Annotated in this window: 56 protein-coding genes and 4 pseudogenes; 30 read left to right on the top strand and 30 right to left on the bottom strand. The window is 68.5% G+C overall.

Features of this window, described 5'->3' with window-relative positions:
• Nucleotides 1-409: 409 nt before the first annotated feature.
• A complete protein-coding gene (locus ACWDKQ_RS10370) occupies nt 410-916 on the top strand; it encodes a DUF1269 domain-containing protein (protein ID WP_450138452.1) in 507 nt (168 codons plus the stop codon).
• A 107-nt stretch (nt 917-1,023) separates the two neighbouring features.
• On the top strand, nt 1,024-1,947 hold the full coding sequence (locus ACWDKQ_RS10365; RefSeq protein ID WP_450138451.1) for a PrsW family intramembrane metalloprotease: 924 nt from the start codon (nt 1,024-1,026) through the stop codon (nt 1,945-1,947).
• A gap of 12 nt (nt 1,948-1,959) precedes the next feature.
• Here ACWDKQ_RS10365 and ACWDKQ_RS10360 read toward each other — a convergent pair whose 3' ends face one another.
• Nucleotides 1,960-3,756 (bottom strand): alkyl/aryl-sulfatase, encoded by a 1,797-nt coding sequence (locus ACWDKQ_RS10360; protein ID WP_450138450.1) that lies wholly within the window; start codon nt 3,754-3,756, stop codon nt 1,960-1,962.
• Nucleotides 3,757-3,961: 205 nt separating this feature from the next.
• On the opposite strand from ACWDKQ_RS10360, the gene ligD reads away from it, so the two are divergent.
• On the top strand, nt 3,962-4,960 hold the full coding sequence (gene ligD / locus ACWDKQ_RS10355; protein WP_450138449.1) for a non-homologous end-joining DNA ligase: 999 nt from the start codon (nt 3,962-3,964) through the stop codon (nt 4,958-4,960).
• Nucleotides 4,961-5,294: 334 nt separating this feature from the next.
• Here the strand turns inward: ligD and ACWDKQ_RS10350 are convergent, their stop codons facing one another.
• Nucleotides 5,295-5,522 carry an AraC family transcriptional regulator gene (locus ACWDKQ_RS10350; RefSeq protein ID WP_450138448.1) on the bottom strand — a complete coding sequence of 76 codons (228 nt, stop codon included), beginning with the start codon at nt 5,520-5,522 and terminating at the stop codon, nt 5,295-5,297.
• On the opposite strand from ACWDKQ_RS10350, the gene ACWDKQ_RS10345 reads away from it, so the two are divergent.
• A complete protein-coding gene (locus ACWDKQ_RS10345) occupies nt 5,512-5,700 on the top strand; it encodes a hypothetical protein (RefSeq protein ID WP_450138447.1) in 189 nt (62 codons plus the stop codon). The two genes, ACWDKQ_RS10350 and ACWDKQ_RS10345, sit on opposite strands and share 11 nt — an antisense overlap.
• A 49-nt stretch (nt 5,701-5,749) precedes the next feature.
• On the opposite strand, the gene bla is transcribed toward ACWDKQ_RS10345, so the two are convergent.
• From bla to dnaK, 3 genes are all read right to left on the bottom strand, one after another.
• Entirely contained in the window at nt 5,750-6,667 is a 918-nt protein-coding gene (gene bla, locus ACWDKQ_RS10340) for a class A beta-lactamase (RefSeq protein WP_450138446.1), read from the bottom strand.
• Nucleotides 6,668-7,353: 686 nt separating this feature from the next.
• Nucleotides 7,354-7,581 (bottom strand): hypothetical protein, encoded by a 228-nt coding sequence (locus ACWDKQ_RS10335; protein WP_450138445.1) that lies wholly within the window; start codon nt 7,579-7,581, stop codon nt 7,354-7,356.
• Between the two features lie 18 nt (nt 7,582-7,599).
• Nucleotides 7,600-9,444, bottom strand: coding sequence for a molecular chaperone DnaK (dnaK, locus tag ACWDKQ_RS10330; protein ID WP_450138444.1), 1,845 nt, complete (start codon nt 9,442-9,444; stop codon nt 7,600-7,602).
• A gap of 819 nt (nt 9,445-10,263) precedes the next feature.
• Here dnaK and ACWDKQ_RS10325 point away from each other — a divergent pair.
• Nucleotides 10,264-10,686 carry a hypothetical protein gene (locus ACWDKQ_RS10325; RefSeq protein WP_450138443.1) on the top strand — a complete coding sequence of 141 codons (423 nt, stop codon included), beginning with the start codon at nt 10,264-10,266 and terminating at the stop codon, nt 10,684-10,686.
• A 63-nt stretch (nt 10,687-10,749) separates the two neighbouring features.
• On the opposite strand, the gene ACWDKQ_RS10320 is transcribed toward ACWDKQ_RS10325, so the two are convergent.
• A complete protein-coding gene (locus ACWDKQ_RS10320; RefSeq protein ID WP_450138470.1) occupies nt 10,750-11,004 on the bottom strand; it encodes a hypothetical protein in 255 nt (84 codons plus the stop codon).
• Nucleotides 11,005-11,019: 15 nt separating this feature from the next.
• On the opposite strand from ACWDKQ_RS10320, the pseudogene ACWDKQ_RS10315 reads away from it, so the two are divergent.
• The 8 genes and pseudogenes from ACWDKQ_RS10315 to ACWDKQ_RS10280 form a co-directional block, all read left to right on the top strand.
• A pseudogene (locus ACWDKQ_RS10315) lies at nt 11,020-11,781 on the top strand (acyl-CoA dehydrogenase family protein); the annotation flags it as partial.
• A 92-nt stretch (nt 11,782-11,873) separates the two neighbouring features.
• Nucleotides 11,874-12,167, top strand: a pseudogene (locus tag ACWDKQ_RS10310) (acyl-CoA dehydrogenase family protein); the annotation flags it as partial.
• A gap of 116 nt (nt 12,168-12,283) precedes the next feature.
• Nucleotides 12,284-12,964, top strand: a complete 681-nt coding sequence (locus tag ACWDKQ_RS10305) for an acyl-CoA dehydrogenase family protein (RefSeq protein WP_450138442.1) — start codon at nt 12,284-12,286, stop codon at nt 12,962-12,964.
• Nucleotides 12,965-12,967: 3 nt separating this feature from the next.
• A pseudogene (locus ACWDKQ_RS10300) lies at nt 12,968-13,249 on the top strand (AMP-binding protein); the annotation flags it as partial.
• A gap of 253 nt (nt 13,250-13,502) precedes the next feature.
• Nucleotides 13,503-13,931 (top strand): MarR family winged helix-turn-helix transcriptional regulator, encoded by a 429-nt coding sequence (locus ACWDKQ_RS10295; protein WP_450138441.1) that lies wholly within the window; start codon nt 13,503-13,505, stop codon nt 13,929-13,931.
• Between the two features lie 170 nt (nt 13,932-14,101).
• Entirely contained in the window at nt 14,102-14,347 is a 246-nt protein-coding gene (locus ACWDKQ_RS10290) for a sigma factor (RefSeq protein ID WP_450138440.1), read from the top strand.
• Complete coding sequence (locus ACWDKQ_RS10285; RefSeq protein ID WP_450138439.1) at nt 14,340-14,693, top strand: hypothetical protein; 354 nt, start codon at nt 14,340-14,342, stop codon at nt 14,691-14,693. The genes ACWDKQ_RS10290 and ACWDKQ_RS10285 overlap by 8 nt, the downstream gene beginning before the upstream one ends.
• The gene (locus ACWDKQ_RS10280; protein ID WP_450138438.1) at nt 14,690-16,105 is read left to right on the top strand and encodes a DUF2079 domain-containing protein; all 1,416 of its coding nucleotides are present in this window, start codon (nt 14,690-14,692) and stop codon (nt 16,103-16,105) included. Before ACWDKQ_RS10285 ends, ACWDKQ_RS10280 begins: the two co-directional genes overlap by 4 nt.
• Before the next feature lie 57 nt (nt 16,106-16,162).
• Here ACWDKQ_RS10280 and ACWDKQ_RS10275 read toward each other — a convergent pair whose 3' ends face one another.
• Entirely contained in the window at nt 16,163-17,806 is a 1,644-nt protein-coding gene (locus ACWDKQ_RS10275; RefSeq protein ID WP_450138437.1) for an acyl-CoA synthetase, read from the bottom strand.
• 159 nt (nt 17,807-17,965) lie between these two features.
• Here ACWDKQ_RS10275 and ACWDKQ_RS10270 point away from each other — a divergent pair, with 159 nt between their 5' ends.
• Both ACWDKQ_RS10270 and ACWDKQ_RS10265 read left to right on the top strand, forming a co-directional pair.
• Nucleotides 17,966-18,769, top strand: coding sequence for a crotonase/enoyl-CoA hydratase family protein (locus tag ACWDKQ_RS10270; RefSeq protein WP_450138436.1), 804 nt, complete (start codon nt 17,966-17,968; stop codon nt 18,767-18,769).
• 114 nt (nt 18,770-18,883) lie between these two features.
• Nucleotides 18,884-19,141: a hypothetical protein gene (locus tag ACWDKQ_RS10265; protein WP_450138435.1), complete on the top strand. Its 258-nt coding sequence runs from the start codon at nt 18,884-18,886 to the stop codon at nt 19,139-19,141.
• 317 nt (nt 19,142-19,458) lie between these two features.
• Here the strand turns inward: ACWDKQ_RS10265 and ACWDKQ_RS10260 are convergent, their stop codons facing one another.
• The gene (locus ACWDKQ_RS10260; protein ID WP_450138434.1) at nt 19,459-20,685 is read right to left on the bottom strand and encodes a cytochrome P450; all 1,227 of its coding nucleotides are present in this window, start codon (nt 20,683-20,685) and stop codon (nt 19,459-19,461) included.
• Between the two features lie 466 nt (nt 20,686-21,151).
• Here ACWDKQ_RS10260 and ACWDKQ_RS10255 point away from each other — a divergent pair, with 466 nt between their 5' ends.
• The gene (locus ACWDKQ_RS10255; RefSeq protein WP_450138433.1) at nt 21,152-21,556 is read left to right on the top strand and encodes a hypothetical protein; all 405 of its coding nucleotides are present in this window, start codon (nt 21,152-21,154) and stop codon (nt 21,554-21,556) included.
• A 620-nt stretch (nt 21,557-22,176) separates the two neighbouring features.
• Here the strand turns inward: ACWDKQ_RS10255 and ACWDKQ_RS10250 are convergent.
• The gene (locus ACWDKQ_RS10250; protein ID WP_450138432.1) at nt 22,177-22,506 is read right to left on the bottom strand and encodes a hypothetical protein; all 330 of its coding nucleotides are present in this window, start codon (nt 22,504-22,506) and stop codon (nt 22,177-22,179) included.
• Between the two features lie 457 nt (nt 22,507-22,963).
• Here ACWDKQ_RS10250 and ACWDKQ_RS10245 point away from each other — a divergent pair, with 457 nt between their 5' ends.
• Nucleotides 22,964-23,644: a class I SAM-dependent methyltransferase gene (locus ACWDKQ_RS10245; RefSeq protein ID WP_450138431.1), complete on the top strand. Its 681-nt coding sequence runs from the start codon at nt 22,964-22,966 to the stop codon at nt 23,642-23,644.
• Between the two features lie 140 nt (nt 23,645-23,784).
• Here the strand turns inward: ACWDKQ_RS10245 and ACWDKQ_RS10240 are convergent, their stop codons facing one another.
• Genes ACWDKQ_RS10240 through ACWDKQ_RS10230 form a run of 3 tightly spaced genes read right to left on the bottom strand, consistent with a single transcriptional unit; the run spans nt 23,785 to nt 26,823 of the window.
• A complete protein-coding gene (locus tag ACWDKQ_RS10240) occupies nt 23,785-24,858 on the bottom strand; it encodes a prenyltransferase (RefSeq protein WP_450138430.1) in 1,074 nt (357 codons plus the stop codon).
• Complete coding sequence (locus ACWDKQ_RS10235) at nt 24,845-25,567, bottom strand: methyltransferase domain-containing protein (RefSeq protein ID WP_450138468.1); 723 nt, start codon at nt 25,565-25,567, stop codon at nt 24,845-24,847. Before ACWDKQ_RS10235 ends, ACWDKQ_RS10240 begins: the two co-directional genes overlap by 14 nt.
• Before the next feature lie 2 nt (nt 25,568-25,569).
• Nucleotides 25,570-26,823 carry a glycosyltransferase family 4 protein gene (locus ACWDKQ_RS10230; RefSeq protein ID WP_450138429.1) on the bottom strand — a complete coding sequence of 418 codons (1,254 nt, stop codon included), beginning with the start codon at nt 26,821-26,823 and terminating at the stop codon, nt 25,570-25,572.
• 163 nt (nt 26,824-26,986) lie between these two features.
• On the opposite strand from ACWDKQ_RS10230, the gene kstR reads away from it, so the two are divergent.
• Nucleotides 26,987-27,595, top strand: a complete 609-nt coding sequence (kstR, locus tag ACWDKQ_RS10225) for a cholesterol catabolism transcriptional regulator KstR (protein ID WP_450138428.1) — start codon at nt 26,987-26,989, stop codon at nt 27,593-27,595.
• A gap of 68 nt (nt 27,596-27,663) precedes the next feature.
• Here kstR and ACWDKQ_RS10220 read toward each other — a convergent pair whose 3' ends face one another.
• The 3 genes from ACWDKQ_RS10220 to ACWDKQ_RS10210 form a co-directional block, all read right to left on the bottom strand.
• Entirely contained in the window at nt 27,664-28,185 is a 522-nt protein-coding gene (locus ACWDKQ_RS10220; protein WP_450138467.1) for an MBL fold metallo-hydrolase, read from the bottom strand.
• A gap of 219 nt (nt 28,186-28,404) precedes the next feature.
• Nucleotides 28,405-28,830, bottom strand: a complete 426-nt coding sequence (locus tag ACWDKQ_RS10215; protein ID WP_450138427.1) for a thiolase family protein — start codon at nt 28,828-28,830, stop codon at nt 28,405-28,407.
• A gap of 273 nt (nt 28,831-29,103) precedes the next feature.
• The gene (locus tag ACWDKQ_RS10210) at nt 29,104-29,940 is read right to left on the bottom strand and encodes an SAM-dependent methyltransferase (RefSeq protein WP_450138426.1); all 837 of its coding nucleotides are present in this window, start codon (nt 29,938-29,940) and stop codon (nt 29,104-29,106) included.
• Nucleotides 29,941-30,139: 199 nt separating this feature from the next.
• On the opposite strand from ACWDKQ_RS10210, the gene ACWDKQ_RS10205 reads away from it, so the two are divergent.
• From ACWDKQ_RS10205 to ACWDKQ_RS10195, 3 genes are all read left to right on the top strand, one after another.
• Nucleotides 30,140-31,036, top strand: a complete 897-nt coding sequence (locus tag ACWDKQ_RS10205; RefSeq protein WP_450138425.1) for a helix-turn-helix domain-containing protein — start codon at nt 30,140-30,142, stop codon at nt 31,034-31,036.
• Between the two features lie 108 nt (nt 31,037-31,144).
• The gene (locus ACWDKQ_RS10200; RefSeq protein WP_450138424.1) at nt 31,145-31,378 is read left to right on the top strand and encodes a DUF397 domain-containing protein; all 234 of its coding nucleotides are present in this window, start codon (nt 31,145-31,147) and stop codon (nt 31,376-31,378) included.
• Entirely contained in the window at nt 31,362-31,673 is a 312-nt protein-coding gene (locus tag ACWDKQ_RS10195; RefSeq protein ID WP_450138423.1) for a hypothetical protein, read from the top strand. The genes ACWDKQ_RS10200 and ACWDKQ_RS10195 overlap by 17 nt, the downstream gene beginning before the upstream one ends.
• Nucleotides 31,674-31,681: 8 nt before the next feature.
• Here ACWDKQ_RS10195 and ACWDKQ_RS10190 read toward each other — a convergent pair whose 3' ends face one another.
• The 8 genes and pseudogenes from ACWDKQ_RS10190 to ACWDKQ_RS10155 all read right to left on the bottom strand — a co-directional run bounded on the left by ACWDKQ_RS10190 (nt 31,682) and on the right by ACWDKQ_RS10155 (nt 40,796).
• Nucleotides 31,682-36,697 (bottom strand): tetratricopeptide repeat protein, encoded by a 5,016-nt coding sequence (locus ACWDKQ_RS10190; protein ID WP_450138422.1) that lies wholly within the window; start codon nt 36,695-36,697, stop codon nt 31,682-31,684.
• Nucleotides 36,698-36,962: 265 nt separating this feature from the next.
• On the bottom strand, nt 36,963-38,078 hold the full coding sequence (locus ACWDKQ_RS10185) for a lysozyme (RefSeq protein WP_450138421.1): 1,116 nt from the start codon (nt 38,076-38,078) through the stop codon (nt 36,963-36,965).
• A 383-nt stretch (nt 38,079-38,461) separates the two neighbouring features.
• Nucleotides 38,462-38,614: a hypothetical protein gene (locus tag ACWDKQ_RS10180; RefSeq protein ID WP_450138469.1), complete on the bottom strand. Its 153-nt coding sequence runs from the start codon at nt 38,612-38,614 to the stop codon at nt 38,462-38,464.
• 83 nt (nt 38,615-38,697) lie between these two features.
• A pseudogene (locus ACWDKQ_RS10175) lies at nt 38,698-38,802 on the bottom strand (hypothetical protein); the annotation flags it as partial.
• Nucleotides 38,803-38,893: 91 nt separating this feature from the next.
• A complete protein-coding gene (locus tag ACWDKQ_RS10170) occupies nt 38,894-39,292 on the bottom strand; it encodes a hypothetical protein (RefSeq protein WP_450138420.1) in 399 nt (132 codons plus the stop codon).
• On the bottom strand, nt 39,271-39,513 hold the full coding sequence (locus ACWDKQ_RS10165) for a hypothetical protein (RefSeq protein ID WP_450138419.1): 243 nt from the start codon (nt 39,511-39,513) through the stop codon (nt 39,271-39,273). Before ACWDKQ_RS10165 ends, ACWDKQ_RS10170 begins: the two co-directional genes overlap by 22 nt.
• 174 nt (nt 39,514-39,687) lie before the next feature.
• Nucleotides 39,688-39,996, bottom strand: coding sequence for a hypothetical protein (locus ACWDKQ_RS10160; protein WP_450138418.1), 309 nt, complete (start codon nt 39,994-39,996; stop codon nt 39,688-39,690).
• Between the two features lie 491 nt (nt 39,997-40,487).
• Nucleotides 40,488-40,796, bottom strand: a complete 309-nt coding sequence (locus ACWDKQ_RS10155) for a hypothetical protein (protein WP_450138417.1) — start codon at nt 40,794-40,796, stop codon at nt 40,488-40,490.
• A 464-nt stretch (nt 40,797-41,260) separates the two neighbouring features.
• Here ACWDKQ_RS10155 and ACWDKQ_RS10150 point away from each other — a divergent pair, with 464 nt between their 5' ends.
• From ACWDKQ_RS10150 to ACWDKQ_RS10135, 4 genes are all read left to right on the top strand, one after another.
• A complete protein-coding gene (locus tag ACWDKQ_RS10150; protein ID WP_450138416.1) occupies nt 41,261-42,580 on the top strand; it encodes a hypothetical protein in 1,320 nt (439 codons plus the stop codon).
• Nucleotides 42,581-42,859: 279 nt separating this feature from the next.
• Nucleotides 42,860-43,243 carry a hypothetical protein gene (locus ACWDKQ_RS10145; RefSeq protein ID WP_450138415.1) on the top strand — a complete coding sequence of 128 codons (384 nt, stop codon included), beginning with the start codon at nt 42,860-42,862 and terminating at the stop codon, nt 43,241-43,243.
• 148 nt (nt 43,244-43,391) lie between these two features.
• Nucleotides 43,392-44,735 carry a hypothetical protein gene (locus ACWDKQ_RS10140; RefSeq protein WP_450138414.1) on the top strand — a complete coding sequence of 448 codons (1,344 nt, stop codon included), beginning with the start codon at nt 43,392-43,394 and terminating at the stop codon, nt 44,733-44,735.
• A gap of 149 nt (nt 44,736-44,884) precedes the next feature.
• Nucleotides 44,885-47,308, top strand: a complete 2,424-nt coding sequence (locus ACWDKQ_RS10135; RefSeq protein ID WP_450138466.1) for a Tex family protein — start codon at nt 44,885-44,887, stop codon at nt 47,306-47,308.
• Between the two features lie 77 nt (nt 47,309-47,385).
• On the opposite strand, the gene ACWDKQ_RS10130 is transcribed toward ACWDKQ_RS10135, so the two are convergent.
• Together ACWDKQ_RS10130 and ACWDKQ_RS10125 are read right to left on the bottom strand one after the other, a co-directional pair.
• Nucleotides 47,386-47,655: a DUF397 domain-containing protein gene (locus tag ACWDKQ_RS10130; protein ID WP_450138413.1), complete on the bottom strand. Its 270-nt coding sequence runs from the start codon at nt 47,653-47,655 to the stop codon at nt 47,386-47,388.
• Nucleotides 47,652-48,497, bottom strand: a complete 846-nt coding sequence (locus ACWDKQ_RS10125) for a helix-turn-helix domain-containing protein (protein ID WP_450138412.1) — start codon at nt 48,495-48,497, stop codon at nt 47,652-47,654. Before ACWDKQ_RS10125 ends, ACWDKQ_RS10130 begins: the two co-directional genes overlap by 4 nt.
• 137 nt (nt 48,498-48,634) lie before the next feature.
• On the opposite strand from ACWDKQ_RS10125, the gene ACWDKQ_RS10120 reads away from it, so the two are divergent.
• Together ACWDKQ_RS10120 and ACWDKQ_RS10115 are read left to right on the top strand one after the other, a co-directional pair.
• Nucleotides 48,635-48,844, top strand: a complete 210-nt coding sequence (locus tag ACWDKQ_RS10120; RefSeq protein WP_168587537.1) for a zinc finger protein — start codon at nt 48,635-48,637, stop codon at nt 48,842-48,844.
• A gap of 193 nt (nt 48,845-49,037) precedes the next feature.
• Nucleotides 49,038-49,349, top strand: a complete 312-nt coding sequence (locus ACWDKQ_RS10115; RefSeq protein WP_450138411.1) for a hypothetical protein — start codon at nt 49,038-49,040, stop codon at nt 49,347-49,349.
• 386 nt (nt 49,350-49,735) lie between these two features.
• On the opposite strand, the gene ACWDKQ_RS10110 is transcribed toward ACWDKQ_RS10115, so the two are convergent.
• Together ACWDKQ_RS10110 and ACWDKQ_RS10105 are read right to left on the bottom strand one after the other, a co-directional pair.
• Nucleotides 49,736-49,915 carry a hypothetical protein gene (locus ACWDKQ_RS10110; RefSeq protein ID WP_450138410.1) on the bottom strand — a complete coding sequence of 60 codons (180 nt, stop codon included), beginning with the start codon at nt 49,913-49,915 and terminating at the stop codon, nt 49,736-49,738.
• Between the two features lie 66 nt (nt 49,916-49,981).
• Nucleotides 49,982-50,725, bottom strand: coding sequence for a MerR family transcriptional regulator (locus ACWDKQ_RS10105; protein WP_450138409.1), 744 nt, complete (start codon nt 50,723-50,725; stop codon nt 49,982-49,984).
• A 117-nt stretch (nt 50,726-50,842) separates the two neighbouring features.
• Between ACWDKQ_RS10105 and ACWDKQ_RS10100 the strand changes: the two genes are divergently transcribed.
• Nucleotides 50,843-51,160, top strand: coding sequence for a hypothetical protein (locus tag ACWDKQ_RS10100; protein WP_450138408.1), 318 nt, complete (start codon nt 50,843-50,845; stop codon nt 51,158-51,160).
• Between the two features lie 51 nt (nt 51,161-51,211).
• On the opposite strand, the gene ACWDKQ_RS10095 is transcribed toward ACWDKQ_RS10100, so the two are convergent.
• Both ACWDKQ_RS10095 and ACWDKQ_RS10090 read right to left on the bottom strand, forming a co-directional pair.
• Nucleotides 51,212-51,598 (bottom strand): YchJ family protein, encoded by a 387-nt coding sequence (locus ACWDKQ_RS10095; RefSeq protein WP_450138407.1) that lies wholly within the window; start codon nt 51,596-51,598, stop codon nt 51,212-51,214.
• Nucleotides 51,599-51,982: 384 nt separating this feature from the next.
• Nucleotides 51,983-52,279, bottom strand: coding sequence for a hypothetical protein (locus ACWDKQ_RS10090; protein WP_450138406.1), 297 nt, complete (start codon nt 52,277-52,279; stop codon nt 51,983-51,985).
• Nucleotides 52,280-52,927: 648 nt separating this feature from the next.
• On the opposite strand from ACWDKQ_RS10090, the gene ACWDKQ_RS10085 reads away from it, so the two are divergent.
• Entirely contained in the window at nt 52,928-54,502 is a 1,575-nt protein-coding gene (locus ACWDKQ_RS10085; protein WP_450138465.1) for a sensor histidine kinase, read from the top strand.
• Nucleotides 54,499-55,197 (top strand): response regulator, encoded by a 699-nt coding sequence (locus ACWDKQ_RS10080; protein ID WP_450138405.1) that lies wholly within the window; start codon nt 54,499-54,501, stop codon nt 55,195-55,197. Before ACWDKQ_RS10085 ends, ACWDKQ_RS10080 begins: the two co-directional genes overlap by 4 nt.
• Nucleotides 55,198-55,779: 582 nt before the next feature.
• Here the strand turns inward: ACWDKQ_RS10080 and ACWDKQ_RS10075 are convergent.
• Nucleotides 55,780-56,024, bottom strand: a 245-nt coding sequence (locus ACWDKQ_RS10075; protein WP_450138404.1) for a Fe-Mn family superoxide dismutase, incomplete at its 5' end; no start/stop codon positions are given.

Here is a 56,024-nt window from a genome sequence, read left to right as displayed (position 1 = left end):
GCGCGGAAACACCAACGAGTGAAAGCTCATCGCGGTCAGGACGTCGCGCCGGCGCGACAATTTCGTCGCCTCCCGCGACGGCCTGCTAGTAATAACGCTCGCGTGAGCGTTGAACCCTGTTGACTTCATTGGTAGTCGTCGCGACGCCGGGTACCGGCATGTTGGTCGCCGGGCCTTTCCCACGACACCTTCGCGGGGGCGTTCGTCACAGTCGGCGCCGAACTCGCCTTCACCGAAGCAGAGCCGCCGACCGTGGGCCTCCGGCTTGCCGTCGCCAGCCCGGAAGGCCCACACCGCCTTCACTCTTTCGGGTTTGGGTTGGGGGGCACGGGGGCGAGTAGGCGGTTCTACTGGGCGAGCTGGGTACGCCCAAGCTCCGCGTGGAATCGCTCAGGTCCGAGGAGAACCGATGGCCACTTTGACCGCCTGGAAATTCGACAGTCCGGAAGGCGCCGAGGCAGCGGTGCAGAAGCTACAGGCCCTGCAGAAGGAGCAGTTGATCACCATCCACGACGCGGCCACCGTGACGTGGCCGGAGTCGGCGAAGAAGCCGAAGACTCGGCAGCTGCACGACCTGACCGGGGGCGGCGCGCTCGGCGGCATGTTCTGGGGCCTGCTGTTCGGGTTGATCTTCTTCGTGCCGATCCTCGGCGCCGCCATCGGGGCCGCGACCGGGGCGTTGGCGGGCTCGTTGACGGATGCGGGCATCGATGACGACTTCATCGACGAGACGCGGAGCAAGGTGGTGCCCGGTACCTCGGCGCTGTTCCTGCTCAGCGACAACGCGGTGCTGGACAGGGTCAAAGAGCGCTTCCCGGGCGGTCACGCCGAACTCATCCACACGAACCTGTCCAACGAGCAGGAAGCGGCGCTGCGCCACGCCTTCGAGGAAACCGAGGCGAATCCCGCCGGCTGAGGCGCGCGAGCGACAGCCACCCCGGAGCCCGCTGCCGATCGGACTCCGGGGATTTTCACCTCGATCTCCGTCCACATGAGACTTCCGCGCCCTCCGGGGGTTCTGTAATGACCGGCCAGCACGTCCGCTCCAAGCAACGAAACCGCCCGTGGTTGCGCATCTTCGGCATCGGTTTGCTGCTGTGGGTGCTGACCGTCGTCGTGACCGGCCTGACCGGGAACACGAACCTGGTGCCTACCGTCGTGCTCCTGGGCAGCTTCCTGGTTCCCGTCACCTTCGTCGTCTGGCTAACCCAACGCCCGTCGCCCGACTTCTCCGCGGGCCGCGTCATCGAGGCGTTCATCGTCGCCGGCGTGCTCGGCGTGCTGGCCGCGTCGCTGCTGGAGACCTACCTGCTGGCGCCGTCGGTGTGGATGTACCTCGGCGTCGGGCTCATCGAGGAACTCGTCAAGGCACTGGCGCTGATATACATCGCGCGTGGCATGGCCCAGCGGACCCTCCGGGACGGGCTGGTGCTCGGCGCCACCGTCGGATTCGGCTTCGCAGCATTCGAAAGCGCCGGTTACGCTTTCAACGCGCTGATCACCATCCACGGTCTTTCCCTGTGGCAGGTGGTGGAGACCGAGATCCTGCGGGGCGTCCTCGCCCCGGTCGGGCACGGGCTCTGGACGGCCATCCTCGGCGGGGCCCTGTTCGCGGCCACCCGCAACGGCCGATGGCGCATCACCGGCCGCGTGGTGCTGGCCTACCTCGGTGTCGTCGTCCTGCACTCGCTGTGGGATTCCATGCACGGCATCGCCCTGCTGCTGGTGATGGCACTGACCGAAACGCCCCGCCAGCACCTGCTGCTCCAGCTCGGCCACGTGCCCGAGCCGACCGTTTTGCAGACGCACCTCTTCACCCTTATCAACTGGGTCGGGCTGATCGTCGTGTCCGTGCTCGGGCTGGCTTGGCTGGGCTCAATGCGCCACCGGTCCCAGGGCATTGAGCCGTATCCGCCCGCGACGGCCCAACCCGAGTCGGGGCAGTAGTCCTCGACCGGGTCAGGGCGTCACGATCGGGAAATTCGGGTCGGGTTCGTCCACTAGGTCGACCAAGCGGCCGAGGGTGGCGCGGTCGCCCCGGTAGTCGATGCCTTCCGGCTGCTGACCGTCGATCAGCCCGAGCAGCTGGGCCTTCGTCAGGGTGAGGGCGAGTTCGGCTGGTTCGTCGTCCCGGACGGGTTCCTGGCTCAGCGCGCCGTTGGACAGCGTCGTGCGCACGTGCTCGTCGACGTCCGTGACGTGCCAGTCGATGACCAGCCGGGTGTCGGCGGCGCGCGGCCCGTCGACCCGGATCGCCACCGAATCGAGGATCTGCTCGACCGTCAACGCCGCGGTCATGCCGCCGGAGATGCTGACCTGCGTCGGGACGATTCCACTTCGGAGCTCGTGCGCCCCGGTGAGGTAGTAGTTGCGCCACGTCGCGTTCTCCGAGCCGAACCCGAGCCGCTGGTAGGTGTCCGCAAGCAGCTCCTTGGCGGCGGCGTGGTCCGGCTCGGCGAACACGGCGTGATTGAGGAGCTGCGCGGCGAACCGGAGGTCCCCAGCCGATGCGTACTCGCGGGCCTTCTCCACGACCCGGTCCACGCCGCCGATGCACTCGACGTAGCGCTTCGCCGCCTCCGTCGGCGGGTGCTCCCAGAGCGAGGCCGGATTGCCGTCGAACCAACCCATGTAGCGCTGGTACACCGCCTTGACGTTGTGGCTGACCGAGCCGTAGTAGCCGCGCGCGTGCCAGGCGTTGTCCAACGCCGGGGGGAGTTCGATCCGCTCGGCGATCTCCAAGCCCGTGTAGCCCAGGTTGGTCAGGCGCAACGTCTGGTCGTGCAGGTAGGCGTAGAGGTCGCGCTGCTCGGTCAGGAACTGCCGGACCCGTTCTCCGCCCCAGGTGGGCCAGTGGTGGGAGGCGAACGCCACGTCGGTGTGCTCGCCGTAGCGGGCGATGGTCTCCGTGAGGTAGCGCGACCACATCCGGGCGTCGCGGACCTCGGCGCCGCGCAAGGTGAGGACGTTGTGCATGTTGTGGGTCGCGTTCTCCGCGAGGCACAGCGCGCGGTGCTCCGGGAAGTAGAAGTTCATCTCCGCCGGCGCCTCGGTGCCCGGCGTGAGCTGGAACTGAATGCGCACCCCATCAAGTGTTTCCTCCTGCCCGGTGTGAGTGATGTGCGCTGTAGGCGGGATCAGCGAAACTCGGCCCGTCGACACGTTCTGCCCGAGCCCGGTGCCGACCTGCCCGTCCGGCTTCTTCGGCAGCAAAATCCCGTACTGGTAGGTGCCTCGCCGTGCCATCGCGATGCCGGCGTAGACGTTCTCCGACACGGCGTGCGCCATGAACCCCGCCGGTGCCAGGACCGGCACCTCGCCGGACACCACGCCTTCGACACCGCCGAAGTGGTCGACGTGGGAGTGTGTGTAGATCACCGCGGTGACCGGGCGCTCCCCGCGGTGCTTCCGGTACAGGGCCAGCGCCGCCGCGGCAGTCTCGACCGACACCAGCGGGTCGATCACGATCACCCCGCGCTCGCCTTCGACCAGGGTCATGTTCGACAGGTCGAGCCCGCGGACCTGGTAGATCCCCGCAACGACCTCGTAGAGTCCCTGCTTGGCGCAAAGCTGGGACTGCCGCCACAGGCTGGGATCGACCGTCGCCGGGCAGCCGTCGGACAGGAAGTCGTACGCGTCGTTGTTCCACACGCCGCGCCCACGGTCGTCCTGCACCGCGCCGGGCTTTAGCGCGGCGATGAAACCGCGGTCGGCGTCGTCGAAATCAGCATGATCGGACAAGGACGGCTCACTCACAGGACACTCCTGGAACATCTCGCGCGGATCCCGAGTGCCGACTCGCGCTCCGGGCCATCGGGTTCCAGTACAACCGCTGGGCGGTATGACCGCATCGCGAACAGCGCGAGCAGCCGTGGACCAGGCAGGGGCGTCCGAACATGCCTGCGATGGGGTCGCCGGCGACCTACGCTTGCTGCGTGACCGGACGGGTGGAGGGTCGGCGATGAGCGAAGGCGTCACGTTGGACGTCGGGGGCACCGAGGTTTCGGTATCGCACCCCGACAAGGTCTTCTTCAGCGAGCGCGGCGAGACGAAGCTCGACCTGGTCCGCTACTACCAGGCCGTCGCCGGTCCGCTGCTGGGCACCTTGCAGGGTCGGCCGCTGCTGCTGGAGCGGTATCCGGACGGCGCCAGCGGCAAGTCCTTCTTCCAGAAGCGGGTGCCGAAGTCCGCCCCGCCGTGGCTGCAGACCACCGTCGTCGCCACCCCGAACGGCACCACCAGCGACGCACTCGTCGCCGCCGACCTGGCGCACATCCTCTGGGCCGTGAACCTCGGGTGCCTGGGATTCCACGTCTGGCCGTACCACGCCGATACCCCGGAGATCGCCGACGAGCTGCGCATCGACCTCGACCCCTCCCCCGGCGTCCGGTACCCGCAGGTGCTGGAGGCCGCCGCGGCCACCCGGGAACTGCTCGCCGAGCAGGGCATCGAGGCGCACGTGAAGACGTCCGGATCTCGGGGCCTGCACATCTACGTTTCGCTGCAACCGCGTTGGAACAGCTACGAGGTTCGGGCCGCGGCGGTGGCGTTGGCCCGCGAGCTGGAGCGCCGCCACCCCGCCCTCATCACCGCGCAGTGGTGGAAGGAGGAGCGGGGCTCCCGGGTGTTCGTCGACTTCAACCAGAACGCCCCGCACAAGACTGTTTTCGGCGCATGGTGCGTCCGGCCCCGGGTGGGGGCGCAGGTGTCGACCCCGATGGACTGGGACGAACTCGCCTCGGCCGAGCCCAGCCAACTCACCATCGCGACGGTGCCGGGCCGGGTCGCGGAGCGCGGCGACCCGTGGGCCGACCGGCGGCCGCAGTCGATCGAGTCGCTGCTGGAGCAGTCGCAGCGGGACATGGCCAGTGGACTGCAGGACGCGCCGTGGCCGCCGGTGTACCCGAAGCAGCCCAACGAGCCGCCCCGCGTTGCCCCGAGCCGCGCCAAGAAGTCCTGACCGGCGTCACCTCACCAACTTCGCGCGCACCAGGAAAGCCCTGTTGATCAGCACCGCGTCACGGGTTGAGTCGCGCAATCCCCTGGACGGCGCCGGAACCACCGCCGGGAAATCAACCGGTTTAACGATGCCCGGGGCCGTGCCGTGGGCTCACTCGACGGCGGTGGTGAGCTGGTGGCGGCGGTAGTGGCCCGGGGCCGTGCCGTGGGCCCGCTTGAAGGCCTTGGCGAACGCCTATTCCGAGGCGTAGCCGACCTCTTTCGCGATCAGCGACAACGCCGCGTCGGTTGCGCGCAAGCGACGGGCCCCGGTGATCATCCGCCACCGGGACAAGTTAGGTCAGCGGCGGCTCGCCAACCAGTGCCGTGAAGCGGCGGGAGAAGGTCGCCCGCGACATCCCGACCCTCGCGCCGAGCTCCTCGACCGTCCACTGGTGAGCCGGTTCGTCGTGCATCGCGGTCAGCGCGGCGGTGATCGCCCGGTCCTGGAACACCGACGCCCATCCCGTGATCCGGTCGTCGTCTGCCGGCTCGTCGAACCAGGTGCGCAGCGTGCTCTTCACCGTGTTCCCCGTGGTCGTAGGGCTTTACATGGCCGGTCGCCGGGCGCGGCTGGCCCACTGGGTCGAGCGCGCCGAACGAGCCGAGAGGGAGCGGGCCCTAATCGCCGACCGGACCCGCGCCGAGGAGGGCGCCCGCATCGCTGGCGAGATGCATACCGCGACGCTTCCCGCCGCCTGAGTCCGGAAGAATCCACAGTGGCCGGGCAGCCAGCCGCGGTGCTTCGCGGTCAGCCCAGCGCTTCGGCGACGATGCGTGCGGTGTCGGCGTGCAAACCGTTGTTCACCTCGTCGTCCTTCCTCGGCCGGGTGGTCAGGACCGCGATGACGATCGGGTGACCCTTGTCCGTCCAGGTCACCGCCACGTCGTTGCCCGAGGCGTAGTCGCCGGTGCCGGTCTTGTCGCCAGTGCGCCAGGTCGGCGGCAGGCCCGCGCGGATCCGCTTGCCGCCGGTGGTGTTTGCGAACAGCCACCCGGTCAGCCGGTCGCGCTCGAGCCCGCCGAGGGCGTCGCCCACCACCAGCGCCCGGTAGGCCGCGGCGATTCCGGCCGGAGTGGTGGTGTCGCGCTCATCGCCGGGGATCGCCGTGTTGAGGTCCGGTTCCCAGCGGTCCAGGCGGGTGCTGCCGTCACCGATCGAGCGCGCGAACGGGGCGATCGTCGCCGGGCCGCCGAGCTCCGCGAGCAGCAGGTTGGCCGCCGTGTTGTCGCTGCGGGTGATCGCCGCGGCGCACAGCTCGTGAACCATCATGCCGGTGCCCGCACTCGGCTTCGTGATCGGCGAGCCGGCCACCAGGTCGGCCTCGGTGTATCGGATCATCTTGTCGAAGTAGCCGCTGCCCAGCCCGTGTTCGCGCAGGAGGGCGGCAACCGCGTAGGTCTTGAACGTCGAGCACATCGCGAACCGCTCGTCGAAGCGGTGCCCCAGAACCTGTCCGGTGTGGACGTTGACCGCGAACAGCCCCAGCCGGGCGTCGTAGCGGAGCTCCAGGTCGGCGAACACCGGGGCATACTTGCCGTTCGGGGCGGGCCCCGCGCCGCCGGGTGCTGCCGCCACGCCGCTGGAACCGCACGCGGCCACCACCGGGCCGGTCAGGAACGCGCCAAGAAGCGCTCGCCGACCAACGCGGGTTTCGTTGTGCTGCAAGGAAGTATTCCTTTCGGGTTGGTCTGCCGGACGAGCCGGCCTGCCGCCCAATGAAGCAGCCCCCGGCCGATAACGCCAATCCGCGCCGTCCTCTCGCGCGATAGCGGATCGATATGGACCCAGCTGCCGGGCGCCGCGCCGGCGCTGATCGCCCGCTCCGACGCTGGGCTCAGCGGCTTCCCGTGCACCCATCCTTGGGCACCGGCGTCGGCGAGGACCTCTCGGATGCGGCGTTCGACCGCGTTCACTTCGACGGCTCCGGCCGCAGCGCGTCCTCGACCGCCGCGAGCACATCGTCGGGTGGCGCGGACTCCTTCCAAACCAGTCCCGCGCCCGCGAGGCGAGGTCATCCCCAGCGGTCGGCACGCGGGTCACACCGGGCGCTTGCAGCGACGGGTCGGCGGTGAGCGCGAAGGCACGCCCGGCGGCCACGGCGGTCAACGCGTCGCGGTCACCCGCCGCGGGCAGGAACTCCGGGTCCATCCCCTTGCTTCGCAATGTGTCCACGAGCAGGTCGAACTCCGCCGTCCCGCGGCTGCGCGGCGCGGTCGCGCAGGCCAGGCTGGCCAGCGCGCGCAGCGACTGCTCGCGGCGCGCCGCAGGGTGGTCGGCGGGCACCAGCAGCGGACGCGGGATCTTCCGGATCGACGAGCAGGGCCAGCGACAGCAGGTTCGCCACAGACGTTTCAATCGACCAGGACGGTCAGCGGTATCAGGACCACCAGACCGAGGAGCACTATCGCGGCAGCGATCTCCGACTTCGAAGCGAGCACCATGACCAGCGCGCCCGCCAGGAACACCAGCCGCGCCGATGGTCGCCCACCTCCGTTGGGCGGGACGAACGGTCCGTTCCCTTCACAGCCACCTTCCAAGGCCGCCTCTACCGCACCCGAGAAGCCCTTCGCCTTGATCATCCACTGTAGATGGACAGGTCAGTCCTTCTTCTTCTCGTCCTCATCGATGATCTCGGCGTCGACCACGTCCTCGTCCGCCTGCTTCGCCTGGTCGTCGCCGCTGGTGTCGGCCGCGGCCTGCTGCTGGTGGCCGTAGATGGCCTGGCCGATGGCCTGCGAGCTCGCGGCGAGGTGGTCGACGGCCGAACGGATCTTGTCGACGTCGTCGCCCTTGAGAGCCTCGTTGACGTCCTTGATCGCGTCCTGCACCTGCGTCCGGGTGTCGGCCGGGATCTTGTCGGCGTTGTCGGTGAGCACCTTCTCCGTCTGGTAGACCAAGGTCTCGGCCTGGTTGCGGATCTCGGCCTCCTCGCGGCGCTTGCGGTCCTCGTCGGCGTGCGCCTCGGCGTCCTTGACCATCCGGTCGATGTCGTCCTTCGGCAGCGCCGAACCGCCGCTGATCTTGATGGACTGCTGCCGACCAGTGCCGAGGTCCTTGGCGTTGACGTGCACGATGCCGTTGGCGTCGATGTCGAAGGTGACCTCGATCTGCGGCATGCCGCGCGGCGCCGGCGGAAGACCGGTGAGCTCGAACATGCCGAGCTTCTTGTTGTGCGCGGCCATTTCCCGCTCCCCCTGGAAGACCTGGATCATCACCGACGGCTGATTGTCCTCGGCGGTGGTGAAGGTCTCGGAGCGCTTGGTCGGGATGGTGGTGTTGCGCTCGATGAGCTTGGTCATGATGCCGCCCTTGGTCTCGATGCCCAGCGACAGTGGCGTGACATCGAGCAGCAGGACGTCCTTGACCTCACCGCGCAGCACTCCGGCCTGCAGTGCGGCACCCACGGCGACGACCTCGTCGGGGTTGACGCCCTTGTTCGGCTCCTTGCCGTCGGTGAGCTCGCGGACCAGGTCCGTCACGGCCGGCATCCGCGTCGCGCCGCCGACCAACACCACGTGGTTGATGTCGCCGACCTTGATCCCGGCGTCCCGGATCGCGTTGTTGAACGGCTTGCGGCAGCGCTCCAACAGGTCGGAGGTGATGCGCTCGAACTCGGCGCGGGAGAGCGTCTCGTCCAGGAACAGCGGGTTCTTGTCCGCGTCGACGGTGATGTACGGCAGGTTGATGCTGGTCTGCGAAGAGCTGGACAGCTCGATCTTGGCCTTCTCGGCGGCTTCCTTGATCCGCTGCATGGCCATCCGGTCCTTGGTCAGGTCGAGGCCCGACGAAGCCCGGAATTTGTCCACCAGCCACTCGACGACCCGCTCGTCCCAGTCGTCACCACCGAGGTGGGTGTCCCCCGAGGTGGCCTTGACCTCGACCAGGCCTTCGCCGACTTCCAGCAGGGAGACGTCGAAGGTGCCGCCACCGAGGTCGAACACCAGGATGGTCTGCTCCTTCTCGCCCTTCTCCAGGCCGTAGGCCAGCGCCGCAGCTGTGGGTTCGTTGATGATCCGCAGCACGTTGAGGCCGGCGATCTGCCCGGCCTCCTTGGTCGTCTGCCGCTGCGAGTCGTCGAAGTACGCGGGCACCGTCACCACCGCGTCGGTCACGTCCTCCCCCAGGTAGGACTCGGCGTCCCGCTTGAGCTTCATCAGCACGCGGGCGCTGATCTCCTGCGCTGTGTAGGTCTTGTCGTCGATCTGGACCTTCCAGTCGGTGCCCATGTGCCGCTTGACCGACCGGATGGTGCGGTCCACGTTCGTGACCGCCTGGTTCTTGGCAGGCTGCCCCACCAGCAGGTCGCCGTTCTTGGCGAAGGCCACCACCGACGGCGTGGTCCGGGAACCCTCGGAATTGGCGATCACCGTGGGTTCGCCGCCTTCCAGCACGGCCACCACCGAGTTCGTCGTTCCCAGGTCGATTCCAACCGCGCGCCCCATCACGCACTCCTCTCCGACCCGCCGCAATGCGAGTCCTGCGAGGCCGACACCTTCAGTATGGGAAGCCCCCACCAACGCGTCCACCTGGGCAAGGGCCGACCGGCACGTGAGGGATATCCCTGCTGTTGCGCGGTGGGGGGAGGCCACCCATCGTTGGGCTGGGTGCCCCGGCCGGCGGGAATCAGCGTGGTGCTCGCCGTGACCGGTGCGGTGCGAGATCCTTCGATGCCCGTGGCGCTGCGCGAGGCCTGCCGCCAGGCGTGCGCCGCGCACCTCCGAGTGGTCGCGGAAGGTCGCCGTCACCGCTGGGGACGACGTGCTCGCCACCACCGAGCACGTGGTGAGGGCCGTTCTGCCGCCCGAAGGCTGGACCCATTGCGGGCCGTTGCAGTACCGGTGGCGCGACGACAACGTTGTCGCCCGGGGCGTGCCCATCAGGTTGACACTGATCACGGCTTCGCAGACGACGCAGCGCGGGATCGTCGACCGCCGCCCCATCCGACCGGACCGGCTCACCCCATCGAACCGGACCGGCTCACCGTCCGCCATCGGCCTCCCGGACGTGCCGGTGTCTCCGGCCACCGCCGGCCGCCCTGCTGCGCCTGCTGGATGCTCTCCCAGCGGAGTACCTGCCGCAGGTGCGGTTGCCCGTGCCCGGGTCGCCGGACCTGGTCACCGCCGGCGCGCTGCGCACTGTCCGGTTCGGTGCTGCCCGCCAGCCATCCGGCGCCTCGCCGAGTTCGGCGGTGGCTGGCGAACCGGGCCGGCCGAGCGCAGGCCGTGGGGCAACCTTGTTGCCGAGGGCGGCGTGAGATGGGCATGTCGCATTCCGTGCCTGATCCCGCAGGACGTACCAACAGGGCACGTAGCGCTCGGCAGGCCCAGCGTGCGTTGCGGCAGCACCGGCGCGACTGCTCTGACCACGGGCGCAGGTGGCGACTCGCGAGAAGAATCGGCGAGCTTTTCGGCGAGTTCCTCGCCGAGGCGCTTTTGGCGTCGGTGGCGCTGGCGTTGTTCGCCGGCGTGCTGGCAGCAGGTGCCTGGGGTTGGCAGCACAGTCCTGCCGCAACGGTCGTCCTGTTGGCGGGGATCGTCCTCTTCCTGGCCTTCGGCGTGCACCAACTCGCTACCCGGCGAGCCGGGCAGCGGAAACGGCGACGTCTTGCCGCTGCGGCGGTCGGCACCGTCGTCTTCGTTCTCGTCTGGGCGATGCATCTCGTGCTCTACCTGCTCCCGCCATGATCGGGAGATGCCTGGCCGCCAATCGCGGCCTTCAGGGCTTCGTCGGTGAGCACGCCCGGACGATCAGGTGGTCCGGGGTGGTGGCGTGCGTGGCGCCAACTTCTTCTCCACAGCGTGGTTCTGGTTCTCGGTCACCGGTTCGACCGCGACGATCTGCGCGGCTCCGGCCAACCTGGCGTCCTGGATCACCGAGCTCCCGACGCCGCCGCAGCCAACGACGACCACAGTGGACCCCGGCTCGACCTGCGCGGTGTTGAGCACCGCACCGACGCCGGTGAGCGCGCCGCAGTCGATGAGCGCGCCAATCTCGAACGGCACGTCCTTCTCGATCTGCTGCGCACCACCGCCGACCGCGACGGCGACGAATACGTGATCAACGGCCAGAAGATGTGGACCAGCCTCATCTCGTACGCGGACTACGTGTGGTTGGCCTGCCGCACCGACCGCGACGCGAAGAAGCACCGCGGCCTGAGCATCCTGATCGTGCCCACCGCCGCGCCCGGCTTCTCCTGGACCCCGGTGCACACCGTCGCCGGGCCGTCCACCAGCGCCACCTACTACCAGGACCTGCGCGTGCCGACGTCGGCACTAGTGGGTGCCGAGAACCAGGGCTGGCCGCTGATCACCAACCAGCTCAACCACGAGCGCGTAGCGCTCACCTCATCGGCCCCGCTGCGGCTGGCGCTGGACGAGGTGCTGGAGTGGGCCCGCGAAACGCGGCTCGCCGACGGGCGACGCGTCCTGGACCAGGAATGGGTGCGGCGCCACCTGGCCCGCGTGCACGCCGGGGTGGAGTTCCTCAAGCTGGTCAACTGGAAGATCGCCGCCACCGTCGAGGAGCAGCCCGCGCCGGCCACCGCGTCCGCGACCAAGGTGTACGGCACGGAGTTCGCCATCGAGGCCTACCGGCTGCTGATGGAGGTGCTCGGGAGCGCCGCATACGTGCGCAGCGGCTCGCCGGGCGCCGTGCTACGCGGCCGGATCGAACGCATGCACCGCTCGTCGCTGATCCTGACCTTCGGCGGCGGAGCCAACGAGGTGCAACGGGACATCGTCGCGGCGGTCGGCCTCGGCCTCCCCCCGGCCAAGCGCTGACCCACCGCGGCGGCGGAGTTGCCGGTTTCGCACGAAATCGTTAACTCCCGAGAGCGCTCAGTGGTCGACGACGGGACTTCAACGGAGGAATCATGGACTTCTCGTGCACCGAGGCCCAAGGCGATCTGGCCGTGCTGACCAGGGAGATCCTCGACAATCACGCGACCGCCGATCGGCTGCGCGAAGTCGAAGAAGAGCCGGACCGCTTCGACCGTGCACTGTGGACGCGGCTTGCGCGCGCCGAGGTGCTGTCGGCCGCGCTGCCGAGCACCGCCGGAGGCGGCGGGTTCGGGTTGCTGGAGCAGTGCTCAGTGCTGATCGAGCTGGGGCGCGCGGTCGCCCCCGTGCCGTACCTCGCCTCGATCACCACGGCCGCGGCGGCGCTGGCGCAGTTCGGCAACCCGGACCAGCAACGGCACTGGGCCGTCCCGGCGGCGAGGGGCGAGCTGGTGCTTACCGCCGCGCTGGCCGAGGAGAACAACCCCGACCCGGACCGCCCCGCGTGCCGCGCCGAACGCGTGGCCGGCGGCTGGGCGGCACCAAGACCACCGTCCCGGCCGGCACCTTCGCCGACCTCGTGCTGGTTCCAGCGTCCACATCGGACGGAGCGAGGGTGTTCCTCGTCGAGCCCGAGCAGCTGTCGATCGAGCGGCAGCGCATCGTCGACGCCGACAGCGAGGCGTGGCTGGCGCTGGACGGCGTGCTGGTCGGCGACGACCGGGCGCTCGGCGAGGATTCGGCGGTGCTTGACTGGCTGCTCACGCGGGCGACCGTCGGCGCATGCGCCCACCAGGTGGGCGTCGTCGAGCGGGCGTTGGAGCTGACCAGTGAATACGCCCGCGAGCGGGTCCAGTTCGGGCGGCCGATCGGCAGCTTCCAGGCCGTCGCGCAGCGGCTGGCGGACGCGTTCATCGACGTCGAGGCCGCGCGGCTGACGCTGTGGCAGGCGGCGTGGCGCGTCGACGAGGGGCTGCCGTGCGCGGCCGAGGTCGCCACCGCGAAGTTCTGGGCCGCCGACTCCGGGCACCGGGTGGCGCACACCGCCGTCCACGTGCACGGCGGCGTCGGCATCGATCTCGACCACCGGCTGCACCGGTACTTCGTCGCGGCGAAACGGAACGAATTCTCCCTCGGCGGCGCGGCTGCGCAGTTGGGGCGGCTCGGCGACGTGCTGGTGGGCTGACCGATGACGCCAACGGTCACCGAGGTCCTGCTGGCCCGCGCCGACGACGACTGCTGCGGGCTGCGGTCCGAGGACCGCGCCGGGTCGTGGGAGCTGGTCATCGACACGTGGTCGACGCTGCCGGCCGAACATGTCGGTCGTGTCGTCAATCCCGTTCCGGCGACGCCCGAGGATCTGCTGGTGCTGGTGTTCACCTCGGGCACCAGCGGCGAGCCGAAGGCGGTCCGCTGCACGCACGGCAAGATTGCCTTCCCCTGCCGGATGCTGGCCGACTGGTTCGGCCTGTGGCAACGCCCGGGCTCCCACTACTCCCCGGTGTCCGATCAGGCCAGGTAACCTCCGTCGACGTCCAGGGCGGCACCGGCGATGAAGGATGCGCGCCGGCCCGGCCAGGAACCCGAGCCCGCCACGACCTCTTCCGGCTTGAAGCGAGCCATCGCGTTGGCCGTGCGCAGGACGTCCGCGAACGGACCGTCCGAATTCCAATGATGCGAACTAGAACTACCACAGTTCGAATCATCGCCGCTAGACTCGGGACATGGTGAGGGATCCGTCGGCGGGCAGCCAGATCGACCGGGACGTACGCAAGCTGGTGCACCAGTTCGCGCAGACCCTCGACGTCCACGTGCGCCGCGTTGCCGAGAAACTGGGCCTCACCGCATCGCAGGTCGTCGCGCTCCGCGAGCTGTCCGAGCCGATCACCGCCCGCGAGTTGGCCACCAGGATGTCCTGCGAGGCCTCCAATGCGACGTTCGTACTGGACAAGCTCGAACAGCAGGGCCTCATCGAGCGCAAGCCGCACCCGACGGACCGGCGCGCCAAGCAGATCGTGCTAACCCCGAGCGGCCGGCGCAGCCGGGCTACCGTGCTCAAGCACCTGAGCGTCCGGCCCCCGCTGATCCCGCTCACCGAAGCCCAGCAGGAAACCCTGCGCGATCTGCTGCAAGTCCTCGTTACGCCACGCTAGGCGGCCGTCGCGCAACTTTCTGTCCAATCTGGACTCCTTGTCGTGCGGCGTACCCGAAAATTGACAGTGATCACATCCAACCGGGAAATTCGAGTGCGACGTCAACCGGACCGTCGTAGCCGGAGTACACGGTTCATGTCGGATACCGCACGGAGGTAACGCAAACCTTGATGGTCGAGGAGTTCTACGCGCTGTCGGCCAGGCAGCCGACCGGACGGCTGTACCTGGTCACCGGTGACGCCCAAGAAGCCCAGGACGTGGTGCCCGAAGCATTCGCACGGGTGTGGAAGCACCCGGAAGCGCTGCTCCGCGACGGCGCACCCGAGGCGTGGGTGCGCGTCCGCCGCGCGGGTGGCCGTCAGCAGATGGCGGCGCGGATGGGCAAAATGTCGAGCGCGGAGGACCGCGGTGCCTGATCCCGGTCTCGTCCCGGTCGACCAGGTGCGCGCGGTTTTCCGCCAAACAGCCGCCGACGTCGAGCAACGCGTGTCACCGCTGCCGGCGCACGAGATCACCAAGCGCGGCCAACGGCGGCTACGGCGGCAACTGGCAGCGGACGTCGCCGGCGCGGCAGCGGCGATCATCGTCTCGCCCTCGGTGGCGGTGAACAGCCGCGATCGGCAGCCGCTGGTGCCAGCCGGTCCGTCCTCATCGCAGCTCAGCACGCCTTCCGCGGCGTTCCTGCCCCCGATCTCCGGCCCCTCGTCCACCTGGCAACCGCCCGCCTCCGCCCACACGCTGACCCCGACGGAGTTCCGATGAGTACGACCACCTTCGTTCCCATCACCGCCGCGGGCTCCGACCGCCGCGCGGTGTCGAACCAGGCGGTCCTGTTCCTGCTGTGGGCGGCGTTCTTCGCCTGCTACGCGTGGATCTCGCTGGCGCGCTACGCCGGGTACGCGTCCATGTCGTTCGACCTGGGGATCTTCGAGCAGGTCGTGCGGTCCTACGCAGAGGGCCGGACGCCGGTGGCGGACCTGCTGGGACCCGGGTTCGTCATCTTCGGCGACCACTTCAGCCCCGTGCTGGCGCTGCTCGCGCCGCTCTACTTCCTGTTCCCCTCCGCGCAGACGCTGCTCGTCGCGCAAGCAGCCTTGTTCGCGCTCTCGATCGTTGCGGTGACCAGAGCCGCAACGCGGTTGCTCGGCGACACCAGGGGGCGGTCCGTCGGCGTGGCCTACGGCTTGTCCTGGGGAGTGCAACGGGCCGTTGACTTCGACTTCCACGAGATCTGCTTCGCGGTGCCGCTCGTCGCGTTCGCGCTCGAAGCGGCGTTGTCGCGGCGGTGGTGGCGCGCCCTCCTCCTGACCGCACCGCTGGTGCTGGTCAAGGACGACCTCGCGCTCACCGCCGCCGCCATCGCGCTCGTGCTCGCGTGGCTCGCCCGGCAGCACGACAAGCGGTTCGCCCGGGTCGCCGTGGTGAGCGCCGGGCTGTTCGTCGTCGCCTGGTTGTGCATCGCCCTGCTGGTCATCCCGTCGTTCAACCCGACGGGCGCATACCGGTACTGGGACAAGATCTCCGGCGACGTGGGATTGCCCGCTTCGCTGCTGGAAGGCTGGGATGAGAAGTTCAGCACCGCGCTGTGGCTGCTGATCCCGACTACGGGGCTGCTCGCGCTCCGGTCGCCGATGCTGCTGGCCGTCCTTCCGACGCTCGGCTGGCGGTTCGCCTCCCTCGAGGAGCACTACTGGAGCACGGACTGGCACTACAACGCGGTGCTGATGCCGATCCTCACCTTCGCAATGGTCGACGCGATCGCCCGGGTGCGCGCGACTCACCCGCCCTGGCTGCGGGGCTACGCGTCGCACCTGCCGGGGCTCGTCCTGGCGGCGGCGGTGGCACTGACCGTCACGCTGCCGATCGGCAAGCAGATCGAGAGCGGCAGCGACCGCTTCCAGCAGGACCCCGAGGCCGCGTCGAGGGTGCTCGCGATAATCCCGGACGGCGCGACGGTCGTCGCCAACATTTCGACGATCGCGCACCTCACCGGGCGCTGCCGGGTCTTCTGGCCCGACAACATCGACGGGATCGTCCCGGACTACGTCGCCATCTACGAGCCGGACAAGACGGCCGCGGAGGTGCGCGACGAAGCGGACGGGTGGAACCCGGGAACCAGGTACCAAGTCCTGCTGGAGGACGCGGGATTCTGGGCCCTGGTCCGCACCACCTGACGCCGGAAGGACCCAGGGCGTCAGCGCCTTCGGCGCTTGAAAAAGGAGGAAAGAAGTTCAGCCTGGTTCGGTGGCGGTCTCGCGCCGTGACGGCTCGCGCGCCTCGGTCGGCTCGTGCGTCTCGGTGTGGCGCTTCGCCCCGGCGTAGTCGGGTTTTCCGCTGGGCGAGCGGGTGACCTCGTCCACCAGCCACAGGCTGCGCGGCACCTTGTAGCCGGCGATCCACTCCCGGACGTGCGCATCGAGGTCGGCCAGCCCCGGGGTCGAGCCCACCCGAGGCTGCACCACGGCCGCGACCCGCTGGCCGAGGTGCTCGTCGGGCACTCCGACGACCAGCGCGTCGAACACGTCCGGGTGTGCTTTGAGCGCGGCCTCGACCTCCTCCGGGAAGACCTTCTCGCCGCCGGTGTTGATCGACACCGAGCCGCGGCCCAGCATCGTGACGGTGCCGTCGTCCTCGATCCGGGCGTAGTCGCCCGGCGCGACGTAGCGCTTGCCGTCGATCTTCCAGAACACCGAGCGGGACTTCTCCTCGTCCTTGTAGTAGCCCAGCGGCACGTGCCCGGTGCGCGCCAGCCACCCGATCTCACCGGGCGGCGCGAAGCTGCCGTCGTCCCGGATCACCGTGGTGGAGGCGTCCGCGTTGACCCTCGGCCCGCCGGTCCGCGCGTCGTCGCGGCCGATGACGCCGATTCCGCTGAACCCGGTCTCCGACGAGCCGATCGAGTCGGTGATAACCACGTTGGGCAGGGCGTCGAGGTATTGGCGCTGCACCGACGGCGAGAAGAGCGCGGCGCTGCTGGAGATCGCGGTCAGCGACGAGGCGTCGTAGCCGCCCTCGTGGAAGGCCTCGATGAGCGGCCGGGCCATCGCATCGCCCACGATCGCGAGCATGTCGACCCGCTCCCGCTCGATCGCGCGCCACACCTCGTGCGCGTCGAACTGCGGTACGAAAACCACTGTGCCGCAAGCGAAGAGACTGCCGAAGGTCATCCACTGCGCGGCGCCGTGGATGAACGGTGCGGCGGGCAGCATGATCAGGCCACCGCTTTCGGCACCGGCGCGGGCCTGCTGCCACTCGTCGCGCATCGGTTCGCCGGTCATGAAGTCGATGCCGCCGCCGAGCACCCGCCACACGTCTTCGTGGCGCCACATCACACCTTTGGGCATGCCGGTGGTGCCGCCGGTGTAAAGCAGGTAGAGGTCGGCGGCGCTGCGCCTCGGGAAGTCCCGTTCGGCGGATTTACCGATCAAGACCGACTCGTATTCGACGCCGCCGTACCTGGTGCAATCGGCGTCGGTGCCGTCCTCGATGACGAGAACCTCGCGCAGTTGCGGGAAATCTGGCCGAATCTTGGCCACGTGGTCGCTGTAGCGGCGTTCGTGGACCAGCGCGGCGAGGTCGGCGTTGTCGAAGATGTAGCGCAATTCGTTCGGCACGTAGCGGAAGTTGATGTTGATGGACACCGCGCGGACCTTGTAGGCCGCCAGCATGGTCTCCAGCACCTCGATGGAGTTGCGGGAGTAGACGCCGATGTGCGAGCCCGGTCCGAGCCCGCGGGCCGTGAGGTGGTGCGCCAGCCGGTTGGCCCGCTGGTCCAGCTGCGCGAAGGTCAGGCGACGCTCGCCGCAGACCACGGCGACGCGATCGGGGACCAGATCGACGGCGTGCTCGAAGAGATCTGCGATGTTGTATGCCACCCCGTGAAACTAGAAAGTGTTATCTTCCTCGGCAAGAACCCGAAAGCCTAACCACAATTCTCGTCGGTGACGGTCCGTCGCGGCGCAGCTGGCGAAGCCGGTTCTCCTCCCGCAGATCCCCGCGACGCAAGCAATTCTCCACCCAGTGGAAGGGTTTCCATGACGTCGACAACAGAGGTCGTCGAGCAACCGCACTGCCTGATCGAACGGCGCGGCGCGGTGCTCGTGGTGACGATGAACCGACCCGAGGTCCGCAACGCCCTGTCCGGGCCGATGCTGGAGATCATGCGGCAGGCCTGGGACGAGGTGGACCGCGACGACCACATCCGGGCGTGCGTGCTGACGGGCGCGGGCGGCGCGTTCTGCGCCGGCGCGGACCTGAAAACTATGACGCAGGCCCACCCCGGCGACACCGCGCGCGGTATGGACATGTCCGTGATCGAGCCCCTGCTCAAAGGCAGCCGGCTCACGAAACCGCTGATCGCGGCGGTGGAAGGGCCCGCCGTGGCGGGCGGCACGGAGATCCTGCAGGCTACCGACATCCGGGTGGCGGGCGAGAGCGCGCGGTTCGGCGTGTCGGAGGCCCGGTGGGGCCTGTACCCGCTGGGCGGCTCGGCGGTCCGGCTGCCGCGCCAGATCCCCTACACCGTTGCGGCCGACATCCTGCTGACCGGCAGGCACATCTTCGCGCCGGAAGCGAAGGACCTCGGCCTGATCGGCCACGTCGTTCCCGACGGTCAAGACCTGGACAAGGCCCTGGAGCTGGCGGATCTGATCGCCGCCAACGGCCCCATCTCGGTGCGGGCGATCCTCCGGACAATGCGGGAAACCGAGGGCATGCCGGAGAACGAAGCGTTCACTGTGGACGCTCGGCTAGGCATGGAAGTTTTCTCCAGCGAGGACGCCAAGGAAGGCCCCCGCGCCTTCGCCGAGAAGCGCAAACCCCGATTCCGAGGACACTGACACCGCGTCAGGACTAGTGAGCGCTTTTGGTCGCTATAGAGGCAGTTTGGGAGTCGTCCCAGCTGACCGAGCTGCGGGCGAGACGGCGAGACGTTCGAGATCCAGGCGGTGTGCGTGGACCGCTTCGGCGTGGACGGCTACCGCGAACAGGCCGAAATCGGCGTGACGGACGCGATCGTGGTCCCGTGGCTGCTCGACGGCCACGGCTTCGACGCAGACCTGGCGACGAAGCAGGCTTCGATCGCGAAGTTCGCGGGGCCAGTGATCGAAAACATTTGTACGGCAAACCAATTCCACGAGCGACCCCACAGCACCACCGCATGGATAACATGCGTTAGCAGAAAATGCGAAGCTGGCGACCCTGCTGGTTAATTTCGCGGTGTTGGGGCTGTTTGGGAAGGTGCGGGCGTGAAGCGAACGGAGCATCCGTTCGTGTCATCTATCGGAGGTGAACAGGCCATTCACCGCACACCAACAGCCCCGGGCTCACATCGGATGAACGCCGGCGAACGGACCGTTCGTGTCGTCTACCGAAGCGAACAGGCCGTTCACCGCACATCGGTCGGCGAGGCAGAACCGGACCACTCCCGCGGTGAAACCAGCCCCCGCCGAATTAGCCAGCAGGGTCCCTGGATCGCCCAAAACCTGGACGTTGACCGCGAGAACTCGAGCCACCCCGCGGCCGCCGATCAGGTGTACCGGACGTGGACTTCCTTAATGCCGTTGAGCCACCCGGAGCGGAGGCGGCGGGGTTCGCCGATCCGCTTGATGTCCGGCATGTGGTCGGCGATCGCGTTGAAGATCAGGTCGATCTCCAGGCGGGCCAGGTTTGCGCCGAGGCAGTAGTGCGCGCCGGTGCCGCCGAAGCCGACGTGCGGATTCGGGTCGCGGGTGATGTCGAAGCGCTCCGGCTCGCCGAAGACCTCCGGGTCGAAGTTCGCGGAGCTGTAGAACATGCCAACCCGCTGGCCCCGCCTGATTTCGAGTCCGCCGAGCTCGACATCCTCCGTCGCGGTGCGCTGGAAGGCCACCACCGGGGTCGCCCACCGGACGATCTCGTCGGCCGTGGTCGCCGGGCGCTGCTCCTTGTAGAGGTCCCATTGCTCCGGGTTGTCGAGGAACGCAAGCATTCCGTGGGTGATGGCGTTGCGGGTGGTCTCGTTGCCCGCCACCGCCAGCAGGATCACGAAGAACCCGAACTCGTCCGCGGTCAGCGCGTTGCCGTCAATGTCGGCCTGGACCAGCTTGGTCACGATGTCGTCCGTCGGGCAGCCGCGGCGCTGCTCGGCCATATTGGTGAAGTAGCCGAGCATCTCAGCGGCGGCGACCTCTGGCTGGATGACGTAGTCCGGGTCGTCGTAGCCGATCATCTGGTTCGACCAGCCGAAGATCTCCTTGCGGTGCTCTTGCGGGAGCCCGAGCAGTTCCGCGATCGCCTGCAGCGGGAGCTCGCGGGCCACGTCGGTGACGAAGTCGCCGCTGCCGCGCTCGCGGGCCCTGGTGGCGATCCGCTGCGCCCGGTCCCGCAGCGCCGATTCCAGGCTGTTAATGGCCCGAGGGGTGAAGCCGCGCTGCACGATCTTGCGCAGCTTGGTGTGCTGCGGCGGGTCGATGTTGAGCATGATGTAGCGCTGCAACTCGATCTGCTCGCGGGTCATGTTCTCGTTGAACCGGATGACGGCGGTGTTCTCCCAGCTGGAGAACACATCGCTGCGCCGGGAGACCTCTTTGACGTCGGCGTGCCGGCTGATCACCCAGTAGCCCCCGTCGTCGAACCCGCTTCGGCGGTCGGGCTGCCGATTCCACCACACCGGCGCGGTGCGGCGCAGCTCGGCGAACTCGGCCAGCGGCAGCCGTTCGGCGAGCAGGTCGGGATCGGTGAAGTCGAAGCCCTCCGGAATGCGCGGTGCGACCACGGCAACCTCCTACAGAGACGCGTTATCCGACCAGTTAAATGGAACGAGATATAAGCGAGAGAGTCACACTTTCAAGATTCAGTATACCCCTATAACTATCGTCGAATCGGCTAAACGCCAACGCGGTTTGATCAGACTTGATTGGTGCGCTTGTATTAGTCAGAAAATGTTTTACTTTCGCCACCGACGTGGTCCTGCCACCCGGCCAGTTCCTCACCCTGCGGATCCTTAGCGACCGCACCGGTTCGGCGGCCCGCAGCTACTCGCTGTCTAGCTCACCGCACGTGGACGACGCCTGGCGGGGTCACGGTTAAACGCGCCCGTTATGGATCAAACTGGTTGTGCGACAAAATAAACGCAAAGTCCACTGTGGATTTTATGCCGCCGGTTGGGGCGTTCGCTCCGCGCTCGCTGGACGACGCCCCCCCGCCGCTAATTAGCCGCAGGCAGCGGGATCACACCGGCCATGTCGATCACGAAGTCCGTGCTGGCCGCCGGGGACGGACGGGTGGTGCTGATCTACGCCAACCAGGAACAGGATTCGGTCATCTTCGCCACCGAACTCCGGGGCCTGGTGGCGCGCCACCCCGATCGGTTCGCGGTCGTGCACTGGCTGGAGTCGGTGCAAAGCCCGCTCTCGGTGCCGGTGTTACGGGAGCTGGTCCGGCCGTTGGCGGACCGGGAGTGCTTCGTGTGCGGCCCGGGCGACTTCACGGACCCCGCCGCGGAGGCACTGATCGCCTTCGACCCCGAACGTGAAGGCTGGCGCACCTTTCGCGTCGACCGCCTGGACCAGCCGCGGGCCACCGGCCGCCGCTTCGACCCGCGACCGCTACCGGCCGAAGGCCTTGCCGAGTACCTGCGCCACTGACGCGCCCTACAAATACGCCGCTGGGGCCACGGCGCAAACCTCTGCGGCAACCGTGCGCGAGCATCTGCACCCGTTGCTGCCGATAAGGGTCACCGCGATCGACGACTGCAGCTGAACCGTCCAGCTCGGCGAGGACACGCTGCCCGCGATCACCCGCCGCATCCTCGATCTCGCCGTCCGGGACACCGACTTCAGCATCGACGCCCCGGACGACCTGTGCGATCACCTGCGATCCCGACTCTGCGGATTGCTCGTCGCTCTACAGGGTTAAGCCGGGGTCGAGCGCTTCCGGGAGAACCGCAACGCCACTGCCCGTGACCACTCCGCGTGCCCGAAATTCCCCCGGGAAACCGACCGCCTGCACCTTTTCTTCGACGCGATCTCGGCCGACGTGAACTCCTAAGGTACGAAGATCGGGGGCGAACCATGAGTGTCGGCGTGTTCCGGGCCACGTCAGCGCGATTCGGCGGCCAGGTCGCCCTCCGATTCAGACCCCCGCACGTCACCAGGATGGACGAATGCCCGCAAGGCGGCTGTCACGCCCCAGTGCCGAGGCAGGGCGGTGGCGGCCGGATCTGCATCAAGTGCGGCGCGTCCTGCTGACACCGCATCGTGGGAAGTCACCCGGACGCGCTGGCTCGCCAGTTTCGCGTGAAACCGGCGGTCCCGTGCGGACGGCCGCGACGTTTTCGCGCGAAACCGCGCCTCACCAATCCGGATCTCAGCGAGGCGAGGAACGCGGTCAACGGACGACCAGTTTCGGCCCGACGACGCCTGTCGAGCCTGGTGGACACGGCGAGCCATTCGCCGTGCCGCAGGTACCGGTGGTGGTTCTGCTCGCAGTAGGTCGCCACCACCGACGTGTAGCCCGCGTCGTCGAGCACGGCCATCATCGCGTACAGCGGTTCACCGGGGTCGCGCTGCGGGCTCGGGCCGCCCGTGGTCCACACCTGCACCATCGCCGGGCGCGCGACGAGCCCGCCGTGGACCGATGCGCCGCGTCAGATTACGAGGTTTAAACCGCGATTTCGTCCCCGATCGCCTCCACCTATTTGTGGATCAGCGGGAGGTTGACCGGATCGCGCGCGGCTCGCGGGATGCTGAGGCCGTTCTGCTCGACTATGGTTGGGTTTCACGTCGCAGCACATCGGCGGCCAGTTCTCGCGCCGATTGCTGCACTTTCCCGAAGGCGAACTCCATCCGACCCGCCTCACCTCAACATCACCAGGCATTGAAACTGGTTCTAGCAGTACCGGCGGGTTCGCCGCAACGCAAGCAGCCGGACCTTGGATGACAACGATGACGGCGGCACTTCGGCCCGGCGAACGGCAACAGGTTCTACCGGAACTGATCAGTTCAGCAGGTAGTATTCCGGCGGCACCGAACCGGACCAGACGGAGGACACACGTGACGCAGGGATCGGCCACCGACCGCGAGCACCCCCCGATCCCGGCGAATCTGCGCGAACTCGCCGAGCAGGCCACCGGGTTCATGCCGCCCGAGGAAGGACAGGCGCTCCACGAGGCCGCGCTGGAGCACCTCGGCACCGGCCTCGCGGTCGAGATCGGCACCTACTGCGGCAAGTCCGCCATCTACCTCGGCGCGGCGGCCCGAAGCACCGGCGGCCGAATCGTCACCGTCGACCACCACCGGGGCTCCGAAGAGCACCAGCCCGGCTGGGAGTACCACGACCCGAACCTGGTCGACCCGGCCGTCGGGAAGCTGGACACGCTGGGCGAATTCCGGCGGACGATCGCGCGGGCCGGACTGGAGGACGAGGTGACCGCGATCGTCGGCCGCTCCGGCGCGGTCGCGGAGTTCTGGCGAACCCCGCTGTCGCTGCTGTTCATCGACGGCGGCCACACCGACGCGGCGGCCAACACCGACTACGAGGGCTGGGCACACTGGGTAGCGCCGGGAGGTGCCCTGATAATCCACGACGTCTTCCCGGACCCCAACGACGGAGGCCAGGCGCCGTACCGCATCTATCGCCGAGCCCTGGCAACGGGAGCGTTCCGCGAAACCCGAGTCGCCGGCTCCCTCCGAGTCCTCCAACGCACCACCGGAACCCCGGGCGCCCTCCCCTGAAATCCCGCAATTCAATGGAAATCAGAGGCATGCGCTCCATCGAGTGTTCCCCTGAGATTCCGCTACCCGCACCGCAACGCAAGAAGAGGTCCGAAACGCTCAATGGAAATTGCGGACGGACGGGATCGGCACGCGATCGCTCAGGTGCGAGGGACGTGCTCGAGTTCGCAGCAGGGGACGTTCTCGACCGGCAGGCCCGTCGGGAGCTTCTCACCTCGGAAGATGCCATTGCCCGGCGTCGCGCGGGACAGCGCATCCGCAGCTAGAACCACCGCGGCGCCGGTCCAGGTGGAGCGCTCCTCCGGCCAGCGCTTGCCGTCGGCGTAGACCAGGCCCGTCCAGTACGAGCCGTCCGGGTCGCGCAGGTGCTGCATCGCCGCGAGCAACTCGCGGGCGCGGTCGTGCTCGTCCAGCGCATCGAGGCTCAGCACCAGTTCACAAGTCTCCGCGCCGGTGACCCACGGGTGGTCGTCGACGCAGCGCACCCCCAGCCCGTCGACCACGAAGTCCGACCAGCGGGCGGACAGCCGCTGCCGCGCAACCTCGCCGCGCAGTGCACCGCCGAGGATCGGGTAGTACCAGTCCATCGAGTACCGGTGCTTCGGCGTGAACGCCTCGGGGTGGCGGCGCAACGCGTGCCCGAGCCGGCCCAGCGCCACCTCCCAGCCCGGCTGCGGCTCGTCCAGGTAGTCCGCCAGCGCGAGCGCGCAGCGCAGGCTGTGGTGGATGCTGGAACATCCTGACAGCAGTGCCTCACCGGTCGGGATGCCGTACTCGCCCACCGCCCAGTCGATCTCGCCCCGCTCCCGCTGCGCGGTTAGCACGAAGTCGATCGCCGCCCGCACCACCGGCCACATCCGCTCCGCGAACGCATCGTCGCCGCTGATCAGCAGGTAGTGCCACACGCCGACGGCTGGGTACGCGCAGAAGTTGGTGTCTGCGCTGGCGTCCTCGATCCGTCCGTCGCGCACCTGCAAGGGCCAGGACCCGTCCGCGCGCTGGGTTGCGCGCAGCCACTCGTAGGCGCACTCGGCCTCGGGGAGCAGTCCTGTCGCGGCCATCGCCATCGCCGACTCGACGTGATCCCACGGGTCCACATGCCCGCCCGGAAACCACGGCACCGCACCCGATTCCAGCTGCGTCGCCGCGATGGCCTTGCCGGTCTGGACGGCCGCCTCGGCGGACAGCACGCCCGGGACCTCAAGCCCCGGCACGGGCCGCTCCCGGCTTGCCCAGGTAGACCGCGATGCTCTTGCCCATCACCGGGTCCAGCACGCGCTCGGCGGTTCGGGTGATCCAGGGACCCTTCATCAGGTCCCACACCAGCATCTGGTGATAGGCCTTGGGCAGCGGGTGGTCGTCGTTGCCGGTGCCCACCAAGCACTTGAGCCACCAGTACGGCGAGTGCAGGGCGTGGGCGTAGTGGTGGAAGGCCGGGCGCAGGCCCGCGTCGCGGAGCTTGCCGATCAGCTCGTCGGCGGTGTAGATCCGCACGTGGCCGCCCTCAACCTGGTGGTACTCGTCCGACAGCGCCCAGCAGATCTTCTCCGGCCACCAGCGCGGCACCGTCACCACGACCCGGCCGCCGGGCTTGACGACGCGCACCATCTCGCGCATCGCCTTCTCGTCCTCGGGGATGTGCTCCATGATCTCCGAGGCGATTACGCAGTCGAAGTGCTCGTCCGGGAACGGCAGCGCGAGCGCGTCACCGGAAACGGTCTGCGCGGCGGCGCCGTCGGGCACCTGATTCTCGGCGTTCATCGCGGCGAACATCGCCGCCACGTTCTCCAGCTCCGCGACGTCCTGGTCGAAGGCGATCACGTCCGCCCCGCGCCGATAGAGCTCGAAGGCGTGCCGCCCCGCGCCGCAGCCCAGGTCCAGCACCCGCTGGCCCGGTCGCACGCCGAGCTTGTCGAAGTCCACCGTCAGCAAGTTGCTCCTTCCACGGCGCGCGCCCTCCGCGCGATCGCCTCGGCGTAGCAGTCGACCGTCGCCGCTGCCACCGATTTCCAGCTGTACTTCGCCAAAACCCGCGCCCGGCCCGACGCGCCGAGCCGCTGTCGCCGATCGGCCGAGTCGAGCAGTCCGGCCAGCGCCGCCGCCAGCGCTTCGGCATCGCCCGGCGGAACCAGGTCGGCGCATTCGCCGTCCGGCCCGGCCACCTCCGGGATCGCTCCGGCCCGGCTGGCCACCAGCGGCGTCGCGCAGGCCATCACCTCGACGGTGGGCAGCGAGAACCCCTCGTACAGCGACGGCACACAGGCCACCTCGGCGGAGCCGAGCAGCTCGGCCAGCGCTGCATCGCTGAGGCCGTTGACGGTGCGCACCACGTCGCCGATGGCCAGTTCCTCGATGCGGTGCTCGGTCGGGCCGCCGGGGGTCGGCTTCGCGACCAGCACCAGCTCAACGGTGCGTTCGGTGCGAAGCTTCGCGACCGCCTCCAGCAGCGTGCCGATGCCCTTCATCGGGGTGTCCGCGCTGGCCATCGCCACTATGCGGCCCGGCACACGGGGAGCGGTCGCCGGCTTGAACACCTCGGCGTCCACGCCCAGCGGCACCACCCGCAGCTGCTGCGCGCCAACGCCGAAATCGCGGCGGATGTCGAGGGCCGACGACTCCGAGACGGTCAACAGCTGCGGGATGCGGCGGGCCACCCGGCCCTGCATCCTGGTGAAGCCGTACCAGCGGCGCACGCCTAATCGCCGCCAGCCGGTGGCGCCGGCCAGGTCCACCCGGCGGTCGTGCGTGATGGGATGGTGCACCGTCGCCACCAGCGGAATCCCGGCGCGCTGCAGGGACAGCAGCCCGTAGCCTAGGCACTGGTTGTCGTGCACCACATCGAACTCGTGGGACCGGGCGCGCAGCAGCTTCGCCGCGCGCAGGCTGAAGGTCAGCGGCTCCGGGAAACCGGCGGTCCACATGGTGCCAACCTCCAGCAGGTCGACGGCGTCACGCAGTTCCCGCCAGCCCGGGGTGCGGAACGGGTCCGCTTCGTCGTAGAGGTCGAGGCTGTCCACCGCAGTCAGGTCGACCCCGCGATCCAACTCCGGATACGGCTTGCCGGAGAACACCTCGACGTGGTGTCCCAGTTCGGCCAGCCCCCGGCTGAGGTGCCGGACGTAGACGCCCTGCCCGCCGCAGTGCGGCTTGCTCCGGTACGACAGCAACGCGATCCGCACGGCTCACCTCATACAGCCCGCGCCCGGCGGGCTGGGTAGACTGGAACATGTTTCGATCGAACCACGTCGATCACCTTAACCCGTCAGGGTGCAGCGGCGACGAGCCGCATGGTGACCAACACGCGGTTTTCGACCAACGAGTCTTCGAGGGGACCGACGCTGCATGGCAAGCACCTCGCGGAATGTGCTGCAAGCGCTCCGGGACGACGAGACCGGTTCCACGGCCCAGCACGAACGCCGCAAACGAATCATCGACGCGACAATCGCCCTGGCCACCAAGGGCGGCTACGACGCGGTCCAGATGCGCACCGTGGCGGAGAAGGCCGACGTGGCGCTGGGGACGCTGTACCGGTATTTCCCGTCCAAGATCCACCTGTTGGTAACCGGCCTGGCCCGGGAATTCGAACGGGCCCAGGACAAGATGGACCGCGCCAAGATCCCCGGCGAAACGCCTTACGAGCGGGTCATGTTCGTGCTCCACCGCACCACGCGGACGCTGCAGCGCAATCCGCAGCTGACCGAGGCGATGACCCGCGCGTTCATGTTCGCCGACACCTCGGCGGCCGCCGAGGTGGACACCGTCGCGGCGCTGGTGGAGCGGTTGTTCACCAACGCCATGACCCAGGACGAGCCCACCGACGAGGAGAAGGCGATCGCGCGCGTGATCGGCGACGTGTGGCTGTCCAACCTGGTCGCCTGGGTAACGCGCCGGGCGTCGGCCTCCGATGTCTCCAACCACTTGGAGCTCACCGTCCGCCTCCTGCTGGCATGACCCGGCAATCGTGAGTCTTTTAGGTTGCTGCACCAGAAAACCACGACCGGCTCACGGCATCCGCAGGCTCAAACCTCGCGCAGAACCGCGTACTCCAGTACTCCCTCCGACGCGGATGACGTCAGGATTGCGTGGGTGACAAGGACATCCAGGTGCGCGTTGGTCTCGCCGACCGCGAGGACCCGGCTGAACAGGTCGAGGTCGAGCAGCTTGCGGTTGCGGCGGGTCCAGCCGAGCTTCAGCGCCGCGTCGTACGCTGTGCCCGCACCGTCGCGGACCACTTCGGCCGTCAGCTCCAGCCTTTTCTCGTGGTGCTGGAGCAGCTCCGCGACTCGGGTATGCGAACTCCCGTCCACCGGGCCGTGCGCGGGCAGCAGCCGCATATCCGGGTAGGACCGCGTCAGCCGCAGCGAATTCAGGTAGTCACGCAGCGGGAGTTCGTGCCGCGCGGGCTCGACGCCGATGGACGGCGGGATGTGTGGCAGGACGTGGTCGCCGGAGAACATCAGCGAAGACGCGGAATCCAGGAACACGACGTGGCCCCGGGTGTGCCCCGGCGTCGGCACGGCGAGCAGGGTTCGGGACGCCAGCGGGATCTCGACCTTGCCTTCCAGCCACTCGTCCGGGAGTTTGTAGCGGCTGTCACGGATTCCCTTGGCGCATCGGGCAGCGTGGCCACAGCGACCCTGCTGGCTAATTCCGTCGCCCCGATGGCCGGCGGTGGCTGGTCAGCGCGAATTCCTCGACGTCGTAACGGGAAATTCCCCATTTCTCGGCCATCAGCTCGGTGCCCCGGAACTGCGTCACCTCTACATCACCGTAGCGATCCTCCAGCTCGCGGAGCCGGAGTTCGGGCCGTAGGCGACCGGAAATTCTAGTTCCGCCGAACCCAGCAGCGCGCTGCCAGTCGGTATGACGCTCATGTTCTGCGCGCCACCGTCGATCACCAGGTCGGCTGTGCCGCTTAGCACGGCTTGTGCAGCGAAATGCACCGCCTGCTGGGAAGAACCGCGCTGCCGGTCGATCGTCACGCCGGCACGTGCTCCGGGAACCGGCCGCCAGCCACCCGGTGTGCCCGATGTTCCCGCCTGCGCGCCGACCGCGTCGACGCATCCCACACGACGTCGTCGACCGCCGGCGGGTCGATCGCGGCCCGCGCCACCACGCTGCGGCAGCACGTGCGCGGAAAGGTCTGCCGGATGGATCCCGCTGAGCCCGCCGCCGCGTTTGCCCACCGGTCCCGCACCGCGTCGATGATTTACGCCTGCGCCACGGCCGCCCCTTCGTTGCAGACACTGCCGACGAATCCGGGACGGGCACCGGCCGGACGGGACCGCTCCACTGAACCTCAGCGGCAGCCGGAAGCTAACCGAGCAAGCAACTGTTTGGTAAGTAGTGGGCGGGGCGCACGTCGTTCGCGTCTGTCGAAGTTGACTTCGCTTCGAGCGGCGAAGCCGATCAGCCTGTGAAGCTTGCACCGCAGCGGGACGAGTCCGCCCGGCAGTTCTTCAGGGTTTGCGGCCCACTGCTCCTGCGATGCAGTGTTGCACCGGGTAGAGCGGGTTGAGCCGCGGGCCGGTTGGCCACCAGTCCGCGCATAGCACCAGGCCGGGGTCGACGAGTTCTAAGCCCTGCAACATCGACTCGATCTCGGCGCGGGTGCGGAACACTCCGGTGCCCATCGGGCTGTGCAGGAACGCGTGCTCCATCCGCCGGGCGAGTTCGCAGAGCTCCTCGGCTTCCGGGTCGAGGAAGTGACTGATGGCCACATAGGACCCGGATGGCAGCGCGTCGATGTACTCCCGCATGATGTCGACGGGTGGGCGCTCGCCGTCGTAGTGGTGCAGCGTGCCCAGCTGGAACAACGCGATCGGCTCGGAGAAGTCCAAGTGTCGACCGACCACCTCGTCCTGGAGGATCCGCGCCGGTTCGAAGATGTCCGCCGGGCTGAAGTGGGTCTTCAAGTTCTCCTCCAGCAGCGCGCGGCCGTGGGCGAGGACGACTGGGTCGTTGTCCACGTAGACCACCCGCGACTCGGGCTTGATCCGCTGCACCACCTGGTGGGTGTTTTCCGCGGTGGGCAGGCCGGATCCGCAGTCCAGGTACTGGGTGACACTGGTTTCCGCGGCGATGAACCGGCTGACCCTGATCAGGAATTGGCGGTTGTCCCACGCCAGCCGGGCAGCCTCGGGCGTGACCTCCTGGACGCGCCGGAAGACTTCCCGGTCAACCTCGTAGTTGTCCTTCCCACCGAGGAACGCGTCGTAGACGCGAGCGATGCTCGCCTTGTTCGTATCTATGTGGATGGGGGTTTCGTCGTCGGACTCGGAGAGGTCGGCGGCCATGGATCCTCGCTACGGCGTGGGTGTCGGGTGCTCGGGGATTGCATAGCGTACGAGCTTCGTCGCTGTGAGTAAACGCTTGGCGTGCTATCAACGTGAGCACCGCAAGTCGATCTTGATCCGAACGGGTGGACCTGTCGGTGCGGCTGTTTCCGCCGTCGTGGTGCGAGAATCGGACGGCGGTAGATCAGGAGGTGCGACGATGGCTCAGGACGAGGATCCGGGACCCGCCGGCGGCGACGCGGCCGGGCCGGACGGCAGTCCGACGGCACGGCGCATCATCCTCGGCGCGCAGCTGCGGCGGCTCCGGGAGGCCGCGGAAATCTTGCCCGCCGAGGCGGCCTACGCCATCCGCGGCTCGGAGTCCAAGATCAGCCGGATGGAGCTCGGCAAGGTCGGCTTCAAGGAACGCGACGTCGCGGACCTGCTCACGATGTACGGCGTGACGGACGCGGCCGAGCGGGCCCGTTTTCTCGAGCTGGTCTCCGAATCCAAGCAACCCGGCTGGTGGAACCGGTACTCGGACGCGATGCCGCACTGGTTCCAGGACTACGTCGGGCTCGAAGGCGTGGCCGCGCGGATCCAGACCTACGAGCTGCAGTTCGTGCCGGGCCTACTGCAGACCACGGACTACTCGTTGGCCATCGCCAGTTCGGGGCATCCGAAGCTGGTCGACGACGAAACACGGCACCGGGTCTCGCTGCGCATGAAGCGGCAGAAGCTGCTCGCGCGGCCGGACGCGCCCAGGCTGTGGGCGGTCATCGACGAGTCCGTGCTGCACCGGCCGATCGGCGGCGCCGCCGTGCTCCGCGCGCAGATCGACCACCTGCTGGAGATGACCAAGCTGCCGAACATCGCGCTGCAGGTGGTGCCGTTCGCGCTCAGCGGGTACGCGGCGGAGGGTTCGTTCACCATGCTCCGCTTCGCCGAACCCGAATTGCCGGACGTGGTGTACCTGGAGCACCTGAGCGGGGCGCTGTACCTGGACAAGCCGGAAGAGATCGAGCGATACGGCCGCACACTCGATCGGCTGACGGTGGACGCCAGGACTCCCGAGCAGACCCGCCAGTTGCTGCTGAAATCCCGCGCAACCCTCTGAATCTAGATCGTTCGGGCTACTCACAGTGATCGCGCGTGTGCGCAGCGCTGTGGTACCTTCCTGCGCAATGGCGTATGCAATTGCATGCGGTCGACCGAGGGAGATCTGATGAGTGGTCAGTTCGAGGTCCCGGTTGCCGCGCTTGGTGCCGTGACCTGGCGAAAGTCGCGCCACAGCGGAAAATGGGGCAACTGCATCGAGATCGCGACCCTGGCCGACGGAACCGTCGCGCTGCGCCAATCGCGCCAACCGCGAGGAACCGCGCTGATCTACACCCGAGCCGAGTTGGCCGCGTTCCTGCGCGGCGTCAAGGACGGTGAGTTCGATGACCTCGCAAGCTGAGGACCACTATGACTCCTGCGCCCGCCTGCGCGAACTGGTGGCACGCGGATTCCGGTTGATGCCGCCGGTACGGGACACCAACGGCGAACTGATGGCACTGGTCTACGTGCGATCGCACGGCGACATCGTCGACGTGGTCGAGCTCCGCGGCGAGGACGACGTGCGCGCCGCGCGAGTCTCCCGCGACCACCACCTGCGGGCCGACAACTCGTACTGGCGAACGGCCGGCTCGGCGTGCGAGGTCCTGGACCAGGTCCTCGCCCTCCCGGAACAACTGATCACGGTCCGAGCCTGACGCTGCCGTCAGCCTCCCAGCTCGGCCAGGAGTTGCGTTGCCTGGTGGGCGAAGGACGGGTCTTCGGTGCGCGCCGCCCGGTCGAGGAGTTCGCGCGCCTGCTGGACTTCGCCGCGCCGGTAGCGGATCTCACCGACCCGGAAGGCCGCCTCGGCGACGAGTTCCGCGTCATCGGTGTTCGCCAGCGTGTACTCGTAGAACTGGACCGCCTCGGCGTATTCCTCAAGCCAGTAGTGCAATTCCGCGAGGTGAGCGGCGGCGAGCGCGGCCTTCGGGTGCCCGAGGTCCATCAGCGTCAGGAACCACGGCTTCGCCTCGTCGAGGTTGCGGCGGCGCTTGGCGATCATCCCGAGGTTCATCGCGGCCTTCGCGGACAGCTCCGGATCGTCGGAGTCCCACGCCCGCAAGCTCCACTCGCGAGCTTCCGCGTCGTCCTCGGCGTGGTAGGCAATCGACGCAAGCTCCAGCCGCGCCTGCCCCGCGTACCGGTTTTCCGGGGCGGATTCGATCAGCCGCAGGTAGGTCTGCCAAGCCTGGTCGAGTTCGCCGTCCTGGCGCAGGGATTGCGCCAGCGCGTACGTGGCAATCGGCGAGAACCGGTCGTCGTCGCTGCCCGCCGCTTCGCGGAACGCCTCGATCGCCCCCGCGGTGTCGCCCTCGTCTCGGCGCTTGAGCCCGAGCATCGCCTTCATCGCGGGGGTCAGGACGCCGTCCGGGGTCTGCGTGAGTTCCTCGGCGGCGGCCGGGTCGTCGTCCTTCAGCAGCTCGACCATGCGGTATTTCGCGACCTCAGCGCGGTATTCGTCGCCGATGGCCAGCACCCGCTCGTAGGCCTGCCGCGCGCCGGCCAGCTCGCCTCGCTTGTGCAGCACCTCGCCCAGAGCCAGCACGGCTTCCGGCGCCGGCTCAGGGGCACCTATCTCCACCGCGCACCGCAGGTAGATCAGCGCGGCGTCGTTGTCCTCGGCCTCGATGAACTCGGTGGCGGTCTCGTAGGCCCACTCCGCGACGTGGGCTTTTGGGACCACTTCTTCCAATCTGCACAGGGTATTCGCGGCACCGAGGTGGTCGCCGGCGGCACGCTGCCCGTCGAGCACCACCCGCACGTTGTTCAGGGCGTCTTCGCCCAGGTCGTCGTCCGAGGCGTAGGACGCGGTCTTGACGAAAGCCGCTACCGCCCCGGCCAAATCGTCCTCTTCGTACCGGATCAGGCCGAGCCCGAACTCGCCGCGCGCCGCGATGCCGGGCTCGTCGCACCGGCTGACCCGTTCGAACTCGATCCGCGCCGCGTCCCGATCGCCCTGCGCCAGCAGCAGTTCGCCGAGCCGTCCCCGCGCGGCGTCGGAATGTCCTGGCACCCCGAGTTCCGCGGCCTGGCCGAACCAGTGGATGGCCTCGGCCGGGTCGTCGGCGCGTTCCCCGAGTAGTCCCATCCCGATGCTCGCCGTGCTCGGATCGGTCGATTTCGTCGACCGGCGCAGCAGTTCCAGCGCCTCGTCGGCGGTCTCGCCGATCTGCACGATGCGGTGGCGCAGTGCGGCGCCGAACTGCTCAGGCGATTCGGCTGATTCCTCGGCCCGGTCCCAGATCACCTGCGCCTCCACAACGTCGCCGGCGATGTGGTGGAGCTGTCCGAGCAGCAGGCCCGCGTCCACGGCAGCGACGCCGGAACCTGCGGAGATGGCGTGCCGGCAAGCGGATTTCGCGCCCTCCCGGTCGTTGAGCCGGGACAGCAGCTGGGCCAGAAGCACGCCTGCCAACGCGTTGGTCTCCGGCTCGTCCGCGGAGCTCGCGCGGCGGTACCAGGCCAGCGCCAGCGCGTTCTCCCGCTGCCGCTCGGCGAGCTCGCCGAGCGCGATCTGGGCCTTCGGGACCAGCGCCGGATGCCCGTGATCGGCGACCATCCGGAAGAACTCCCGGGCCTGCGAAGCGTCGTCCCTCGTTGCCCGGCCGAAAACGAGCCCGAGCTCGGAGCAGACCTGCAGGTCATCTCCGCAAGCCCCGCCCAGGATCGGTGCCGCAGCCGCCGGTCCGGTCCACGCCGCGCACCAGAAGTCGGTGACGCGAGCCGAGCCGTAGTGCTCGCCGATCGCCGCCCGAGCGCCTTCGGTGTCGCCTTCCCGCATCAACCGGAATCCCCGTTGCTCGGCGGTTTCGGCGCCCATCTGCTGGTACATGTACCGCGTGACGTCCGGTTCGTCGAACTCCAGCACCCGCTCGTAGGCCGCTCTCGCCGCCGCTGCGTCCCCGGTGTCGCGCAACATGTTGCCCAGTTCCAATGCGGCGGTGGCCCGCGCACCTGGCACGCCCGAGGCGATCACGCGCTCGATGGCGCACCGCGCGGCCTCGGTTTCGCCTTGCTTGGCAATCAGAACCGCGATGCTGGCGGTGGCGCGGGTGGCCTCGACCCGGCCCCCGACCGACTCCGCGCGGCGGAACGCTTGGATGGCACCGTCGAGGTCACCCAGCTCCGCGCGGAGGTTGCCCAGCTTGAGCGCGGCATCAGCTGCGTTGCCGGTTTCTCCACCGGCCACCTCGGCCAGCAGCGCCTCGGCCCGGTCCAGTTCTCCCCTGCACTGCAACAGATCCGCGAGGCTGCGCTTCGCCACCGCCGCTTCGTCAGCGTCACTGCTCAGCGCCGCGTGCTCCCACGCTTCCGCGGCTGCGTCGGTGTCGCCGCGTTCGTTGCGCAGTTGTCCGAGGAAGAGCCAGCCCTGCTGCACGTGTTCCGGATGCCCGGCCTCTACGACCAGCTGCAACGTCCACTCGGTGAACTCGACCGCGCCCCGGCTCTGGTACCGGCGCGCCAGGTTGAGGCAGAGCTGCGTGGCCGTGTAGTGCGGTTGTTCGTCCTCTGCCAGCGCGAGGAAACCTGCCCGCGCCAGCTTTAGTTCGTGCCTTATGGCGTGCATGCCGAACGCGGCGACTGAGGCGGCGGCGGAGGTGGAGTCGGCTGCCTGGGTGAACAGCGCCAGCGCCGCCTCCAGGTCGTCGGCCTCGACGAGTTCCTCGCCGAGCAGGAAAGTCGCGCGCGGCCCGAACTCGGGGTGGCCGCTCGCGGCGGTCCGGCGGTAGAGGCCCAGAAGCTCGTCGTGCCGGCCCCAGGTGCGGTACATCAGCGCGAGCTTGCCGAACACGTCGCCGAGCACCGTGCGGTGCCCGGTCGCCGCCGCGGACTCGTACGCCGCGATGGCGCCTTCGAAATCTCCCTGGTCCAGCAGCAGCTCCCCGAGTTGGGCCGCCGCCCAGGGTCGCAGCGCGGGGTGCCCCTCGCCGGTGACCCGCTGGAGCAGCTCTAGCCCGTCCCCGTGCCGCTGCTCCCGGGCCAGCCAACCGGCCAGCAGGTGCCCCGCCTTCGTCCATACCAGCCGGTTCGGCGATTCGACCAGCCCGGTAAGCATTTCCACCGCGGTCGGCACGTCGGTGGTCATCAGGTGCTCGGCCTTGACCACCGACGCCAGGTCGCGGACCTCCGGCGGAGCGCCGGCGATGAGCTCATCGAGCATGGTCTCGTCGTCGTTCTCCAACCGGAACAGCGCTTGCAGCACAGGCTGCGCGGCGGACTCGTCGAGCAGCGCGTGGCGGAACGCGCCGTCCTGCGCCAGCGAACCCTCCTCGGACATCGCGGCCCACCGCAGCGCCTGCCGGGCACGGTCCAGGTTGCCCGCGGTCGCCTCCACCAGGCCGAGCGAGTTGGCCGCCATCACGGACCAGATTCGCACGTCCATCTCGATGACCTGCTTGTACGCGGCGCGTGCGGTGTCGATGTCGCCGGCCGCGGCCGCCTCCCGGGCGCGCTGCGCGAGTTGCATCGCGTCGTCGCTGGCCGGGTCCTGCTGCGCGTCAACGACGTCCATCGTGGACAGTGCGAGCTCGGCTTGGTGCGCGACGTTCGGATCTTCGGCGTCGGCGGCCTTCCGGAACGCCTCGGCAGCGGCCACCTGGTCACCGTGCTCGTAAAGCAGCACACCCATGTTGTAGGCGGCCAGCGGCGCTTTCTCGGCGTGCCCGGAATCGGCCACCTTGCCGAAGGTCTCGACGGCTCCGGCGATGTCACCCTCATCGCGCTGCAATTCCGCCAGCACGCCGAGCGCCTCGATCGAGTAGCGCGGGTGACGGGTGTTGATCACCCGTTGGTAGGTTTCTCGGGCCTGGTCCGCCTGGCCGAGTTCGCGCAGCTGCATCCCCAGGTGGATCAGCGCGTGCAACCGGACCTCTGGGCGCGGATCGTCGGCGGCGCGGCGGAACGCGTCGGCCGCGCCGACCGGATCGTCGAGGTCTTCCAGCACGCCGCCGAGCAGCACGTAACCCCAGCCGAGGTGTTCGGGGTGGCGATAGGCAATGATCCGCTCGGCCATCTGCCGCGCCTTCGCGGAATCATCGACGTGCAGCGTGTGGAGCTTCGCCGCGCTCAGCGAGCCGTAGTTCGGGTGCCCGCTGTCCAGCAGCCGCAGCAGGATCGGCTCCGCGTCGTGGCCCCTACCCTGGTCCAGCAGCAGGCACGCCTGCTCGTAGGCGACCTGGAGGTATTCCTCGGCGGACCGCTCGCCCGGGCCCGGCAGGTCCAGGTCCCTGGCGAGCTCGGCCACGGCGAGATCGTTGCAGTTCAGTGCCCGGTCGCGGGCCTCGCGCGCACCCGCTGCGTCGCCGAGCATGTGCAGCACCTGCGCCAGCAACGCGTCCGCGCGCCCGGCCGTATGCGGGTCGGCGCCATCGGCGGCAAAGCGCAGCACCGCCTGGGCGGCGATCAGGTCGTCGGCGTCGAACAACAGCGGGCCCAGCGAGATCGCGGCCAGCTGGGCGTAGATCGGGTGCCCGGAGTCGATCGCCCGCTGGTACATCGCGCGGGCCCCGGCGGCGTCGTCGCGCTCGTCCAGCAGCGCGCCGAGCAGACAGGTCGCGTGCACGGCGCTGTCGAAGTCGCCGTCGGCGAGCACGGTGCGCAACTCCCGCTCGGCGTCGGCATGATCACCATTTATCCGCAACTGCCGGGCCTGAGTGACCCGCTGTTCCCAGAGCGACATGCCGTGCCTCCGATCAGGTGATCATCGATCGCGGCGAGGATATCGGTCCGCCACCCACAGTTCCGGTGAATCCCCTGTATCGGAGGCACGACGAAGATCACCCGTCCCGGCGGCAACCGCGGAGCGGATCGAACGCCACCACTTTCACCGGACCTCGACTCGGGAGTCCGAAGTGGACTTCACCTCCGGCGCACAGAAATGGGAGCGGGCCGCCCGCGATCTGCGGACGGCCCGCTCCCGTCGAAATTCCGGCACGAACCGGAAGTCAGCTGGCGAGCTGCTTGAGCCGCTCGAAGCCTTCCTGGTACTGGTTCAAGTCGGTGTTGCCGCCGATGCCGGCGACGCTGCCCTGGTCGGTGTACTGCCAGAAGTCCCAGTCGTTGAAGCCGTTGGGCACCGCCGGACTGTCCACGCCGTAGGACGCCAGCCACAGCGCGTGGCCACCGAAGGTGTCGGTGCCGCCCATGCACTGCCGCCAGAACGACGGGTTGGCGTAGATGATCGGGTCCTTGCCCGTGCGCTCCTTGACCTTGTCATTGAAGGTCTTGGTCCACAGGTGCATGTCCGCGACGGACAGGCCGTAGCAGCCGCCGCTGTTCGGGTCCACCTCCAGGTCCAGAACCGGGGGCAAGGTCTTGCCGTCGGCCTGGTAGTCGGAGATGTTCAGGAACCGCTCGGCCTGCACCTCGGCGGAGGACGAGCCCGGCCGCGCGAAGTGGTAGGCGCCCGCGATCAGGCCGGCGTTCTTGGCGCCGTGGTACTGCTCGCTGTAGCGGGGGTTGGTGAAGCCGGTGCCGTCGGTGGCCAGCACGAAGGTGAATTTCTTGCCAGCGGCCGCGACCCGGCTCCAGTCGATGTCGCCGTTGTGGTTGGACACGTCGATGCCCTCGACCGGCGGGCCCAGCGGGGCCAGCGGAACGGGCTGCGCCTGGGGCGCGGGGGCCTCCTGCGGGATCGGCTGCTCGGCCTGCGCCGGGACCTGCTGCGGCGGGACCGGCTGCGCCTGCGGCGGGGCCTGCTGCGCCTGGATCGGGGCTTCCATCGCGGCGTCATCGACCTTGGTCTCGTCCGAGCCAACCACGGCGCTGCCGATCACTAGGCCCACCACGCCGACGGCGGCGATGGCGGCACCCGCCTGCATGGACCGCGTGCGCGGAGCCCGCCGAACGGACTCGGGGAGCTTCTCCACGTGCGGCGCAACCCTCTCCCGGAGACGCCGCACCGCGGGTGCTTCCTGAATCCGCTGCAGCAGCGGTGCCAGCCACTGCAGGACGCGCTGGAGCAGCGGCGCGAGCCACTCGCCGACGCGGTGCGCCGCCGGCCGCACGCGATCCACTGCCGTGCGCAGGGCCTGGTCGGCACGCAGCGCAGCGGAACGCAACCCGCGGTCAGTCGCCTCGTTTCGGGCCGAGGCTCGATCGCTGTTTTCAGGGGATCTTGTTTGGTCGGAGGATTCGGGGTTCACGAGCCCCAGACTCCAGTACGGAGCGTGTACTTGCATCGCGGTTTGTACGTACGCGAGTACCTGGTTTAGCCCAATCAGGCTACGCTGGCCGATTGATCCGTCACGATTAGTGACACCAAATCGACTGGTGACAGGATCCTAGCGGCCCATGTCACAGGCCCCGCAACGCAGGTCCACCCAGTCAGCGCCGGACAGCAAAACCTCAGGTCAGTGGCGGTGAGCGGATAGATGCGCCACGGCAAACTGCCATGGCACCCGACAACACTTACGACACTGGCCAGGCAAAACGCCCATATCGACTAGATCCGGTATGGGCTCCGGTAGCCGTAGCTGGCCGCCTGCTTCGCCCGCAGCTCACACAGCTCCGCCATCAGCTCACGAGCCTCGACGACCTCCGGCGTCTTACCTGGCGCCAACGCGAGCAGGTCGACCACGTGCAACGCCTGCCGCACCTCCCCGCGTCGCGCGGCTCTCGGCTGGCCAGCACCGCGACCTTGTCCGTGATCGCATCCGCGATCGCCGCCGCCGGATGTCGGGGTGGGTCGGGTGCAGCGTGGTCGGGTTGAAAGTCCCGCCAGCCGGTCTCGGACCACACGATGTCGCGGACCACGAACTCGCGGTGCCAATAAGTCTCGGCCATCCACGGCTGCTCGAACAGCTCGGCCGGGTAGGCGAGGTCGTGTAGGACCTACTAGGCGGCGGTCATGCCCTTATTGGGGACGACCGGCGAATCAAGCGACATGCTCGGTCCCCTCGAACTCAGGGCCACAGCGTCGTGAGAGATTTGGGTTGCTGCTGAACACGTACTCGGCGGCGCTAAGCCCCAATTCCCGCATGCTCGGCCCGGCGGCCAGCCCGAGCACCGCCTTGTCGCCGAAATTGATCAGCATCGGGCTGACGACCATCGCGACGACGAGCCAGGCCCGCAGGTTCGGGGGTCGCACCTGGCGTCCGACGCCGGCCAACTCGGTTGTCCGGGAACCTCTGATCGACTCGCCTTCCCGCGGCGGCGGGCTCCACGGCGAGGCCGCACCGACCCGCAGAGGAAAGCGCGCGGATAAGGTTTCTTCAATCCTCTTCCGCCAGACAGATATTCCCCCGACCACACTCACTTCGTCTTCGAAGCGCACGCCCTGAACGAAAATTTCAGGGCTTCTCTGACCCCAGCCCGGACCCAACCGCTCGTGAGCGCGAGCATCCCCTCGCCCAGTACGCCCACGCCGCTGCCGAACTCCTCGGCTAGCCGGGTGCGCGAGATCCAGTATCCGGGGGACAGCGAGACCACCAGGTCGAGCCCCTTGAGCACGCCGTCCCGGGCCAGCAGGTCCAGCGCCGCCCGCTCGAGGAGCACAAGGTCTGCTCGCTGTCCATCGCGGCCCGGCCGGCGTCCGCGACTTAGCCATCCGCGTACCGTACTCAACAGCCGCGCAGGCCCGGATCTCCACCGCAGGCACGGTTTTCGAGGGCTCGCAGCAGCCGGCGGGCCCACGCGCAAGCACGGGCCCGCCGATGCGACCAGCAAGGGTCACACCACGATGTGGTCCCCGTGGCCGCCGATGCCGCCGCCACCGAATCCATTACCACCGATGCCGGGCCCGCCAGGACCACCGTGACCACCATGACCACCGGTCCCGCCGTTGCCGCCGTCACCACCGGTGCCGCCGCCCTGGCCACCACCGGTGCCGCCGCCGTCACCGCCGCCACCGCCGTTGATGACGATCGGGTTCCAGCCGCCACCCCACGGGAATGCCGACATGACCGTGCGCGCGGGCAGGAACTCCACACGCTGGTCGCCGAGCTCCGCGGAGCTCAATGGTTCGCCGTTGTCGAACACTTGATCCTCCCTCGTTCGAATGGGCCCGGATGCCGCGCGGAGATCGATGCCCAGCAAGGTCAAACCCCAGATCCCCATTCCAACGCCCCAGATTCGTTGGCATCAGCACGGAGGGTAAGAGCATCCGCGATCCAGCGCAGCCCGAAAACCTTCGACGCGGAGAGTCGCAAACGCGCAAACCGCCGACCAACGCAGATCCACTCGGATGCGAACTGCGCCAACGCACACCGGGAAGGCGGACGAGATCAATTCAGATCGACATCGCCCCCGTTCCACGAACGGAATGAGGTCGAAACATTGTTCGCGACCTCCGCGCAAGAATTGTTTTCCACTACGCCGCGTCCCGTAATTTTCGGCGGCCGGGAGCGTCGGGCGAATCCGGCGATGCGAAACGGTCCGGGCCCGCAGCGCGGGTCGATGACCCGGGTGGACGTCGTCCCCGGGATCATCGACGCCGGAGCCACGGGCCCGCCATTGCCGGCTACGACCGATCACACGAAGATGGCGTCCCCGTTGCCGCCGATGCCGCCACCACCAATGCCGTTACCACCGATACCGGGCCCACCAGGACCACCGTCACCGCCGCGGCCAGGGGCGCCGCCGTTACCCCCGTTACCCCCGTCACCGCCGCCCTGGCCACCACCGGTGCCACCGCCATCGCCGCCACCGCCGCCGTTGATGACGATCGGGTTCCAGCCACCACCCCACGGGAACGCCGACATGACCGTGCGCGCGGGCAGGAACTCCACACGCTGGCCATCGAGCTCCGCATGGCTCAACAGTCGGATTTCGTCGAACACTTATTTCCTCCTTCGTGACTGGGCCCGGAAGCCGCGCGAGGAGATCGATGCCGACAAGGTCCAAGTCCCCCAAGATCCCCATTCCAACGCCCCAGATTCGTTGGCATCGCGCACGCAGGTTAACGAGCACCTTCAATCCGCCGCATCTCGAAATTTTCCGTCAAACGCGTAATCACAGAGACGTCCCGTAATTTTCGGCGGCCGGGAGCGTCGGGCGACTCCGTTTCGGCCAAACCCGGCGATGCGAAACGGCCCAGCCCCTGCGCTATGCGGAGATCCGCGACGGAAGCGACACGCCGCCGAATACCGGATGAAGATCGACTCGGCCGGGCGCCGGGGTGAACAGAGCACGGCCACGATCACCCGACATCACTCTTTCGAATTCCAGGAACGCCAATCCCTCTGGCCTAAGCTCTGCGACTGTTTAGCCAGCAATGATCACAGCAGGTAAAGGAGTTGCGTCGATGAGTAACCGTCCACGCCGGGCCGTTCCCGCCGAGGTGCCGAGCACCGCGCACTCCGGCGGCAGTCACATCCCAGGAACGCGCTGGGCCGACCGGTGGCCGCTGCCGAGCGCCGCCATGCTCGCCGCGGCGTTCAGCCTCATCGCGGTCCAGCCGGCCGACGCCGCGGTGCCAACCTGCACCCGGACCCCCAACGGTTCCGGGGAGAACATCTACTGCAGCCGGGGTGTGCCGGCCGGGATGACGCTCGATGGCAGCGACGGTAACGACCGGATCGTGCTCAACGGGGCGTTGGCGGGCACCATCAACGCCGGCGGTGGCGACGACACGATCACCATCACCGGCCGCAGCGGCGGCGGCGGCGGCAAGGGCGGCAACGGATATCTCGGTGCCAGGAGCGGTGATCGAGGCGCCAACGGTGGCAAGAGCGGCGGTAGCACCGGCGGTACGGCCGGCCTGGACGGCCCCGACGCCAGGAGCAGCGCGAGGGCCGGCGGAAGCGCAGGTGTCGGGGGCCCGGGCGGCAGCGGCGCCCCTGCGGTGACTTCCACCGGCGTCATCAACGGCGGACCCGGGAACGACACGATCACCATCACCGGCGGCAGGGGCGGTACCGGCGGCGAAGGCGGCGACGGCGGTCCGGGCAGCACCAATCCCTCCGATGCGCGCGGTGGCGCGGGCGGCAACGGCGGTGCGGGCGGCATCGGCAACCTCGGCCGCATCTACCCCGGCGAAGGCAACAACAAGATCACCATCATTGGCGGCGACAACGGCGATGGCGGTACAGGCGGCAAGGGCGGCCCCGGCACGGCGGACACCCGCAGCGGAAACGGTGGTGCCGGGGGCAACGGCGGCGGTGGCCGCTATACCGACAACGGGAACGGCGGCGTCGGCAACGGCCCGACGGGCACGATCGTCAGCACTGGCAACGACGACATCACCGTGCAAGGCGGCAAGGGCGGCCGTGGCGGCACCGGTGGCAAGGGCGGCGATGGCGCGCCGAGCGCCAGCAGCTTCCGCATGGGCGTCGACGTGGAAGGCGACGGCGGGAACGGCGGCACCGGGGGCGGTGGCGGAGCCGCGAACACCGGCAACATCATGTCCCAGGACGCCGGCAGGGCCACTGTCGACGTCCTCGACGGCGTGGGCGGTGACGGCGGCAACGGCGGCGACGGTGGCGACGGCGACGGCATCGGGAGCACGCCCGGCCTCCAAGGCCAAGGCGGGCTGAACTCCATTGCGGACACCGGCGGCGTCGGTGGCACCGGCGGCCGCGGCGGCCACATCGGCACCACTGAGGATGCCCGGCGGAATCCCTGATGAGCGTCGCGAACCCGAACCAACCGTGGCGGCCCCGCGCTCCGCCGTCCCTTCCCCCGTTGGGTGGTCGATCGCCGGTCTGACCTCGGGACGATGCGCACACACCTCCACCAGCGGCGGAAATCCGTTTGCCCGTAAGGGTGAATCGGAATGCGTCAGGAGTTCGGTGCTTCTAAGTTCTGCCCGTGCGCCAGGAACGTGCCGCCGCGGCGCATCCAACGGGGTGGCCGAATTCCGGTTTTTCCCTGTGAATCCCCTCGAATTGCGAAGGAGTACGAGATGCCACAGACCTCTCGGTCGCTGAGCGCTGCCGAATTGGAGGACCAGCGCGTCGAGTTCCTCCCGGCGCGCACCGTCATGTCGACGTTCTGGCTTCCCTGGAGCGGCGACGACGTGCTGGCCCCGTACTACCCGCCCGCGCAAACCCACACCGGAACCGTGACCGGGGACGCCAATGTCACCACGACCGGTGACATCAACGGCGGCTCCGGCGGCACCGGCGGTGGCAACGGTGGTGGCCAGGGTGGCGGCAACGGCGGCAACGGCGGCAACGGCGGCATCGGCGGCGACGGCGGCGACGGCGGCGACGGCGGCGACGGCATCGGCGGCAACGGCTACGGCGGCCCCGGCTTCGGTGGCACCGGCGGCGGCAACCCCGGCTGACGTCGAGAGATGTGAGAAGTACGGCGTTCATGGCGAAGCATTGGCCGGCCGCTGAACGCTCCAAAGTCGGCGGGCGCGACCTCCTCCACCAGGGACGATGTCGCGCCCGTCGGCCATTTCCGGACCCGATGATCACCCTGGAGTCGCAATGGCCGCCCCGCACCAGGCCGGGTCGCCCCCGGCGGACGAGGACGTCTCGGACCTGGCGGTGCCAGCGCTCGTCCCGGGCACCGAGCTGATCGGCCGCTACCAAGGTTCCGGGCATCGCGAAGCGCCGTACCTGGTCCGCCGGCCCGATGGTCAGATCTTGCAGCTGTCGCACCTGCTGTACCTGGTGGCGGCGGGGCTCGACGGGCGGCGCAGCTTCGCCGAACTCGCGGCGCGCCTCAGCGACGAATCGGGCCGCGGCGTCACCCCGGGGCAGGTGTTCTTCCTCGTCGAGAACAGGTTGCGGCTCGCCGGGATCGTGGCGGCCGACTCCGAGACCGACCGTCCGCCGGAGGCGGCGCCGAAGGGGCGGGATCGGTTGCTGGCGTTGAAGTTCCGCGTCGCGCTGGTGCCCGAACACACCGTTGCGATCATCGCGCGCGTGTTCCAGCCGCTGTTCTGGCCGCCGGTGGTGGTCGTCGTCCTGGTGGCTTTCGTCGTCGCCGACGTCTTGTTGGCCGTGCAGGGCGGCGCCGAGCAGGTGGTCGCGGGCGCGAAGGACCTGCTGAACCGGCCGGAGCAGATCCTGCTGGTGGTGGGCGTGCTGATCGTCGCCGGGGTGTTCCACGAGTGCGGCCACGTCGCCGCCTGCCGGTACGGTGGCGCGCGTCCGGGCGCGATGGGCGTGGGCATCTACCTGGTGTGGCCCGCGATGTACAGCACGGTCACCGATTCCTACCGCCTCAGCCGCACCGGTCGGCTGCGCACCGATCTTGGCGGTCTCTATTTCAACGTGATCGCCATGCTCGTCATGATCGTCGCCTACGCGCAGACCAGCTTCCCGTGGCTGCTGGCCGCCCTGCTGGCGTGGCAGGCGACGAGCGTCTGGCAACTGCTGCCGTCGATCCGCTTCGACGGCTATTACATCCTGAGCGATCTGGTAGGTGTTCCCGACCTGTTCGACCGGATGGGGCCGACCCTGCGCAGCCTGCTGCCGGGCCGCCGCCCGCACCCGCGCGTGCAGGAGTTGAAGCCGTGGGTGCGCCGGGTGATCACGGTCTGGGTGGTTCTGGTGATCCCGTTCATGGCGTACTGGATCGTCGCGTTCCTGGTCCTCGCGCCGTACGTGCTGCCGACCGTGTGGCAGGCGCTGGTTCTGCAGTGCAACGGCGTGGGCAGCTCGATCCAGGCAGGCGACGCCGCCGGAGCCGTGGTCGGCGTGCTCCGGCTGGCCCTGCTGGTGCTGCCCTGGGCGGGCATTACCCTGGTCCTCACCAACCTGGTGCGACAGTTCGTCCGATTTCTCCGCAAATGGCGGGCCCGCCGCGCACTAGAACCGAGGTAGCGTCGCTTCTCCGTATACCCGCGGTGATCGCGTGGTCACAATGCGCGAGGATCCGACACGCCGACGTGAGTGCCGACGTCGGGCGCGACCGGCGTCCGGCAGAATGCTCGGTCGGATCTGGCGAAGATCGCAGAGAAGGCGGAATCAGCATCGTGACGACTGTCCATCAGAAGATCGCCGAGGAACTCGGCGTCCGCGAGCGCCAGGTGCAGTCCGCCGTCGAGCTTCTCGACGGCGGGGCGACTGTGCCGTTCATCGCGCGCTACCGAAAGGAAGCGACCGGGGCCCTCGACGACGCCCAGTTGCGCACGCTCGAAGAGCGGCTGCGCTACCTGCGCGAGCTCGAAGAGCGACGCACTACGGTGCTGGATTCCATCCGCTCGCAGGGCAAACTAACCGACGAGCTCGAGGTCCAGATCAACGCGGCGGACTCGAAGGCGCGGCTGGAGGACATCTACCTGCCGTACAAGCCCAAGCGCCGCACCAAGGCCCAGATCGCCATCGAGGCGGGCCTGGAACCGCTGGCCGAGCAGCTGCTGTCGGACCCCGGCAACGACCCGCAGGAGACCGCGGCCGGTTTCGTGGACGCCGAGAAGGGCGTCGCCGACACCCAGGCCGCGCTGGAGGGCGCACGCTCGATCCTGGTCGAGCGGTTCTCCGAGGACGCCGACCTTATCGGCGAGCTGCGCGAGCAAGTGTGGACGCGCGGCCGGATGGTCTCCAAGGTGCGCGAGGGCAAGGAAGAGGAAGGCGCGAAGTTCGCCGACTACTTCGACTTCTCCGAGGGGTTCGCGGACCTGCCGTCGCACCGCATCCTGGCGCTGTTCCGCGGCGAGAACGAAGAGGCCCTGGAGCTGTCGCTGGAACCCGACGACGGCGCGGAGCAGGTGGGCCCGACCGGCTACGAGCTGCGGATCGCGCAGCAGTTCGGCATCGCCGACAAGGGCCGCCCGGCCGACCGCTGGTTGTCCGATGTGGTCCGCTGGGCGTGGCGGACCCGCATCCTGACGCGGCTGAGCGTGGACATGCGGCTGCGGCTGCGGCAGAACGCCGAGGACGAGGCGGTCCGGGTGTTCGCGGCGAACCTGCGCGACCTGCTGCTGGCCGCGCCGGCCGGATCACGCGCCACGATGGGCCTGGACCCGGGCTACCGGACCGGCGTGAAGGTCGCGATCGTCGACGGCACCGGCAAGGTCGTCGCGACGGACACGATCTACCCGCACCAGCCGCAGCGGCAGTGGGACCAGGCGCTGGCAAAGCTCGCGACGCTGGCGAAGGCGCACCACGTAGACCTGATCGCGATCGGCAACGGCACGGCGTCGCGCGAGACGGACAAGCTGGCCGGCGACCTGATCAGCCAGAACCCGGACCTGAAGCTCACCAAGATCTCGGTGTCAGAGGCGGGCGCGTCGGTGTACTCGGCGTCGGCCTACGCGTCGCGTGAGCTGCCGGACCTGGATGTGTCGCTGCGCGGCGCGGTGTCGATCGCCCGGCGTCTGCAGGACCCGCTGGCGGAGCTGGTGAAGATCGACCCCAAGTCGATCGGCGTAGGACAGTACCAGCACGACGTTTCGGAGACGAAGCTGTCGCGTTCCCTGGATGCGGTGGTCGAGGACTGCGTGAACGCGGTCGGCGTGGACGTGAACACGGCGTCGGCGCCGCTGCTGACCCGGGTGTCTGGCATCAGCGAGGGGTTGGCGGACAACATCGTCCACCACCGCGACAGCAACGGCCCGTTCCGGACCCGCACGGCGCTCAAGGAGGTGGCGCGGTTGGGGCCGAAGGCGTTCGAGCAGTGCGCGGGCTTCCTGCGGATCCCGAACGGTGACGACCCGCTGGACTCGTCGGCGGTCCACCCGGAGGCTTACCCGGTGGTGCACCGCATCCTGGGCCGCACCGGAGGTGCGATCACCGGTCTGATAGGCAACGCCAAGGTGCTGAAGTCGTTGCGGCCGCAGGACTTCGTGGACGACAGCTTCGGTCTGCCGACGGTGACGGACATCCTCGCGGAGCTCGACAAGCCGGGCCGCGACCCGCGACCGGAGTTCAAGACGGCGACGTTCGCGGAGGGTGTCGAGAAGATCGCCGACCTGAAGCCGGGCATGACGCTGGAGGGCGTGGTCACGAACGTGGCGGCGTTTGGCGCGTTCGTGGACGTGGGTGTGCACCAGGACGGTCTGGTGCACGTCTCGGCGATGTCGAAGAACTTCGTCAACGACCCGCGCGACGTGGTGAAATCCGGAGACATCGTCCGCGTGAAGGTCCTCGACGTCGACATCCCGCGCAAGCGGATCTCGCTGACGCTGCGCCTGGACGACGAGCCGGGTGCCGATGGCCGCCAGGACCGCGACTCCGGCCGGGGCCAGGGCGGCGGCCGTGGTCAGGGCGACAGCGGCCGAAACGGCGGCGGCCGGGGCCAGGGCGGCGGCCAGGGGCGCGGAGGTCAAGGCGGCCAGGGTCGCGGCGGTCAAAGCCGTGGCGGCCAGGGGCGCGGCGGCCAGCGCGGTCAGCGCAACGACGCGCCCGCCGGATCGATGGCCGACGCCCTCCGCCGGGCGGGCTTCGGCAAATAGGCGCGTTTTAGCTGGTAACGGGGCCGTGAGTCTTTTGGGCTGCTATAGCTGCCCAAAAGACTTACGGCCCCGCGCCGTCAGCGCCCGAACCGCCCGCCCTTGACGGCGGTGACGAACGACTGCCACTGGTCAGCGGTGGTCGTGACGTACCCAGCAGCCCGATCCTTCGTGTCTCGAACCGCCGCGCCGTAGGTTGTTGGGGCGACCTCGACGCACGCGCTCACCTGCTGCGATCGCGAGGACTTGCGCCAGCTTCCTTCAATACGGCCGACTTCGACGCAGTTGTCGGTGTTGGCGCTGCGGCTCGACTTCCGCCAGTTGCTCGGATTGCCGTTCCGTAAGCTCATTTCGCAGTCTCCATCCTGCTAATGGCGTCCCTGATGAGGTCCGAGGACTCGCTCGTGCTCATCGCCTCGTCATCAACCTTATCCACGGCGTGTTCATACGCCGCTACTTCATCGAGCTCGTGCAGGAACAGCGCAGAGATGCGGTTCTCCAGCTGCACAACCGGAGTCCGGTCTCCAAATCGATCAAGAGAGAACGGTCCTTCCAGACCCGGATGCCATCCACTGCTCATCGGGATGACTCGCAGGTCCACGTTCGCCATCTCGCTGTACTTCAACAGCGTGCGGAGCTGATCCGCCATGACAGCACTACCGCCGACAAGTTGGTACAGCACCGATTCGCCGATAAACGCACGTAGCTCAGCCGCGTTGTTTCGGGTGATCGCTTCGCGACGCCCAAGCCGCACAGCTACCCGCATGTCAACTTCATCGTGAGGTACTTCGGCCGCAATCATGATCGCCCGCGCGTAGTCAGCGGTCTGCAGCAGTCCTGGAACCAGCAATGGCGACACGGTCGTGATGCTCGTGGCCTCGCGCTCGATCTCCAGAAGCGCCGCCAACTGGCGGTGCTGATCGGGCATACCAACGGACAACCAGTGCGATCCGTCCGGATCTCGTGCCAGTTCAACGAGTTCCGCACGGAGCTCGGCGGATGCATCCACCTTTGCCAAATATGCGGCCACGTCTTCCGGCTTGGGCGAACGTGCTCCGTTTTCCCAGCGGGAGACAGTCGCGTGCGAGGTGCCGAGCTTCGCTGCGAGTTGCCGCAGTCCCAAGCCCGACTCTTCACGCGCTCGACGTAGTTCGGCGCCAAGCGCTCGCGCTTTCGGGGTGGTACCAGCCATGCACCACAGACTAACGGTGCATTACCGCAGTTGAAGATCCCTCGAAAGGTTAATTGCGGGTCACCCGGTTCCTCTTGTCCAATGTGTCACAGAACCACTGGTACCAGTGGAACCAATACCGACGAAGGGGGTCACGGATGTATCCGTTTCATTGGGTGCCCGCTGCGGGGCGGCGGCATGCGAGCTTGGACGAAAGGCCTTGTGGTTGCTCGTATCCGACCGGAACTCAGGTGACGACCTTGTGCCGCCAGGAGCTTTCGGCCGATAACAGCGAGTTGGCTTGGCTCTGGGAGACCTGCCCGGATTGCAACCGGGAGGCTCGACGGCTCGCCGGTGTCGGCCCGTGAGCCCGAAAACCGCCGCGCTGGCGGTGTTCCTGCGCCGAACCCAATGACTGCTCGACGACCTCGCGTTCCACGCGAGCGCAGGTCACCTCGACGCCGAGGACGTCGACAAGACCGCCGCGGCCCTGGAAGAAGTCGTCCACCTGCTGAGGGAAAACCGGCCGACCACGGCCGCTGGATCAGAAGGAACCGCCTGATGCCACCGCTGTGGACCGCCCTGTCCTGCATGCGCTCGATGATCCTCGGCATGACCGTGATGTACGCCTACCGCAGGCGCCTCCCGCAGCACACGGGAGCAGGAGAAGGCGCGACCAACGTCTGGCAACTGATCGAGCACATGGAAGCCGAAGCGACCAGAAACGCCACCCCGACCGGGAAACACCACCTGCGAGAACCCCCGGAACCAACCGAACCATCCGCAGTGGACACGATCCTGATCCCCGGCCCCCAGACACCCCCGCCCCTGGAACTCCACCACCGAGTCCTCGAAGCCCTGCACCGGTCCTAACCCCCAGAACCCGGCTCGATGCCGCTTCCCCCGACCCCAGGCATCGAGCCGAGCGGCCGGGCGGCGCACCGCCCCTCCCCGGCGCTGCCCGGCCGCACCTCCACCGAAAATCCACAATGGATGCTTTGACTCAGTATTACTAGCCGATCGACACCACGTTGCGGCCGGGCACATGTGCACCGGGAAAAGGGCGGCCAGGATCCGTGCCGCCTCGTCGTATTCGGACTCCTCGCCGCCTCGTCGCCATAGCAGTGCACCCTCCTCCACGGCGCGCCTGAGCGGCTCGCGACGCCCCAGAGAATTATGGGCCGGTCTGGACGAACTCTTCACCCTTCGCGAGGTCGACCACCAGCGTGTACCGGCTCATGGCGGTCTCGATCTGGTCCTCACCGGGGGAGTTCTTCCGGCCGCAGCCGTCGGTCGAGGTCTTTCTCGGTCAGCTCGACGTCCAGCAGCGTGACCAGCCGGTGCAGCGCGTAGCTGTGCCCGATGTGCTCATGCAGGTGCGATTCCAGTTTGCGGGCCTCCGCTTCGGTGGACCCGATGACCGGCACGATCCCCAGCACGATCTTGATGTCGTCAGGGTCTCGGCCGTGCTGTTAGCTTCGCGAACGCCCATGCGGATCGTGCGGTCAGGCGCCTTCGCCGGGCTTCTGAGCGGTCGCCAGCAGCTCCACCAGTCGGTCGCCGAGCACACCAGGGATGACCCGCTCCGCCGAGCGCGCCGCAGCCGCGTTGAGCGCCGACATCACAAGCGGCCGCAGACGTTGCAGCACCTCGGAATAGTACGGGATCTCGTCCTCGTTGGGCACCGGCCGGGTCAGCACGTGCTTGCGCACGACCTCGACGAGGACTTCGGCCACGTGGTCGATGTCCTTCTGTAGCTGCTCTGCGAGGTCCAGTACCTCGTTGAGCGGGACGCCGAGGCTGAACAGTTCGGCGCCGGCGGCCAGCAGCTGCGGGCTCGGCGAGACGAAGCTGCGTCCGCGCCGCTCTAGCAAGCCCAGTTCGACCGACCGCTTAATGTTCGACGGGGAGAACTGCTTGCCGAACTTCTTGCGCAACTCGCCCACCGTGACGGCGCGCGGCTTCTCCTCCGCCCAGGACGCGCCGACGACCTCCTCCAGCCCGAGCACCTCGCCGAGGCTGCGCCCGGACTCCCACGCCGCGATCATCTCCTTGATCTGCGCGAACGCGTACCCGCGCTCCAGCATGTTGATGATCAACCGCAGTCGCACCAGGTGGGCGTCGGAGTAGATCGCTGTCCGCCCTTCCCGGCGAGGCGGCGGCAACAGCTCCCGGTCCTGGTAGACGCGCACGTTGCGCACCGTCGTACCCGCAGCCCGAGCAAGATCGTCGATCCGGTATTCCGCCACCCGATGAAGTCTAGTTCGTGTGTTCGAGACCTGCCGGGACGCGGCCGCGCCCGTTCGCCACCCGAACGGGCCGACCTCCAACGGCGCGGTCGACAGGCGCCGAACCAGTGGTGACCAGTGCCGCGAGCGCCTGCGCGGCCGCGGTCGCCGGGGCCAGCGGAGGAGGTCCGGGTTACTCGATCCCAGGGGCCGCCAGCGGGGCCGTTCTGCGCGCAGGCGCTCGGGTTCGACCTCCGGCTGCCGCGGTGGTGGAGATGGACCAGGTTCCCGCGTCGCAGCGGGGTTCCGTGGAGCGCACGGCGGTTTCGTGTCCGGGACCGCGAAGACATCGTCGCAACGCTCGGCCAGTCCCGGCTCGTGGCGTTCCACCGGATGTCCCGGGCGGTCCGCAACGAGCTATACCGGTCGCTGCTGAAGGCCGTCGACGGGGCGTGAGCACGCAGCCGGGCTACGCAACGACCCGAAGCCCTCAGCACCTCCTGCAGGTCACGCGTGGTCGCCGTCGACGTAGAACCAGACCCCGCTCTCCTTGGCGAAGCGGCTGTTCTCGGTCAGCACTCCAGCGTTTCCCGCCAGGTGGTAGTGCGCCCGGAACCGCACAGTGCCCTCCGCGTCGAACGGTCCGCCGCCGATGCGGTCGAGGATTTCGAGGCGCTCCCAGCGCTGGTCGGGGTCGAGGCTCAGCTCGTCCGGCCTGGTCGAGGGATGCCACGACGCCAACAGGTAGGCGACGTCGCCGACCGCGAACGCGCTGAACCGCGAACGCATCAACTGCTCGGCCGTTGCCGCGCGGGTCTCACCGGTGTGCAGGCGGGCGCAGCACTCGGGGAACGGTTCACCGAGGCCGCAAGGGCATCGTTTGGCAGTGCTCACCCCATTAGCTTCTCATCACCGACACGTCCGGCTGCGATTCGTGGTGCTGCGATTCGTGGTGCCGCCCGCGTAGAGGGTCACCGTGGCGAACGCCGCGGTCGCGCCGGGCAGTCCGCCGCCGTCGCGTGCCGCAATTTCAATGGAAATCGGACATTCGATGTCAAGGGACCTTGCGAACCTCCTGCGTCTGGTCCCCAGTGCATCGGTTGCCACCGGCGTCACCTGCGAGAACGCCGGCGAGATCGACGAGCGCTACCTCGCCTTTGTTCGAATCGGCGGACCGCACGAGAGATCATCGGCTACGTCGCCGCTTCGGAAACGATCGCCAGAACCGGCCCCGCGCCGCGGCCGCAGGTGCCGGGCGCGGCGCGGTGGTTCCGGGCTTCAGTCCTGAGATTGCGCCTCAGTCTGGACCTGCGGCTCCGCCTCGGGCCGGGGCCCTGGCTTGGTCGGGGGCTCTGGCTGCTGCGGCGGCTTCGTCTGAGACTCGGGATCGGCCTGCGAGGAGGAACTGGTGTGTGCGGTTCCGTTCTGGGACTCACCGTCATGCGTGGACACGTCCAACACCGTCGCGTTGAGGATCTTGTCCAGTCCCGAGGGGCGCTCGGCCGCCGCAGCGGTGCCGACCGCTCCCAGCACAACCAGACCGCTGAGCAGCGCAGTGAAGAGTGGACGACGCATCGAAAACCTCCCTGTTGGTGGGGCATTGCCGTGGGAGACGCCATCACAACTCGATCATCACCGCCGATTGCATCACCGTGCCGTGCAACCGGTTCCCGAGTTCGGGGGACTAAGCGCCCGACAGGAGAGCAGTAGCCCGGTCGCCGGGGGATGTGCGACCGGGCCACTCACAGGTGGGTGCCTGGGGGGTGTCAGGCGTCCACCCGCTCTACCTCCCGTGATTCCGCAGCCTGCGCACCACGCTGCGGAAGCGCCCGGGAAGCGCCAGCCGCAGCAGAGCTGTCGGCCGAATGCACAAACCGACGCCGTCGAAGAACCCGCCGCGCAGGATCGGGGACGAGCCCCGGCGCTGGTCGGCGCTGCCCGCGCTGTCCGGGGGATCGCAGCACGGGTGACTGCGGCCAGCACACTAGGAAGGCGCACGGGGATCCGTATCCGTCGCGGTGTCGGAATGTGATTGAGATCATGCTGCCCGCACCGCACCTCGCTGTCGCCGTTAAGGACATAACGAAACTTTTGTCACTTTTGTAATCCGCTCCTCGCCCGGAATTTCCCGCCCTGACCTGCGAAGATGATGTGTCCGCGTGCGATCGTCGACACCGGGCGGTTAACGTTCGGGCCGCCGGTGGTGAGGAGGCAAGCGCGGTGTTGCGGGTGCAGGGGTCGTTGTCGCGGCAGTTGCTCGGGTGGCAGCTGCTGATCATCGTCCTGCTGCTCGCCTCGATGGCGGTGTTCTCCGTGGCCCAGACCGACTCGGCCTTCCGGGCCACCGAAGGCCGCAAGATGATGTCGGTCGCCGAGGACCTCGCCGCCACCTCGGGGGTCCGCGTCAGCCTCGCCGACCCCTACCGGCGGGACGCGCTGCCGATCTTCGCCGAGAGCACCCGCAACCTCTCCGGCGCCGACTACGTGATCATTACCGACGATCACGGCATCGTGCTCACCTCGCCGGACCCCGCACAGCGCGGGCAACCCCTGCCGCCCTCCGAGAGCACCGCGCTGACCGGCCGCTCGTGGGTCGGCGAGATGACCGTGGACGGCTCCGAATCGCTGGTCGCCCAGGTGCCGGTGATCTCCAACGACGCGCGAATCATCGGCGTGGTCGCGGCCGGCCGCAACCCCCCTGACCTGCTGCAGGGGCTGCGCCAGGCCCCGGAGAACCCGCTGTCGCTACTCGCCTTCGCCACAGTCCTCGGCATCGCCGGATCGGTGCTGCTCGCCCGGCGGGTGAAGCGGCAGACGCTGGGCCTGGAACCGCAGGAGATCACCCGGCTCGTCGAACACCGGGAGGCCCTGCTGCACGGCGTCCGGGAGGGCGTGCTGGGCGTCGACGAGCAGAACCGGATCACGCTGGTCAATGACCAGGCGCGCCGGCTGCTGTCGCTGTCCCCGGACTGCGTGGGAAGCAACATCGACTCGCTGGACCTCAACGACCGCGCCCGCGACGTACTCACCGGCCGCACCGACGGCGTGGACCAGATCGTGCTGCGCCGCGGCAAGGTCGTGGTGCTCAACCGGATGCCGATCTCCTCGGTCGGCGCCGTGGTGACCATGCGGGACCGCACCGAACTCGTCGACCTGCAACGAGAGCTCGCGGTGCACCGGGACACCACTGACACCCTGCGCGCCCAGGCGCACGAGTTCAGCAATCGGCTGCACATCATCTCCGGGCTGATCGAACTGGGCGAGTACGACGAACTTCAGCGCTACGTGCACCGGATCAGCCACACCCGCGAGCAGTGGCACGCCGAAGTCACCGCGCGGATCCACGACGCGGCCGTCGCCGCGCTGCTGATCGCCAAGGCCAGCCTCGCCGCCGAACGCGGCGTCGGCCTGCGACTGCACGAAGGCAGTTACCTGCCCGAGATCGACGAGGAGCTTTCCGCCGACCTCGCCACCGTGCTGGGCAACCTGATCGACAACGCGCTGGATGCTCTGGAAGGAGCCTCGGTGGGCGCGGACCGCTGGATCGAGATCGACCTGCGCCGCACCGACGAGGTCACCGCGGTGGTGCGGGATTCCGGGCCCGGGGTGGCCGCGGAGATCGTCGAGGAAGTGTTCCGGCACGGTTTCACCACCAAGGCCGCGCGCGGCGGCGAACGCGGCCTGGGCCTGGCGCTGACCAGACAGATCTGTCATCGTCGCGGCGGTTCGGTGGAGGTGCACAACGCGCACGGCGCGGTGTTCACCGCGCGATTGCCGCTGGAAGGGCCGAGAGCGTGATCAAGGTATTGGTGGTGGATGACGACTTCATGGTCGCCAAGATCCACAGTGGATATGTAGCTCGGGTCGATGGGTTCGAGGTCGTCGGGGTAGTTAACACCGGGGCCGAAGCGATCCGCGCCGTCGACGAGCTTCGCCCGGAACTCGTGCTGCTGGACATCTATCTGCCCGACATGGACGGCCTATCGGTGCTGCGGCAACTGCGCGCGAGCACCGAGCGGCCCTCCCCCGACCCCGACGTCATCATGATCACGGCGGCCCGCGACCTGGACACCGTGCGCGGCGCGATCCGCGGCGGCGCGCTGCACTACCTGATCAAGCCGTTCAGCTACGAGGCTCTGCGTGACCAACTGGAGAACTTCCGTTCGCTGCACCAGAAACTCAGCGAGTTGCCACGCGATTCCCCGGCCGCGCAGCAGGACATCGACCAACTCTTCGGCACCCGTAGCCGCCCCACGGCGCCACCGCCGAAGGGGTTGGCCACCGAGACAGCGGAAATCGTCGAGCGCATCCTGCGCGAGACGACAGCGGGGGGCGACGACGTGTCGGCGACGGAATGCGCCGACGCCGCCGGGGTTTCACGCGTCAGCGCGCGCAAGTATCTGGAACACTTCGTGACCTCGGGCCGCGCCGAGGTCCGCCTCCGCTACGGCGGCACCGGCCGCCCGGAACGCCGCTACCGCTGGACGCGCTGACCGGCCGCGCGAAACGCCCGGGCGGGTCCGTCACCAGTTTCAGTTGAAACTGCCACCCACCGAAGAGTCGGTGCAGTTTCGATTTTTCAATGAAACTGTCCACAGAAAGTGCAGTGCGAGTTGCAATGAGCCCTTTCATCCTGGCCGATCCGCAGCCTCGACGCTGAAAGCCCCACGACACGGGGCTGCCGCAAGTGGCGCAGGATTCTAGGTCGATGTCGTCAAACTCCCTACTCCCAAAGGATTTCATGTGTTACCCCGCCGCCGGGTAGTGGAGCGCACCCTGGGCTGGCTGATGCAACACCGCCGACTCGTAGGCGACTACGAGGCCCTGCCCCGGCCTTCACCCACGATGGCCTTCTAAGTGGCCTGTCGGTGCGGGGCAGATCTGACGGGGGCGTTGTTGGCCCGTGATCGTAACGGCTCCGACCGTAGCGCTATTCACAGTTGGATGATTTTCCAGAACCGGCCGCTGGGCGGCCCGGATGCACGACCGGGGCCGTGAGTCTCTTGCGCTGCTATGGCTGTTCAAAAACTCACGGACCCGGAACCGGTGAAACCGCCTCGCAGTACTGCCTTCCGTCAGGCGTTGGGGAGACGGAGGCCGTTGTAACCGGCGCGGGCGTCGGCGAAGCGCGCGGCGACCTCGTCCCAGTCGACCACGTTCCACAGGTGCTTGACGTAGTCGGCCTTCACGTTGCGGTACTGCAGGTAGTACGCGTGCTCCCAGATGTCGAACACCAGCAGCGGGGTCGTGGCGATCGACAGGTTCGAGTGGTGGTCCCGCAACTGCTGAGTGATCAACCGCTGACCCACCGGGTCCCAGG

It is taken from the genome of Saccharopolyspora sp. NPDC000995, assembly GCF_053599315.1.
The sequence above is the reverse complement of the archived record's forward strand: the minus strand, read 5'-3'. Positions and strand labels throughout refer to the sequence as shown.

What these genes read in the sequence shown, in the direction of transcription:
- ACWDKQ_RS10370 (WP_450138452.1), top strand. Translation starts at nt 410, where the DNA reads ATGGCCACTTTGACCGCCTGGAAATTCGACAGTCCGGAAGGCGCCGAG.
- ACWDKQ_RS10365 (WP_450138451.1), top strand. Translation starts at nt 1,024, where the DNA reads ATGACCGGCCAGCACGTCCGCTCCAAGCAACGAAACCGCCCGTGGTTG.
- ligD (WP_450138449.1), top strand. Translation starts at nt 3,962, where the DNA reads ATGAGCGAAGGCGTCACGTTGGACGTCGGGGGCACCGAGGTTTCGGTA.
- ACWDKQ_RS10335 (WP_450138445.1), bottom strand. Translation starts at nt 7,581, where the DNA reads ATGATCAAGGCGAAGGGCTTCTCGGGTGCGGTAGAGGCGGCCTTGGAA.
- dnaK (WP_450138444.1), bottom strand. Translation starts at nt 9,444, where the DNA reads ATGGGGCGCGCGGTTGGAATCGACCTGGGAACGACGAACTCGGTGGTG.
- ACWDKQ_RS10325 (WP_450138443.1), top strand. Translation starts at nt 10,264, where the DNA reads ATGTCGCATTCCGTGCCTGATCCCGCAGGACGTACCAACAGGGCACGT.
- ACWDKQ_RS10295 (WP_450138441.1), top strand. Translation starts at nt 13,503, where the DNA reads ATGGTGAGGGATCCGTCGGCGGGCAGCCAGATCGACCGGGACGTACGC.
- ACWDKQ_RS10290 (WP_450138440.1), top strand. Translation starts at nt 14,102, where the DNA reads ATGGTCGAGGAGTTCTACGCGCTGTCGGCCAGGCAGCCGACCGGACGG.
- ACWDKQ_RS10280 (WP_450138438.1), top strand. Translation starts at nt 14,690, where the DNA reads ATGAGTACGACCACCTTCGTTCCCATCACCGCCGCGGGCTCCGACCGC.
- ACWDKQ_RS10270 (WP_450138436.1), top strand. Translation starts at nt 17,966, where the DNA reads ATGACGTCGACAACAGAGGTCGTCGAGCAACCGCACTGCCTGATCGAA.
- ACWDKQ_RS10255 (WP_450138433.1), top strand. Translation starts at nt 21,152, where the DNA reads ATGTCGATCACGAAGTCCGTGCTGGCCGCCGGGGACGGACGGGTGGTG.
- kstR (WP_450138428.1), top strand. Translation starts at nt 26,987, where the DNA reads ATGGCAAGCACCTCGCGGAATGTGCTGCAAGCGCTCCGGGACGACGAG.
- ACWDKQ_RS10210 (WP_450138426.1), bottom strand. Translation starts at nt 29,940, where the DNA reads ATGGCCGCCGACCTCTCCGAGTCCGACGACGAAACCCCCATCCACATA.
- ACWDKQ_RS10205 (WP_450138425.1), top strand. Translation starts at nt 30,140, where the DNA reads ATGGCTCAGGACGAGGATCCGGGACCCGCCGGCGGCGACGCGGCCGGG.
- ACWDKQ_RS10200 (WP_450138424.1), top strand. Translation starts at nt 31,145, where the DNA reads ATGAGTGGTCAGTTCGAGGTCCCGGTTGCCGCGCTTGGTGCCGTGACC.
- ACWDKQ_RS10195 (WP_450138423.1), top strand. Translation starts at nt 31,362, where the DNA reads ATGACCTCGCAAGCTGAGGACCACTATGACTCCTGCGCCCGCCTGCGC.
- ACWDKQ_RS10190 (WP_450138422.1), bottom strand. Translation starts at nt 36,697, where the DNA reads ATGTCGCTCTGGGAACAGCGGGTCACTCAGGCCCGGCAGTTGCGGATA.
- ACWDKQ_RS10150 (WP_450138416.1), top strand. Translation starts at nt 41,261, where the DNA reads ATGAGTAACCGTCCACGCCGGGCCGTTCCCGCCGAGGTGCCGAGCACC.
- ACWDKQ_RS10145 (WP_450138415.1), top strand. Translation starts at nt 42,860, where the DNA reads ATGCCACAGACCTCTCGGTCGCTGAGCGCTGCCGAATTGGAGGACCAG.
- ACWDKQ_RS10140 (WP_450138414.1), top strand. Translation starts at nt 43,392, where the DNA reads ATGGCCGCCCCGCACCAGGCCGGGTCGCCCCCGGCGGACGAGGACGTC.
- ACWDKQ_RS10130 (WP_450138413.1), bottom strand. Translation starts at nt 47,655, where the DNA reads ATGAGCTTACGGAACGGCAATCCGAGCAACTGGCGGAAGTCGAGCCGC.
- ACWDKQ_RS10125 (WP_450138412.1), bottom strand. Translation starts at nt 48,497, where the DNA reads ATGGCTGGTACCACCCCGAAAGCGCGAGCGCTTGGCGCCGAACTACGT.
- ACWDKQ_RS10120 (WP_168587537.1), top strand. Translation starts at nt 48,635, where the DNA reads ATGTATCCGTTTCATTGGGTGCCCGCTGCGGGGCGGCGGCATGCGAGC.
- ACWDKQ_RS10115 (WP_450138411.1), top strand. Translation starts at nt 49,038, where the DNA reads ATGCCACCGCTGTGGACCGCCCTGTCCTGCATGCGCTCGATGATCCTC.
- ACWDKQ_RS10090 (WP_450138406.1), bottom strand. Translation starts at nt 52,279, where the DNA reads ATGCGTCGTCCACTCTTCACTGCGCTGCTCAGCGGTCTGGTTGTGCTG.